This window comes from Rhodococcus sp. AZ1 (assembly GCF_054979605.1).
In genome coordinates this window covers 56336-114006 of record NZ_JBUEQF010000008.1, presented here as the reverse complement: position 1 = coordinate 114006, position 57671 = coordinate 56336, and the positions used below count along the sequence as shown (strand labels likewise).

The 57671-nt window shown below is 68.4% G+C and carries 53 protein-coding genes and 2 tRNA genes (2 of these 55 running past the window's edge); 8 read left to right on the top strand and 47 right to left on the bottom strand.

Features of this window, described 5'->3' with window-relative positions:
- The 5 genes from ACY48E_RS11875 to ACY48E_RS11855 form a co-directional block, all read right to left on the bottom strand.
- Positions 1 to 207 carry the beginning of a ribonuclease HII gene (locus tag ACY48E_RS11875; RefSeq protein WP_462872474.1) on the bottom strand. The gene continues 585 nt to the left of window position 1, outside the view, so the window shows 207 of its 792 coding nt (coding positions 1–207); its start codon is at positions 205 to 207; its stop codon lies off the left edge, out of view.
- A gap of 65 nt (positions 208 to 272) precedes the next feature.
- Positions 273 to 1025, bottom strand: a complete 753-nt coding sequence (lepB, locus tag ACY48E_RS11870; protein WP_462872473.1) for a signal peptidase I — start codon at positions 1023 to 1025, stop codon at positions 273 to 275.
- 146 nt (positions 1026 to 1171) lie between these two features.
- A complete protein-coding gene (rplS, locus tag ACY48E_RS11865; protein ID WP_462872378.1) occupies positions 1172 to 1513 on the bottom strand; it encodes a 50S ribosomal protein L19 in 342 nt (113 codons plus the stop codon).
- Between the two features lie 95 nt (positions 1514 to 1608).
- On the bottom strand, positions 1609 to 2493 hold the full coding sequence (locus ACY48E_RS11860) for a hypothetical protein (RefSeq protein ID WP_462872377.1): 885 nt from the start codon (positions 2491 to 2493) through the stop codon (positions 1609 to 1611).
- A gap of 9 nt (positions 2494 to 2502) precedes the next feature.
- Positions 2503 to 4836 (bottom strand): Tex family protein, encoded by a 2334-nt coding sequence (locus ACY48E_RS11855; protein WP_462872472.1) that lies wholly within the window; start codon positions 4834 to 4836, stop codon positions 2503 to 2505.
- A gap of 72 nt (positions 4837 to 4908) precedes the next feature.
- Here ACY48E_RS11855 and ACY48E_RS11850 point away from each other — a divergent pair, with 72 nt between their 5' ends.
- A complete protein-coding gene (locus ACY48E_RS11850) occupies positions 4909 to 5832 on the top strand; it encodes a serine hydrolase (protein WP_462872376.1) in 924 nt (307 codons plus the stop codon).
- On the opposite strand, the gene trmD is transcribed toward ACY48E_RS11850, so the two are convergent.
- From trmD to recG, 29 genes are all read right to left on the bottom strand, one after another.
- The gene (trmD, locus tag ACY48E_RS11845) at positions 5829 to 6503 is read right to left on the bottom strand and encodes a tRNA (guanosine(37)-N1)-methyltransferase TrmD (RefSeq protein ID WP_462872375.1); all 675 of its coding nucleotides are present in this window, start codon (positions 6501 to 6503) and stop codon (positions 5829 to 5831) included. The genes ACY48E_RS11850 and trmD overlap by 4 nt on opposite strands.
- 2 nt (positions 6504 to 6505) lie before the next feature.
- Positions 6506 to 7039: a ribosome maturation factor RimM gene (gene rimM / locus ACY48E_RS11840; protein WP_462872373.1), complete on the bottom strand. Its 534-nt coding sequence runs from the start codon at positions 7037 to 7039 to the stop codon at positions 6506 to 6508.
- Positions 7040 to 7046: 7 nt separating this feature from the next.
- Positions 7047 to 7289, bottom strand: a complete 243-nt coding sequence (locus tag ACY48E_RS11835; protein ID WP_462872372.1) for an RNA-binding protein — start codon at positions 7287 to 7289, stop codon at positions 7047 to 7049.
- Positions 7286 to 7747: a 30S ribosomal protein S16 gene (gene rpsP, locus ACY48E_RS11830; RefSeq protein WP_462872371.1), complete on the bottom strand. Its 462-nt coding sequence runs from the start codon at positions 7745 to 7747 to the stop codon at positions 7286 to 7288. The genes ACY48E_RS11835 and rpsP overlap by 4 nt, the downstream gene beginning before the upstream one ends.
- Before the next feature lie 152 nt (positions 7748 to 7899).
- Positions 7900 to 8976: an amidohydrolase family protein gene (locus tag ACY48E_RS11825; protein ID WP_462872369.1), complete on the bottom strand. Its 1077-nt coding sequence runs from the start codon at positions 8974 to 8976 to the stop codon at positions 7900 to 7902.
- A gap of 5 nt (positions 8977 to 8981) precedes the next feature.
- Positions 8982 to 10520: a signal recognition particle protein gene (ffh, locus tag ACY48E_RS11820; protein ID WP_462872368.1), complete on the bottom strand. Its 1539-nt coding sequence runs from the start codon at positions 10518 to 10520 to the stop codon at positions 8982 to 8984.
- Between the two features lie 50 nt (positions 10521 to 10570).
- Positions 10571 to 13000 carry a [protein-PII] uridylyltransferase gene (locus tag ACY48E_RS11815; RefSeq protein ID WP_462872367.1) on the bottom strand — a complete coding sequence of 810 codons (2430 nt, stop codon included), beginning with the start codon at positions 12998 to 13000 and terminating at the stop codon, positions 10571 to 10573.
- A gap of 125 nt (positions 13001 to 13125) precedes the next feature.
- Positions 13126 to 13464 (bottom strand): P-II family nitrogen regulator, encoded by a 339-nt coding sequence (locus ACY48E_RS11810; protein ID WP_462872366.1) that lies wholly within the window; start codon positions 13462 to 13464, stop codon positions 13126 to 13128.
- Position 13465: 1 nt separating this feature from the next.
- Positions 13466 to 14782 carry an ammonium transporter gene (locus ACY48E_RS11805; RefSeq protein ID WP_462872471.1) on the bottom strand — a complete coding sequence of 439 codons (1317 nt, stop codon included), beginning with the start codon at positions 14780 to 14782 and terminating at the stop codon, positions 13466 to 13468.
- Between the two features lie 221 nt (positions 14783 to 15003).
- On the bottom strand, positions 15004 to 16365 hold the full coding sequence (ftsY, locus tag ACY48E_RS11800; protein WP_462872365.1) for a signal recognition particle-docking protein FtsY: 1362 nt from the start codon (positions 16363 to 16365) through the stop codon (positions 15004 to 15006).
- A gap of 96 nt (positions 16366 to 16461) precedes the next feature.
- Positions 16462 to 20079: a chromosome segregation protein SMC gene (smc, locus tag ACY48E_RS11795; protein ID WP_462872364.1), complete on the bottom strand. Its 3618-nt coding sequence runs from the start codon at positions 20077 to 20079 to the stop codon at positions 16462 to 16464.
- 20 nt (positions 20080 to 20099) lie between these two features.
- Positions 20100 to 20387, bottom strand: coding sequence for an acylphosphatase (locus ACY48E_RS11790; RefSeq protein ID WP_462872470.1), 288 nt, complete (start codon positions 20385 to 20387; stop codon positions 20100 to 20102).
- Positions 20384 to 20794 carry an OsmC family protein gene (locus tag ACY48E_RS11785; RefSeq protein ID WP_462872363.1) on the bottom strand — a complete coding sequence of 137 codons (411 nt, stop codon included), beginning with the start codon at positions 20792 to 20794 and terminating at the stop codon, positions 20384 to 20386. The genes ACY48E_RS11790 and ACY48E_RS11785 overlap by 4 nt, the downstream gene beginning before the upstream one ends.
- 26 nt (positions 20795 to 20820) lie before the next feature.
- Entirely contained in the window at positions 20821 to 23196 is a 2376-nt protein-coding gene (locus tag ACY48E_RS11780; RefSeq protein WP_462872362.1) for a lysylphosphatidylglycerol synthase transmembrane domain-containing protein, read from the bottom strand.
- A 22-nt stretch (positions 23197 to 23218) separates the two neighbouring features.
- Positions 23219 to 23902 carry a response regulator gene (locus ACY48E_RS11775; protein WP_462872361.1) on the bottom strand — a complete coding sequence of 228 codons (684 nt, stop codon included), beginning with the start codon at positions 23900 to 23902 and terminating at the stop codon, positions 23219 to 23221.
- A complete protein-coding gene (locus tag ACY48E_RS11770; protein ID WP_462872360.1) occupies positions 23899 to 26427 on the bottom strand; it encodes a sensor histidine kinase in 2529 nt (842 codons plus the stop codon). Before ACY48E_RS11770 ends, ACY48E_RS11775 begins: the two co-directional genes overlap by 4 nt.
- Positions 26428 to 26434: 7 nt before the next feature.
- The gene (locus tag ACY48E_RS11765; protein ID WP_462872359.1) at positions 26435 to 27073 is read right to left on the bottom strand and encodes a potassium-transporting ATPase subunit C; all 639 of its coding nucleotides are present in this window, start codon (positions 27071 to 27073) and stop codon (positions 26435 to 26437) included.
- 3 nt (positions 27074 to 27076) lie between these two features.
- Complete coding sequence (gene kdpB, locus ACY48E_RS11760) at positions 27077 to 29107, bottom strand: potassium-transporting ATPase subunit KdpB (protein ID WP_462872357.1); 2031 nt, start codon at positions 29105 to 29107, stop codon at positions 27077 to 27079.
- Complete coding sequence (gene kdpA, locus ACY48E_RS11755) at positions 29104 to 30792, bottom strand: potassium-transporting ATPase subunit KdpA (protein ID WP_462872356.1); 1689 nt, start codon at positions 30790 to 30792, stop codon at positions 29104 to 29106. The genes kdpB and kdpA overlap by 4 nt, the downstream gene beginning before the upstream one ends.
- Before the next feature lie 3 nt (positions 30793 to 30795).
- On the bottom strand, positions 30796 to 30870 hold the full coding sequence (gene kdpF, locus ACY48E_RS11750; RefSeq protein WP_462872469.1) for a K(+)-transporting ATPase subunit F: 75 nt from the start codon (positions 30868 to 30870) through the stop codon (positions 30796 to 30798).
- Positions 30871 to 31104: 234 nt separating this feature from the next.
- Positions 31105 to 32025 (bottom strand): bifunctional DNA-formamidopyrimidine glycosylase/DNA-(apurinic or apyrimidinic site) lyase, encoded by a 921-nt coding sequence (mutM, locus tag ACY48E_RS11745; RefSeq protein ID WP_462872355.1) that lies wholly within the window; start codon positions 32023 to 32025, stop codon positions 31105 to 31107.
- Positions 32025 to 32798: a ribonuclease III gene (gene rnc / locus ACY48E_RS11740; RefSeq protein ID WP_462872354.1), complete on the bottom strand. Its 774-nt coding sequence runs from the start codon at positions 32796 to 32798 to the stop codon at positions 32025 to 32027. Before rnc ends, mutM begins: the two co-directional genes overlap by 1 nt.
- Entirely contained in the window at positions 32756 to 32938 is a 183-nt protein-coding gene (gene rpmF / locus ACY48E_RS11735; RefSeq protein WP_462872353.1) for a 50S ribosomal protein L32, read from the bottom strand. Before rpmF ends, rnc begins: the two co-directional genes overlap by 43 nt.
- Positions 32939 to 32940: 2 nt before the next feature.
- Positions 32941 to 33540, bottom strand: a complete 600-nt coding sequence (locus tag ACY48E_RS11730) for a YceD family protein (protein WP_462872352.1) — start codon at positions 33538 to 33540, stop codon at positions 32941 to 32943.
- Between the two features lie 94 nt (positions 33541 to 33634).
- Complete coding sequence (locus tag ACY48E_RS11725) at positions 33635 to 34339, bottom strand: DivIVA domain-containing protein (protein ID WP_462872351.1); 705 nt, start codon at positions 34337 to 34339, stop codon at positions 33635 to 33637.
- Positions 34340 to 34462: 123 nt separating this feature from the next.
- A complete protein-coding gene (gene coaD, locus ACY48E_RS11720; protein ID WP_462872350.1) occupies positions 34463 to 34945 on the bottom strand; it encodes a pantetheine-phosphate adenylyltransferase in 483 nt (160 codons plus the stop codon).
- A 10-nt stretch (positions 34946 to 34955) separates the two neighbouring features.
- Positions 34956 to 35522 (bottom strand): 16S rRNA (guanine(966)-N(2))-methyltransferase RsmD, encoded by a 567-nt coding sequence (rsmD, locus tag ACY48E_RS11715; RefSeq protein ID WP_462872349.1) that lies wholly within the window; start codon positions 35520 to 35522, stop codon positions 34956 to 34958.
- A gap of 8 nt (positions 35523 to 35530) precedes the next feature.
- The gene (locus tag ACY48E_RS11710) at positions 35531 to 38938 is read right to left on the bottom strand and encodes a pyruvate carboxylase (RefSeq protein ID WP_462872348.1); all 3408 of its coding nucleotides are present in this window, start codon (positions 38936 to 38938) and stop codon (positions 35531 to 35533) included.
- Between the two features lie 29 nt (positions 38939 to 38967).
- On the bottom strand, positions 38968 to 41214 hold the full coding sequence (gene recG, locus ACY48E_RS11705; protein WP_462872347.1) for an ATP-dependent DNA helicase RecG: 2247 nt from the start codon (positions 41212 to 41214) through the stop codon (positions 38968 to 38970).
- Between the two features lie 153 nt (positions 41215 to 41367).
- On the opposite strand from recG, the gene rpmB reads away from it, so the two are divergent.
- Positions 41368 to 41559, top strand: a complete 192-nt coding sequence (rpmB, locus tag ACY48E_RS11700) for a 50S ribosomal protein L28 (protein ID WP_462872346.1) — start codon at positions 41368 to 41370, stop codon at positions 41557 to 41559.
- Positions 41560 to 41648: 89 nt separating this feature from the next.
- On the opposite strand, the gene ACY48E_RS11695 is transcribed toward rpmB, so the two are convergent.
- From ACY48E_RS11695 to ACY48E_RS11685, 3 genes are read right to left on the bottom strand one after another with little or no spacing between them, the layout of a single operon-like run.
- Positions 41649 to 42338: a uracil-DNA glycosylase gene (locus ACY48E_RS11695; protein WP_462872345.1), complete on the bottom strand. Its 690-nt coding sequence runs from the start codon at positions 42336 to 42338 to the stop codon at positions 41649 to 41651.
- Positions 42335 to 42859, bottom strand: coding sequence for a gamma carbonic anhydrase family protein (locus ACY48E_RS11690; RefSeq protein ID WP_462872344.1), 525 nt, complete (start codon positions 42857 to 42859; stop codon positions 42335 to 42337). Before ACY48E_RS11690 ends, ACY48E_RS11695 begins: the two co-directional genes overlap by 4 nt.
- 22 nt (positions 42860 to 42881) lie before the next feature.
- Entirely contained in the window at positions 42882 to 43853 is a 972-nt protein-coding gene (locus ACY48E_RS11685) for a thiamine-phosphate kinase (RefSeq protein ID WP_462872342.1), read from the bottom strand.
- A gap of 140 nt (positions 43854 to 43993) precedes the next feature.
- Here ACY48E_RS11685 and ACY48E_RS11680 point away from each other — a divergent pair, with 140 nt between their 5' ends.
- Together ACY48E_RS11680 and ACY48E_RS11675 are read left to right on the top strand one after the other, a co-directional pair.
- Positions 43994 to 44221 (top strand): Lrp/AsnC ligand binding domain-containing protein, encoded by a 228-nt coding sequence (locus tag ACY48E_RS11680; RefSeq protein WP_462872341.1) that lies wholly within the window; start codon positions 43994 to 43996, stop codon positions 44219 to 44221.
- A 31-nt stretch (positions 44222 to 44252) separates the two neighbouring features.
- Complete coding sequence (locus ACY48E_RS11675) at positions 44253 to 44804, top strand: DUF3515 domain-containing protein (RefSeq protein WP_462872340.1); 552 nt, start codon at positions 44253 to 44255, stop codon at positions 44802 to 44804.
- A gap of 3 nt (positions 44805 to 44807) precedes the next feature.
- On the opposite strand, the gene ACY48E_RS11670 is transcribed toward ACY48E_RS11675, so the two are convergent.
- Both ACY48E_RS11670 and ACY48E_RS11665 read right to left on the bottom strand, forming a co-directional pair.
- Positions 44808 to 45914, bottom strand: coding sequence for a D-alanine--D-alanine ligase family protein (locus tag ACY48E_RS11670; protein ID WP_462872339.1), 1107 nt, complete (start codon positions 45912 to 45914; stop codon positions 44808 to 44810).
- Between the two features lie 32 nt (positions 45915 to 45946).
- Positions 45947 to 46945: an NAD(P)H-dependent glycerol-3-phosphate dehydrogenase gene (locus ACY48E_RS11665; protein WP_462872338.1), complete on the bottom strand. Its 999-nt coding sequence runs from the start codon at positions 46943 to 46945 to the stop codon at positions 45947 to 45949.
- An 82-nt stretch (positions 46946 to 47027) separates the two neighbouring features.
- On the opposite strand from ACY48E_RS11665, the gene cofC reads away from it, so the two are divergent.
- Genes cofC through ACY48E_RS11650 form a run of 3 tightly spaced genes read left to right on the top strand, consistent with a single transcriptional unit; the run spans position 47028 to position 50775 of the window.
- A complete protein-coding gene (gene cofC, locus ACY48E_RS11660) occupies positions 47028 to 47687 on the top strand; it encodes a 2-phospho-L-lactate guanylyltransferase (protein WP_462872337.1) in 660 nt (219 codons plus the stop codon).
- A gap of 35 nt (positions 47688 to 47722) precedes the next feature.
- Positions 47723 to 49861: an RNA degradosome polyphosphate kinase gene (locus tag ACY48E_RS11655; protein ID WP_462872468.1), complete on the top strand. Its 2139-nt coding sequence runs from the start codon at positions 47723 to 47725 to the stop codon at positions 49859 to 49861.
- Positions 49858 to 50775 carry an NUDIX hydrolase gene (locus ACY48E_RS11650; RefSeq protein WP_462872467.1) on the top strand — a complete coding sequence of 306 codons (918 nt, stop codon included), beginning with the start codon at positions 49858 to 49860 and terminating at the stop codon, positions 50773 to 50775. Before ACY48E_RS11655 ends, ACY48E_RS11650 begins: the two co-directional genes overlap by 4 nt.
- Positions 50776 to 50823: 48 nt before the next feature.
- Here ACY48E_RS11650 and ACY48E_RS11645 read toward each other — a convergent pair whose 3' ends face one another.
- From ACY48E_RS11645 to leuC, 3 genes are all read right to left on the bottom strand, one after another.
- A complete protein-coding gene (locus tag ACY48E_RS11645; RefSeq protein ID WP_462872336.1) occupies positions 50824 to 51534 on the bottom strand; it encodes an HU family DNA-binding protein in 711 nt (236 codons plus the stop codon).
- Positions 51535 to 51711: 177 nt separating this feature from the next.
- Positions 51712 to 52305, bottom strand: coding sequence for a 3-isopropylmalate dehydratase small subunit (leuD, locus tag ACY48E_RS11640; protein WP_462872335.1), 594 nt, complete (start codon positions 52303 to 52305; stop codon positions 51712 to 51714).
- 49 nt (positions 52306 to 52354) lie between these two features.
- A complete protein-coding gene (gene leuC, locus ACY48E_RS11635; protein ID WP_462872334.1) occupies positions 52355 to 53842 on the bottom strand; it encodes a 3-isopropylmalate dehydratase large subunit in 1488 nt (495 codons plus the stop codon).
- A 71-nt stretch (positions 53843 to 53913) separates the two neighbouring features.
- Between leuC and ACY48E_RS11630 the strand changes: the two genes are divergently transcribed.
- Entirely contained in the window at positions 53914 to 54630 is a 717-nt protein-coding gene (locus ACY48E_RS11630) for an IclR family transcriptional regulator (protein WP_462872333.1), read from the top strand.
- A gap of 94 nt (positions 54631 to 54724) precedes the next feature.
- On the opposite strand, the gene ACY48E_RS11625 is transcribed toward ACY48E_RS11630, so the two are convergent.
- The 5 genes from ACY48E_RS11625 to ACY48E_RS11605 all read right to left on the bottom strand — a co-directional run.
- A tRNA-Glu gene (locus ACY48E_RS11625) sits at positions 54725 to 54797 on the bottom strand.
- A gap of 113 nt (positions 54798 to 54910) precedes the next feature.
- Positions 54911 to 54982: transfer RNA gene (locus ACY48E_RS11620), tRNA-Gln, on the bottom strand.
- Between the two features lie 85 nt (positions 54983 to 55067).
- A complete protein-coding gene (locus tag ACY48E_RS11615) occupies positions 55068 to 56039 on the bottom strand; it encodes a YihY/virulence factor BrkB family protein (RefSeq protein ID WP_462872332.1) in 972 nt (323 codons plus the stop codon).
- A gap of 15 nt (positions 56040 to 56054) precedes the next feature.
- A complete protein-coding gene (gltX, locus tag ACY48E_RS11610) occupies positions 56055 to 57527 on the bottom strand; it encodes a glutamate--tRNA ligase (protein WP_462872331.1) in 1473 nt (490 codons plus the stop codon).
- Positions 57524 to 57671 carry the final stretch of a fumarylacetoacetate hydrolase family protein gene (locus ACY48E_RS11605; RefSeq protein ID WP_462872330.1) on the bottom strand. The gene runs 656 nt beyond the window's last position, so the window shows 148 of its 804 coding nt (coding positions 657–804); its start codon lies beyond the right edge, outside the window — the gene reads right to left on this strand; it ends in the stop codon at positions 57524 to 57526. The genes gltX and ACY48E_RS11605 overlap by 4 nt, the downstream gene beginning before the upstream one ends.

Here is a 57671-nt window from a genome sequence, read left to right as displayed (position 1 = left end):
GATCGATGCCAACGAACTCAGTGCGCGGTCACCGAGTACACACGCTGCCACCACCAGCGGACCTGCGCACGCACCGCGACCGGCCTCGTCGACCCCGGCGACGGGACCGAGACCGCTTCGCAGCAGCGCCTGCTCCATCGTGCGCAGCCCCGACGCCCGACGCACCGCCACCCGTGGTGGCCACGAGGTACGCGAGAGCCGCTGCAGCCTCGGCGACGACCCGCTCCGACCCGGTGCACCACGGCTGACGAGCCGAGCGTGGCCGGGTCCGGTCACCGGCCCTGGATGTCGGGAGCGTCGATGGTTCCCCAGCGCCCCGGCGGCAGCACGATCACGCGCGCCTTGCCGATCACGTTGCCGATCGGCACCGTGCCCTGCAGTTCGTCACCGACGTGGAAACGGGAGTCGGCCGAGTTGCTGCGGTTGTCGCCCATCATCCACAGGTTTCCCTGCGGGACGGTGATCGGACCGAAGCACCGCCCGGACCGCTGGGCGGTGGTGCAGTCCTGCACACCGGGTACGAAGCCGAAGTCCATCTTGATGTAGGGCTCGGTGAGGGGTTTGCCGTTCACCATCACCCGGCCCTGCGCGTCACAGCACTGCACGGTCTGGCCACCGGTGGCGATCACACGCTTGACCAGATCGTTCTCGTCCGGCGCCACCAGCCCGACCAGCGATCCGACCTCCTCGAGACCTCGCACCACCACGTTGGACGAGCGCGTGGAGGTGTAGTCACCGTTCCACGACTCCGGCCCCCGGAAGACGATGACGTCGCCCGGCCGAGGGTCACCGAATCGGTAGCCGATCTTCTCCACCACGATGCGGTCCCCGGTACACCCGGCGCAGCCGTGGAGGGTGGGCTCCATCGATTCCGAGGGGATCAGGTACACCCTCGCGACGAACGTCTGCAGCAGGAAACTCAGCAGCAGCGCCACGAGGATCAGGATCGGCAGTTCGCGCCAGAACGATCGTTCCTTCTTGGTCTTCGTCGCCGGTGCCTGCTCACCGTCACCGGCTTCGTCCAACTGATCCGAGTCTCTGTGGGTCACCGCAACAGGCTAGCCGGGTGAGGTGGCCGAGATGGACGACGGCCCCGCACCGAAGGGGTGCGGGGCCGCCGTGGACGCTGGTGAGCTGCGATGATCGGACAGTGATCAGCGCTTGCTCTCGGTCAGCGCTTCTCCTTGATCTTCGCAGCCTTGCCGCGCAGGTCGCGCAGGTAGTAGAGCTTCGCGCGACGTACGTCGCCGCGGGTGACCACCTCGATGTGGTCGATGTTGGGAGTGTGCACCGGGAAAGTGCGCTCGACACCCACTCCGAAGGAGACCTTGCGGACGGTGAAGGTCTCGCCGATTCCGCCACCCTGGCGGCGGATGACGACACCCTTGAAGATCTGGATGCGCTCCTTCGAGCCTTCGATGACCTTGACGTGGACGTTGAGGGTGTCGCCCGCGCGGAACTCGGGAATGTCGCTGCGCAGCGACTGCTTGTCCAGGAAGTCCAGGGTGTTCATTGATCGTCCTTGTGTGTGGAATGAGTGCGAGTAGAGGACCCGAGCGGCGACGGCGAGTCGCTCGACTGGTTCGTGCTCCTAGTGGTCCCCGACGATCACTCGCCGGGCAACCCCACCATCGTGCCAGATGAACCCCGGTCCGACGAAATCGCTTCCGGCCCCGGAACCACCGTTCTGGCGGGCGGCGCGGGGACGACCTTCCGGTCGAGTTCGGCCTCGGCCGCGTTTCGGACGTGCTCGGGGTCCGGGCTCCCGGCGATCACGTCCTGCAGCCAGATCTTGGCCTGCACCACCGGCCGACGAAGATTCTTCTCCCGCCGCACCGCGCGGGCCATTCGTCCCGGACGCCGGGTGTACCGCCAGCGAGCCCAGGGGGCTCCGGGGCGGCTCAGACGAATGGCACCGACGATCAGCAGAGGCAGGACGAACAGCCCGATCAGACCCGTCCAGATCTTCCCCTTGAGCAGCACCACGGCCGCAAGTGCGAGGTTGATCAGCGCGAACACGGCGAGGACGACGCGGGCGACGGGGTTCGGGTCCTCGCGAAAACCCGAGACGTTGAGCAGTTCGAGCGGCCGCAGACCGAGCAGCAGCATGACCGTGACCGCGATGGCCACGAACACCGCGTCGACCGACGTTCTGCCCTGCTTCGCCCAGTAGACGTCCTCGAGGTAGAAGATCAGCGCGAACTCGTCCAGAACGAGGGCGGCGCCCACGCCGAAGATCGTTGCGAGGACGGCGCCGGTGAGATCGGATCCGTCGACGTAGACGGCGATGAGCCCGACCCCCGACACGATCATCGACACGACGCCGAACACCACGTGGTGGACGTGGTGGCCGCCGGGCGTGACGTTGCCGGGCCACCATCGAACCTGCGCGCGGATCAGACGAACACTGATCCGGATGAACACGAAGCCGACCACGAACCCCACGAGGAAGAAGAACAGGGGCAATCGGCCGTGCTCAGCGAGGTGGTGCACACACCGATGTTATCGCCCGAAACCGGCATTTCGGAGTGCATCGGCCATCGAGCCGGTCGGCGCGGGAGCGCCTCCGCGGGCCCCGCGAGCCCGGTCCCCGCGCGGTGTGTTCCCTCGCGACGACTCGGCGGTCCGGGAGTCACGGCCGGCCCCGGACCTGCCCGGGCGTGCCGAACCCACCTCGTCGTCGAGGCGAAGGGACAGTCCGATTCTCTTGCGCTCGACGTCGACGTCGACGACCTTCACCTTCACCACGTCACCCGATCGCACCACCGACCGCGGATCGGAGACGAAGGTGTTCGACATGGCCGAGACGTGCACCAGCCCGTCCTGGTGAACACCGACATCGACGAACGCACCGAAGGCGGCGACATTGGTGACCACACCTTCGAGCACCATGCCCGGACGTAGGTCGGTGAGCTTCTCGACGCCCGCGGCGAATGTGGCGGTACGGAACTCCGGGCGTGGGTCGCGACCGGGCTTGAGCAACTCGGCGAAGATGTCGGTGACGGTGGGCAGCCCGAAACTGTCGTCGATGAACTCCTTCGGCGACAACGCGCGCAGCGTCCGCTCGTTGCCGATGATCTCTGCAACGGGGACACCGGCACGCTCTGCGATGCGCCGCACCACCGGGTACGCCTCGGGGTGAACGGCCGACCGGTCGAGCGGATTGTCCCCCGACGAGATCCGCAGGAACCCCGCACACTGCTCGAAAGCCTTGGGCCCCAGACGGGGAACACTCAGCAGCGCCGAACGATCGGTGAACGGACCGCGCGAGTCCCGATACTCGACGATGCTCTCGGCCACCGAGGCCGAGATCCCGGACACCCGCGCCAGCAGTGGCGCCGAGGCGGTGTTGACGTCGACGCCGACAGCATTGACCGCATCCTCGACGACGGCGCCGAGCGAGCGGGCGAGGAGGGTCTCCGAGACGTCGTGCTGGTACTGCCCCACGCCGATGGACTTGGGGTCGATCTTGACCAGCTCCGCCAGCGGATCCTGCAGTCGCCTCGCGATCGAGACGGCCCCGCGAATCGAGACGTCGAGGTCCGGGAGCTCACGTGAGGCGTACTCCGATGCCGAGTACACCGATGCCCCCGCCTCGGAGACCATCACCTCGGTCGGTCGCGAGTCCCCGCACATCTGCGCGAGTTCGGTCGCCAACGCTGCGGTTTCCCGCGAGGCGGTCCCGTTACCGATGGCGATCAACTCCACCGAGTACCGCGCGACCATCGCAGCGAGCACCGCCAGCGACTCCCGACGCTTGTTGTGCGGCTGGTGGGGATAGATCGTGGTGTGGTCGAGCACCTTGCCGGTCGCATCGACCACGGCCACCTTCGTACCGGTGCGGAAACCCGGATCCAGGCCGAGGGTGGTCCGGTTGCCGGCGGGTGCGGCGAGCAGAAGGTCGGCGAGATTGGTGGCGAACACCTCCACGGCCGCCGCCTCGGCGCTCTGGCGCAGCCGCATCCTGATGTCGATGCCGATGCCGACGACCAGCTTGGTCCGCCACGCCCAGCGCACGGTGTCGAGCAGCCACCGGTCGGCCGGACGGCCCTGATCGGCGATACCGAATCGTGCTGCGATCACGTTCTCGTACATCCCGGCTCCACCGCGCGCCGACGCGACCTCGGGGTCCGGCTCGGGCTCGACCGAGACCGACAGGACACCTTCCTTCTCGCCGCGAAGCACCGCGAGGACCCGATGGGCGGGCATCGAGGTGAAGGGTTCGCGATGGCCGAAGTAGTCGGCGAACTTCGCGCCGTCACCCTCGCGACCGTCGCGCACGGTGGTGGTCAGGACACCGCGGGCCCACACAGTTTCGCGCAACTCGCCCACCAGGTCGGCGTCCTCGGCGAATCGCTCCACCAGGATCGCGCGGGCACCGGCCAGTTGCTCGTCGGAATAGGTGGTCGGATCGGTGGTCGGGTCCGCGAGAAGCGCGTCGGCGACGGGCTCATGGCCGTCCTCGCGCGCGATCTGGGCTTTCGTTCGCCGCTTCGGCCGAAACGGCAGGTAGATGTCCTCGATTCGGGCCTTGGTGTCCGCGAGCAGGAGATCTCGCTCGATCCGCGGGTCGAGGCGGCCCTGCGCGCGGATCGACTCCAGGACACTCTCGCGGCGTTCGTCGAGTTCACGCAGATAGTGCAGACGCTCGTCGATCAGCCTCAGCTGCGCGTCGTCGAGGGTGCCGGTGACCTCTTTGCGGTAGCGGGCAATGAACGGGACGGTGGCGCCGGAATCGAGCAGGTCCACCGCAGCGCGTACACGCCCCGGCGCCACCCCCACGATCTCGGCGATACGGGTGATCACCGACGGGACACCCGGGCGCTGCCCGGTCACGGTCTCGACAGCAGGTTCGTTCTGGGTACTGGCCACGGCGGGCGAGACTACCGGGCCGGTACTCTGGGCTCGATGAACAGGGTTGTCGCGGCCATCGCCGCCACGGTGCTCGCGTGCTGCGCGGCCTGTTCGACCGCACCCGCGAGTCCCCCGCGTTCGGTGGCCGCTCCCCCGACCGTGGTGTCCTCGACCGACACCGCACCCGACGTGCGGGCTCGACTCGATCAGGCGACGGCGGTGGGGTCCCAGCGCGGTGCCGAGGTCTCCATCGGCTTCCTCGATCGAGCGACGGGCACCTACACCGGGACGGCCGACACGGTCCCGGTGGCCACCGCATCGGTGGTCAAGCTGTTCATCGCCGACGATCTGCTGTTCCGCGACGCGCGCAACGAGATCACTCTCTCCGCCGGCGACCGCAACCTGATCGTGCCGATGCTCGAGTCGTCCGACGACACCGCTGCGGAGGAACTGTGGGATTCCTACGGCGCCGACGCGATCGTCACCAGGGTCGCCCAGCGGTACCGCCTGGTGGCCACGAACCCGCCCCCGGACGGACGGTGGTTCAACACGGTGACCACGGCTGCCGATCTGGTGCGCTACTACGCGCTTCTGCTCGACGGTTCGGGTGGGTTGCCGCGCGATCGGGCGGACACGATCCTGAGCTATCTCGAGTCGTTCACCCCGGAGGGCACCGACGGGTACCCGCAGTCCTTCGGGATACCGACGGCGCTGCCGTCGGAGACGCTGCGCGGGGTCAAGCAGGGCTGGATGTGTTGCACGGCCGGTCGTTGGGTGCACCTGTCCACGGGGTTCGTCGGTGAGGGCGCGCGGTACGTCCTCGCGATCATCTCCCAGGAGATCCCCTTCACCGGCGCCGACGGCGGTGCGAGCGGATCGGACATCACGGTGACCGACGACGCCGGCGCTCAGCACGCGCGCGCCACGGTGACCGATGCTCTGAGCGCCCTGTTCCCCACGGGGTCGGTCCCGGGTTAGAGCAGATCGGGCCGCCGCTCGCGCGTGCGCTCGAGTGCGCGAGCATGTCGCCACTCGGCGATGCGTGCGTGATCGCCCGAGAGGAGCACCGGTGGCACCTCGAGGTCTCGCCATCGCACGGGACGGGTGTAGCTGGGTCCCTCGAGCAAGCCGTCGGAGAACGAATCCTGTTGATGTGAGAGCTGATTGCCGAGAACACCGGGTATGAGCCGGGTGATCGCCTCCACCATCACCAACACTGCGGCCTCGCCGCCGATCAGAACGTAGTCCCCGATGCTGATCTCCTGCACACGGATCCGCCGCGATGCGTCGTCGACCACGCGCTGATCGATACCTTCGTATCGCCCGCACGCGAACACCAGGTGCTTCTCGCTCGCAAGCCCCTCGGCGCTCGCCTGGGTGAACGGGACCCCCGCCGGCGTGGGCACGATCAGCACCGAGTCCGCCGTGGCCACGTCGTCGAGAGCCGCGCCCCACACCGGCGCCGTCATCACCATCCCCGGCCCACCGCCGTAGGGCGAGTCGTCGACGGCGCGATGGACATCCGTGGTCCACGATCGCAGGTCGTGAACCTCCAGCCTGACGATCTCCTTCTCGATCGCTCTGCCCAGCAGGGCCGTTCGCAGCGGTTGAAGGTACTCGGGGAAGATCGTCACCACGTCGATGCGCACGTTCAGATCTCCAGCAGGCCGTCTGGTGGGTCGATGTCGACGGTCGCAGTGGCTCGGTCCACACCGACGACGATGGCCGAGACGAACGGCACGAGGATCTCGCGGTCGTTCTCGGCCCGAACCGACAGCAGCTCGCCTGCCGCCGAGTGCAGCACCTCACGCACCACACCCACGCGCTCACCCGCACGCGGATGATCCGCGCCGAAGCGCACACTCATGCCCTCGAGCTCGTGATCGTAGAACTCGTCGGGATCATCCGATTCCGGCAGGTCGGCGGTGTCGATGACGAACAACGATCCCCGCAGCGCGTCGGCGGCCGACCGATCGGTGATGCCCTCCAACACCAGAAGAAGCCGCCCGGAGTGCTCCCGGGCGGCCTCGACTCGATAGTGCGTGGGCGTGGACGACCCGCGAACCCGGGCGGTCAGGACGGTGCCGACGGCGAACCGATCGTCGGGATCGTCGGTGCGGACCTCGACGACCACCTCGCCCCGGACGCCGTGCGATTTCGCAACGCGCCCGATCACCAGCTCCACGTCTGGATCAGCTGTCGGTATCGACGACGTCGACCCTGATCCCGCGGCCACCGATACCCGCAACCAGGGTGCGCAGCGCCGTGGCGGTGCGACCGCCACGACCGATGACCTTGCCCAGGTCGTCCGGATGGACGTGAACCTCGATGGTGCGACCACGACGGCCGGTGATCATCTCCACTCGGACGTCATCCGGGTTGGCGACGATACCGCGAACCAGGTGTTCGACGGCGTCGGCGACGACGGCGCTCACTTGTCCGCGTCGGCCGCAGCGGCGTCGTCGGCACCGGCAGCGTCGTCGGCATCAGCGGCGTCGGCCTTGGCGGCCTTCTTCTTCTTCGGGGTGATGGCCTCGGTGGTGGGCGCATCGTCGGCCTGCGCGAGCGCGGCGTTGAACAGGTCGAGCTTGGAGGGCTTCGGCTCGGCGACACGCAGGGTGCCCTCGGCGCCGGGCAGGCCCTTGTGCTTCTGCCAGTCACCGGTGATCTTGAGCAGGGCCTCGACGGGCTCGGTGGGCTGTGCGCCCACGCCGAGCCAGTACTGCGCGCGCTCGGAGTCGATGTCGATCAGCGACGGCTCTTCCTTGGGGTGGTACTTGCCGATGGTCTCGATGGCACGGCCGCCGCGGCGGGTGCGAGCGTCGGCGACGACGACGCGATACTGGGGGTTGCGAATCTTGCCGAGACGGGTGAGCTTGATCTTGACGGCCATGCTGGCTGAGCCTCTTTCGGTGTTTGGTCACATGGCAATTCAGCGATGCGCGCGGCACGCACATCCGGTTTTGCCGTTGAGGGGTGTCGTGACTCCCCGCGCGGCACGTGGCCGACGACGGGCTGACAACGCTTCATTGTGCCAGAGCGTGCTCAGCGCACGAAATTGCCTCGCAGCACCACGGTGTCGGGCGCCGAGAGCACGTCGGGCCCGAGGCGCGGGTCCTGCTCGTAGATCACGAAGTCAGCGGGTGCGCCGTGCTCGAGGTTCTGCCGCCCCAACCACGTGCGGGCCGACCAACTTGCCGAGCCCAGTGCCTCGGTGGGACTGAGACCGACCCGCACCAGGGCGGCCACCTCGTCGGCGAGGCGGCCGTGGCGGATCGATCCTCCCGCGTCCGTACCCGCGTAGATCGGCACCCCCGCATCGTGGGCGCGGCCCACGGTCTGCGCCACCCGGCCGTGCAGGTCCAACATGTGCCGCGCGTACACCGGGTACTTCCCCGCCGCCGCGGCGATGTCGGGGAACGTCTCGATGTTGATCAGGGTCGGCACCAGCGCCGTACCGTGCTCGACCATCATGGCGATGGTGTCGTCGGTCAGGCCCGTACCGTGCTCGATGCAGTCGATTCCGGCCGCGATCAGCCCCGGGAGAGCATCCTCGGAGAACACGTGCGCCGTCACCCGCGCCCCCTCGGCGTGCGCCGCTGCGATGGCGCGGGCGGCGATCCTCTCGTCCCAGAGCGGGGCGAGGTCCCCGACGCTGCGGTCGATCCAGTCACCGACGATCTTGACCCAGCCGTCGCCCATCCTCGCCTGCTGGGCCACTGCCTCCGGGAGCTGCTCGGGATCCTCCAGTTCGACCGCCAGGCCGGGTATGTAGCGCTTGGGGAGTGCTATGTGGCGACCCGCGCGGATGATCTTCGGCAGATCCTCACGCTCGTCGATGAATCTCGTGTCCACCGGGGACCCGGCATCGCGCAGCAGCAGTGCACCGACCGACCGTTCCTTCTCGGCCTGCTCGATCGCCCCCGCCTCGTCCTCGTGCCCGCCGCCGTACTTGATGCCGACGTGACAGTGGGCATCCACCAGACCCGGCACGATCCACCCACCGGTGAGTGTGTGCGCATCGGCGACCGGCTCGGCCGAGACCACACCGTCCACCACCCAGAACTCGAGCCGCTGCTCATCGGGTAGGCCGGTGCCGATCACGTGCAGGCGGTCGCTCATGACATCTACTTCTTCGGCAGCTTGAACTGCGAGAAATCGAAACCCTCGAGCCCGGGCGGCAGCTGGTCCAGACCCTTGGGCATGCCGGTCAGATCCGGCATGCCCGGCATCGCTCCCCTGACCTTGGGCGGTGTCGGACCGCGCCCGGTCCGCTTGCCCTTCTTCCCCTTCTTGGCGCGTTGGCCGCCCTTACGGGACCCGGGTAGGCCCATGCGTCCGGCCATCGAGGCCATCATCTTGCGTGCCTCGAAGAAGCGGTCGACGAGCTGGTTGACGTCGGAGACCTTCACCCCGGAGCCCGCGGCGATGCGCAGGCGACGCGATGCGTTGATGATCTTCGGGTCCGCCCGCTCGGCAGGGGTCATGCCGCGGATGATCGCCTGTACGCGGTCGAGTTGCTTGTCGTCGACCTGCGCGAGGGCGTCCTTCATACCCGCGGCACCCGGCAGCATTCCCAGGAGGTTGCCGATGGGACCCATCTTGCGGATGGCCATCATCTGTTCGAGGAAGTCCTCCAACGTGAGCTGACCGGACCCCATCCGCGCGGCGGCATCCTCGGCCTGCTTGGCGTCGAAGACGGTCTCGGCCTGCTCGATCAGGCTCAACAGATCACCCATGCCGAGGATGCGTCCGGCCATCCGATCAGGATGGAAGGTCTCGAAGTCCTCGAGCTTCTCGCCGGTGGACGCGAACATGATCGGGCGACCGGTCACCTCGCGCACACTCAGCGCGGCGCCACCTCGGGCGTCGCCGTCGAGCTTGGTCAGCACGACTCCGGTGAAGCCGACGCCCTCCGCGAAAGCCTGCGCGGTACTGACCGCGTCCTGACCGATCATCGCGTCGAGCACGAAGAGGGTCTCGTCGGGCTGGACCGCGTCGCGGATGCCGGCAGCCTGCGCCATCAGCTCGGCGTCGATACCGAGTCGACCGGCCGTGTCGACGATGACCACGTCGAAGACCTTCGAACGTGCCTCGGCCACACCGGCCGTCGCCACGGCCACCGGGTCGGCCGCAGACACGCCGAGAGCGTTGTCCCCACCGCCGGTCGAGGTTCCGGGATGCGGAGCGAACACGGCCACCCCGGCCCGCTCGGCGACCACGCGCAGCTGATCCACCGCGCCCGGACGCTGGAGATCACAGGCCACCAGCAGCGGCGTGTGACCCTGCGCCTTGAGCCACGCGGCGAGTTTGCCTGCGAGCGTGGTCTTTCCGGCGCCCTGCAGACCCGCCAGCATGATCACCGTCGGAGGGGTCTTGGCGAAGACGATGCGCCGGGTCTCGCCGCCGAGAATCGCCACGAGTTCCTCGTTGACGATCTTGACCACCTGCTGGGCAGGGTTGAGCGCACCGGAGACCTCCGCGCCCTTGGCGCGATCCTTGATCCGACCGATGAAGGCGCGCACCACGGGCAACGCGACGTCGGCCTCGAGCAGGGCCAGGCGGATCTCACGGCACACCGAATCGATGTCACCGTCCGTCAGCCGACCCTTGCCTCGCAGATTCCTGAGACTTCCGGCCAACCTGTCGGAGAGGGAATCGAACACCGGTGACACTCCTGAGCTCGGGGCAATGACGGCACGGACCGAGCACCACCCTAGCGGCTGGCGGCGTTCGATTCCTCGGGTGGACGCGGTGCCAACGCGGGCACCACGGCCAGCAGTGCGGTCTCGAGAGATCGACGCACCGCGGGATTCGCCGCGTCCGGTAGCGCCACACAGAAGGAGTCGACGACCGACGATCCCAGCGTGGCGACCTTGGCCCAGCGGATGTCGGCACCGGCATGCTCGAGAACTGAGGCCAACCGGCACAGCAACCCCAGCCGATCACGGGCCCGCAGTTCGATGATCACGTCGGTGGCGTTGGGCACGTCGAACCACAGCACGCGCGGGGGGGACTGCGCGTAGAGCGGAACCGCCCGTGGATCCTCGCCCGCAGGGTCGCGGGCGGCGTCGCGTTCCTTCGCGTCGAGCCCGGCGACCAGATCCAGTTCGCCGTCGAGCGCGCGAATCAGCTCCTGGCGCAGCAACCCCGCCGCGGGCGGGGAACCGAAGGTCGGCGCCACGATGAAGGAGTTGACGGCGTACCCGTCGCGCCCGCCCACCGACGCGGCGAGAACGCGCAGGGACGCCAGAGCCAGAACACCGGCGGCGTTGGAGAGCATCCCGAGGCGATCGGGCGCGGTGACGGTGACCTGATAGGTGTGCGGTCCGCCCGCCGGCGTGATGTCGACGTCGATGTCGCCGGAGCGTGCGCGTTCGAGCAACGCGGGATCGACCTCGTCGGGAACCGGCAACGGACGACCCGACATCAGCAGTCGACACCGGCGAACCAGCTCCCTGATCAGCGACGCCTTCCAATCGCCCCACACACCCGGCCCGGTGGCCAGCGAGTCGGCCTCCGCCAGAGCATGCAGCAGATCGAGCAGTTGCGAGTCACCTCCGAGGGCGTCGACAACGCCCTGCACGGTGTCGGCATCATCGAGGTCTCGCCGCGTCGCGACGTCCGGCAGCAGCAGATGGTGTCGAACCATCCCGCTCAGCACGGCGACGTCGGAGGGCCACATCCCGAGGCGGTTCCCGATCTGGGTGGCGAGGTCGGCACCGACCACGCTGTGGTCGCCGCCTCGTCCCTTGCCCACGTCGTGCAGCAGGGCACCGAGCACCAGTAGGTCCGGTCGCGACACCCGTGTGGTCATCGACGCGGCGTTGGCCGCGGTCTCGACGAGGTGACGATCGACCGTCCAGGTGTGGATGGCATCGCGCGGAGGCAGGTCGCGCACCGCGCCCCACTCGGGCAGCAGACGCCCCCACAGACCCGTCCGGTCGAGCGCCTCGATCACCGCGATGGCGGACCGACCTGAGCCGAGCAGCACCAACAGATCGTTCAGAGCCTCCCGGGGCCACGGTTCACGCAGTTCCGGCGCGCTGTCGGAGAGGCGGCCGAGAGTGGAGGCCGAGATCGGCAGACCCGTGGTCGCCGACGCCGCGGCGACCCGCATGATCAGGCCCGGATCCTTGGTCGGACGCGCATCGCGCGCGAGCACCACCTCGCCGGCGTGCTCGACCACTCCCTCGTCGAGCGGCCGCCGGACGGGTACCCGGCGCAAACGTGAGAGTCCTCGCCGCGGGACGGCGTTGCCGGCGGTGCGGATGCCGACGTCGACGCAGTAGCCGATCGTGCGCGCGGAGTCGCTCAGCAGGCGCGCGAGGTCGAAACGATCCCCGATTCGCAGCGCGGAGGCAATCTCGTCGGCATCCTGGGCACGCAGCTGATCCCGCGCTCGACCGGCGATGCGATGCAGTTCGGTGCGCACATCGAGGATCCGATCGTGTGCGAACGCCAGGCCACCACCCGGTGAGTCGGGGCCGAGACCGGTGGTCGCGTCCGTCAGCTGGGCAATGGACAGGGCGTCGAGAAGTTGAACGTCGCGGAGGCCACCGCGACCGCTCTTGAGGTCGGGCTCGGCGCGGTGGGCGATCTCTCCCGAGCGCGCCCACCGTGTTCTGGTCAGGTCGATCAACACGTCGAGCCGGTCCCGGAGCCCTGCTCGCCACTGCCGCCGGATCCCGCTGATCAGCAGATTGCTCAGCTCGGGATCGCCCGCGACGTGCCGGGCGTCGAGCAGACCGAGTGCTGCCGTCATGTCGCCTGCGGCCACCTGCAGGGCCTGCTCGACCGTGCGCACACTGTGGTCGAGTTTGATGTGGGCGTCCCAGAGCGGATACCAGAGCTGGTCGGCCACCACCGACAGCTTCTCGGGGTCGACGTCGTCGTGCAGCAGCACCAGATCGAGGTCGGAGAACGGGAGCATCTCCCGGCGCCCGAGACCTCCGACCGCGACGATGGCGAACCCGCTGTCGGCCTTGATCCCGACCTCCGAGCCCTTGCTGGTGAGCCAGAAGTCGTGCAGATCCGTCAAGGCCTCCCGCAGGGCGGGAGCGTCGAGCCGGCGACCCGACGGGCCGACGCCGAGCAGCTGCTCACGGGCTCGGACGAGATCGGTTGCCGCGTCGTGTGCGGTCATGATCGCGGTTCCCTTCTCGCGGGGTGTCGGGCGGGGTGTTCGACAGAAAACGGGTGACCGCGATCGACCGTCGAAACGGCGTCTGTCGCGGTCACCCGTCCGGCTGGAACTCCGATCGGTCGAAGCTACAGGGCGTCGGAGCCACGCTCCCCGGTGCGCACTCGCACGATGGTGTCCACCGGCGACACCCACACCTTGCCGTCACCGATCTTGCCGGTCCGCGCGGCCTCGACGATCACGTCGACGACCTTGTCGACGGCGGCGTCGTCGACAACCACCTCGACACGAACCTTCGGAACGAAGTCGACGGAGTACTCGGCTCCTCGATAGACCTCGGTGTGGCCCTTCTGGCGGCCGTAACCCTGGACCTCACTGACGGTCATCCCGAGGACCCCGGCCTGCTCGAGCCCGGTCTTGACATCCTCGAGGGTGAACGGCTTGACGATTGCCGTGATCAACTTCATCTCAGGCCTCCTTGCCGGTGGACACGCGGCCCACGCTGTTGCCGCCGAGCGCGGCGAAATCGTACGCGGTCTCTGCATGCTCCGATTCGTCCACGCCCAGCGTCTCACCCTCGTCGGTGGTTCGCAGACCCACGGTGTACTTGACGATCAGCGCGACCACCGCGGTACCCACCAGGGAGTACGCGAGTACGGCACCCGCGCCCACGGCCTGACGCCACAGCTGATCGAACCCACCGCCGTAGAACAGGCCCGACACCGCAGCCGGGGCCTCGGAGGTGGCGACCAGGCCCACCATGAGGGTGCCGATGAGGCCACCGACGAGGTGAACCCCGACCACGTCGAGCGAGTCGTCGAACCCGAACCGGTACTTCAGGCCCACCGCCAGGGCGCAGAGCGCACCGGAGACGACGCCGACGGCCAGAGCACCGATGACGTTGACCGACGAACATGCCGGAGTGATGGCGACCAGACCCGCCACGATTCCGGACGCGCCGCCGAGGCTGGTGGCATGACCGTCACGGATGCGCTCGACGAGCAACCACGCCAGCATGGCCGCCGCGGTGGCGACCGTCGTGGTGATGAACGTGGCGCCGGCAATTCCGTTGGAGGCAACCGCGGACCCGGCGTTGAAGCCGTACCACCCGAACCACAGCAGACCCGCGCCGAGCATGACGAACGGCAGGTTGTGCGGACGGAACGGTGTCTGCGGCCACCCCTTGCGCTTGCCCAGGATGATGCAGAGCACCAGGCCCGCGGCACCGGCATTGATGTGCACCGCCGTTCCACCGGCGAAGTCGATCGCCTTGAGCTGGTTGGCGATCCAGCCACCCTTCTCGGCCGTGACGCCGTCGAAGGCGAACACCCAGTGCGCGACCGGGAAGTAGACGATCGTGGCCCACAGTCCCGCGAACAACAGCCACGGCCCGAACTTGAGGCGATCGGCAACAGCGCCGGAGATGAGGGCGACGGTGATGATGGCGAACATGGCCTGGAAGGCGACGAACACCGTGGCGGGAATGGTCCCGGCCAACGGGATCGCGGCAGCGGTGACCGTGCCGGCGTCGTCGGTGGAGGACAGGTAGGTGCCTCCGATGAGCCCCTTGAGACCCCAGTACTGGGTGGGGTCACCGATCAGGTTGCCCTTGTCCTCGCCGAACGCGATCGAGTAGCCGTAGAGCACCCACAGCACGCCGACGACGCCCATGGAGCTGACGCTCATCATGATCATGTTCAGCACACTCTTCGCGCGGACCATGCCGCCGTAGAAGAACGCAAGACCCGGGGTCATGAGCAGCACGAGCGCTGCACTGGTCAGCATCCATGCCGTGTCACCGGTGTCGGGTGCACCGATAGTGGGGAATTCCACCTTGAGCCTCCTCCTTCTGCCTCGGTCCAGCGCTGGGTGGCTGACGACCTGGAGGAAAGAGTGCTCATAAGACGTTTCCGCGACGGCACTGTGAAGTTTCAGCCGTGTGAACGCACGCCCGAATCATGTTGCGTGCATGTTTCGTCGCGCTCTTCGCGGCGTGGAACGTCCCCTCAGCCCAGCAGCGCGTCGACGTAGGCGCCCGGTTCGAAGGGCGCGAGGTCGTCCGCACCCTCGCCGAGGCCCACCAGTTTGACGGGCACTGCGAGCTCACGCTGAACCTGGAAGACGATGCCACCCTTGGCGGTCCCGTCGAGCTTGGTCAGCACCACGCCGGTGATGTCGACGACCTGCGCGAAGACCCGCGCCTGCGCGAGGCCGTTCTGACCGATCGTCGCATCGAGGACCAGGAGTACGTCGTCGACGGGCGCCTTCTTCTCGATCACCCTCTTGACCTTGCCGAGCTCGTCCATCAGACCTGTCTTGGTGTGCAGACGCCCGGCGGTGTCCACCAGCACCACGTCGGCTCCGTCGTCGACGCCCCTGCTCACCGCATCGAAGGCGACGGCAGCCGGGTCGGCACCCTCCCGTCCGCGCACCACCTCGGCGCCGACTCGCTCACCCCACGTCTGCAGTTGGTCGGCGGCTGCCGCGCGGAAGGTGTCGGCTGCGCCGAGCACCACGCGACGACCGTCCGCCACGAGCACCCGCGCCAGCTTTCCGGTGGTGGTGGTCTTGCCCGTTCCGTTGACGCCCACCACCAGCAGCACCGATGGACGATCCCCGTGCGGAAGCGCCTTGATGGAGCGATCCATGCTCGGGTCGAGCGCCTCGACGAGCACCTCGCGCAGCAGGGCGCGAGCATCGGCCTCGGTTCTGACCGTGCGGACGGCCATCTCGCGGCGCAGGGTCGCGACGATCTCCGCGGTGGTCGCGGTACCGATATCGGCCACGAGCAGGGTGTCCTCGACCTCCTCCCAGGAGTCCTCGTCGAGGTCGCCGCCACCGAGCAGGCCCAGCAGAGACCTGCCGACGGCGTTGTGCGAACGCGCCAGTCGCCCGCGCAGGCGACCGAGTCGTCCTGCGGTGGGCTCGATCGTCTCGACTCCCCCGCCGGCCGCGGCCTGCGGGGTTACGGTGTCCGCCTCCTCCTCGACCGGCTCCGGGAGGGACACGTTGGTGATATCGCGCTTGGGCGCATCACGCGGCACCGACGCGTCGTCACCCACACGCGGCTGGTCGTCGGTATCGGTGCGCTCGAACGGGAGAGGGTCGACGGGCGGGCGCGCCGAGAGGGGCTCCGGCAGACCTCGCCGAGGCTCGGCGACGGCGGTCCCGGCAGCGCCGCCCTCGGCGAACGAGATGGCGGACCCGGCGCGGTAGTCACCGGACTGCTCACGCCGCGTGCGCTCGACCGCGGCCGACTCACCGAGCGAGACACGCGAACGCCGCGCCCGAAGTAGGCCGAACAGCAGAACCACGATCAGGACGACGGCCACGATCGCAGCAATGGCGATCCACAGTTCTACGCTCACGTACCCATCCTGTCAGTGCTCACGTGCCCATGCTGTCAGTGCTCACGGAACCATGCTGTCGGTGCTCACGTAACCATGCTGTCGGTGACCGCCGGATCAGGAGTCGACAGGCGCCGGCTCGGCCAGATCACGCCCACGCATGCGCTGGGAGATCACCGTGGTGATCCCGTCGCCGCGCATCGAGACCCCGTACAGCGCGTCGGCCACCTCCATCGTGGGCTTCTGGTGGGTGATCACGATCAACTGCGACTTCTCCCGAAGCTGCTCGAACAGCGAGATCAACCGTCGCAGGTTCGTGTCGTCCAGTGCCGCCTCCACCTCGTCCATGACGTAGAACGGCGACGGCCGGGCGCGGAAGATCGCGACGAGCATCGCGACGGCGGTGAGGGACTTCTCGCCGCCCGAGAGCAGCGACAGGCGCTTGACCTTCTTGCCGGGCGGCCGGGCCTCGACCTCGATGCCGGTGGTCAACATGTCCGACGGATCGGTCAGCAGCAGTCGACCCTCCCCGCCGGGGAACAGCGTGGCGAACACGCCGACGAACTCGCGCTCGACGTCGTGCCACGCATCGGTGAACACCTGCAGGATGCGGGCGTCCACATCCGCGACCACGCCGAGCAGGTCGGCGCGCGCGGACTTGACGTCCTCGAGCTGAGTGGAGAGAAAGTTGTAGCGCTCCTCGAGCGCGGCGAACTCCTCGAGTGCGAGCGGGTTCACGCGCCCGAGCGTGGCGAGGTCCTTCTCGGCCCGCGCGGCGCGGCGCAGCTGGGTGTCGCGATCGAACGGCATCGGCGCGGGCGCGATCACCGACTCACCGCGCTCACGAGCCTGCTCGTACTCGGCCATCTCGAGTTCGGTGGGCGGGAGCGGCACCTGCGGGCCGTACTCGGCCACCAGGTCGTCGGCACTGATGGCGAACTGCTCGAGCACCGCGGTCTCGAGCTGCTCGATACGCATAGCCGCCTGGGCTCGCGCCACCTCGTCGCGGTGCACGGCGTCACCGAGCTGGCTCGCCCTGGTCGAGAGCGCACGCACCTGTTCCTTGACCCGTTCGGCGGCTCCGGCGCGCTCGGTACGTCGACGCGCCAGGTCGTCGCGGTGCGCCACCGCGTCCGCCACCACCGACCGCAGGCGTGCAGCGACGCGGTCGCCGGACTCTGCCACGGCGCCCGCCACGGCCGCCGAGCGGGCTCGGGCGATCGCGATGCGCTCGGCGCGAGCACGTGCCTCACGCTCGATCCTGGCCGACCGACGCAGCGACTCCGCCTGTCCACGAACAGATTCCGCGCGCTCCTCGGCCGTCCTGACGGCCAGGCGAGCGTCGATCTCCACGGCTCTCACCTCGGCGAGGGCTGCGGCGGCCACCGCGCGGTCGGCGGCGTGAGCCGAGTCGGCGGCGTGCTCGTCCACACCGACCACCGCCTGCTCCTGCTGGGCCAGCCGCAACCGCTCCTCGAGCTCGGCCAATGTCGCGGTCGCCTGATCGCGTGCGGACTCCGCCGCGGAACGCTGCTCGATCAGTCGCGCCGACTCGGCGTGGGCGGCACGCGCGAGCTGCCCCAACCGACCAAGTTGCTCGTACACCGCGGCCAGGGCGGCATCGGACTCGTTGAGGGCCGCCAGGGCCTGCTCTGCGGCCTCACGTCGCTCGGTCTGCTCGACCAGCGCGCCCGCGAGCGCCGCCGCGTACTCCTCGGCCCGGCTCTCGCACTCGATCAGTTCGGCTGCAGAGGCGTCGATGGCAGCCTGGACCTCGATGACACTGGTCTGCCGCTGCGATCCACCCGTGATGGACCCGGCGGTGATCACATCGCCGTCGAGCGTCACCGCGCGCAACCCACGATGAGCAGAGGTGAGACCGATGCCCTGATCCACGCCCTCCACGATCACGGTTGCGGCCAGCAGGGCGGCCACCGCCCCGCCAAGTTCTCCGGACACCTCGACCACATCGCCCGCCCAGCGTGCGGGCGCATCCAGCCGAACCGACGGCGAGGACGCCGGTCCCTGCATCGGATGGACGATGGATGCGCGGCCGCCATCGGCTTCCTTGAGCGCCCGGATCGCGGTCAGCGCACGATCGACGGACCCGACCACGACGGCATCGGCCGCAGCGCCGAGAGCGGCGGCGACGGCCACCTCGTATCCGGCTGCCACGGTGATGGCTCTCGACAGGCGCCCGTCGACCATGTCGTGGCGATTGTCGGCCAGCCACGCGCCCCCGTCCCTGCGGTCCAGGCCCATCGTCAACGCTTCGATTCGTGCGCGCAGCGAGACCACGCCCTGGCTCGCGGAGCGTTCGGCGGCCACCAGCTCGGCCACCCGCTCGTCGGACACGCGCAGAGCATCGACCGCGTTCTCGTGCTGAGTGTCCAGGCCCACCTCACTCGCGTCGAGTTCGGCGATGCGTTCCTGCACCGCGTCGAACTCCTCACGAGCGTGCTCGGCGCGGGTTCGGGCCGCATCGATGGCCTCGGTCAGGCGGGCGACCTCGGCGTCGACGGACTCCGCGCGGGTACGCACGGTGTCGACCTGGCCGGCCAGTCGAGCGAGCCCCTCGCGGCGATCGGCAACTGCCCGCACCGCGGCCAGGTGGGACCGTTCGGCCTCCGCGACGGCAAGCTCACGCTCGGCAAGTTGCTCGCGCGCGGCATCCAACGTCGCCCGAGCGATCTCGACGGCTTCGGCGCGCTCGAGCTCCTCGAGAGCGACCTGCTCCGCGCGAGCCTCGAGCTCGTCGGGATCCGGACCCCTGCGGTCCTGCCCGTCGTCGACGAGGTGGGTGGCACGCTCGCGAGCGATGCGCACGGTGGCGTCGACTCGCTCGGCAAGCGCCGAGAGTCGGAACCATGCCTGCGCGGCGGCCTCCGCCGCGGGCGTCAGAGCCGCGAGCTCGGCCTCGTGCTCGGCGAGCACCTGCTCCCCCTCGGCGAGGGCGGCCTGAACGGAGAGGTACTCCTGCCGGGCACGCTCCTCGTCGTGCGACTGCTCGGCCAGCTCACGTCGGCGAGTGACCAGGTCGTCCGCCGCCAGGCGCAGCCGTGCATCACGCAGGTCAGCCTGCACCGATTGCGCTCGCCGCGCGACCTCCGCCTGCCGTCCGAGCGGCTTGAGCTGGCGTCGGAGCTCGGCCGTCAGGTCCGTCAGCCGCGCAAGGTTGGCCTGCATCGCATCGAGCTTGCGGACCGCCTTCTCCTTGCGCTTGCGGTGCTTGAGCACCCCGGCGGCCTCCTCGATGAACGCGCGCCGATCCTCCGGGCGGGATTCGAGAATTGCCGCGAGCCGACCCTGACCGACGATCACGTGCATCTCACGACCGATACCGGAGTCGCTGAGCAGCTCCTGAACGTCCATCAACCGGCAGCTGGTGCCGTTGATCTCGTACTCACCGGCACCGTCACGGAACATCCGCCGGGTGATCGAGACCTCGGAGTAGTCGATGGGCAGCGCACCGTCGGAGTTGTCGATGGTCAGCGTCACCTCGGCACGACCGAGGGGGGCCCTCCCGGAGGTACCGGCGAAGATGACGTCGTCCATCTTCCCGCCGCGCAGCGCCTTCGCCCCCTGCTCCCCCATCACCCAGGTGAGGGCGTCCACGACATTGGACTTGCCGGAGCCGTTCGGGCCCACCACGCAGGTGATTCCCGGCTCGAATCGCAGAGTCGTCGCAGACGCGAAGGACTTGAATCCCTTCAGCGTCAGACTCTTCAGATGCACGGCCGGTCAGAGTACCTTCCCTAGCGTTCGACGAATCCGATCAGACCGCCACGCGCGGGTTCGAAGGACTCGACGACGGTGGTCACCGATCCGGGAGTGCGGCCCGAGCGAAGGAGCTCGAGCAGGGCATCGAGCGCGGGCCGCGGCCCCTCGGCCACCACGTGCACCCGGCCGTCGGATGCGTTGGTCGCCGAGCCCACCAGCCCCAGCTCAAGGGCGCGAGAGCGCGTCCACCAGCGGAAACCGACACCCTGCACCAGCCCGTGCACCCATGCGCCGAGCCGCTCGTTCTCACCCGGCGCGGTCAGTGTTCGGCCTCGATCGACAGGGTCACCGTGGTTCCGGCCTTCAAGGTTCGACCGACCGTGCACACCTTGTCGACGGCGCGTTCGACCACCGCGATCAAGCGCTCGCGGGCGTCGGCATCGAGTTCGCTGAGGTCCAGTTCGAGTACTTCGGTCAGCTCCGGGTACACCTCGTTCTCACGATCGGCATCGCCCGAGACCCGGACAGTGGCGTCGTAGGAGTCACCGAGGCGCCGCGAGAGGGGTAGGTCCGAACTCATCCCGGTGCAGGCAGCCAGCGCGATCTTCAGCAGCTCGCCCGGGGTGAACACCCCGTCCACGTCCTGCGAGCCCACCAGCACCTCCGCTCCCCGCGAACTCCTACCGGTGTAGCGACGAGTTCCGGTGCGTTCGACCCACAGTTGCGTCATGAGCCGACTGTATCGAGTGCCGATGGTCAGATCATGTCGACGCGGGTCATCCACCTCAGAATCGGCCACCCGGCGAACACCGGTATCCAGCAGGTGAGCACGCGGTAGAGCAGTACCGCGGGCACTGCCACGGCTGCGCCGAGACCGAACGCGACCAGCCCACCGATGAGTGCGGCCTCGACCGCGCCCACCCCGCCGGGCGTGGGCGCCGCGGAGGCGAGGGTGCCCCCGACCATGGTCACCACGGTCACCGTCACGAACGTGGTGTCGCCTCCGAACGCCTCGATGCCCACCCAGAGCGCGGCGGATGCGCCCAGGGTGGTCGATGCGCACCCGAGAACGATGAGGGAGAACTTCTTGGGGTTCTTCGCCAGATCCACGAGGTCTCGCAGCACCTCGGTCAGCTGCGGACGCACCGCGGTGGCGAGCCACCGACGCAGGGTGGGGACGAAGGTGAAGGTACCGATCACGCCGAGCAGTGCGCCGCCGGCGAGCAGGATCACCGACGCACTGGGCACGAAGTGCGAGAGCTGCGTCGAGGTGCCCGCGACCACGGAGAAGAAGACGAGCAACCCCACGTGGACGATGACCTGCATGCTCTGCTGCAGCGCGACTGCAGCGGTGGCACGCGGCACCGTCAGACCACCCTTCTGCAGGAACCGCACGCTCAGGGCCAACCCGCCGACGCCCGCAGGCGTGGTGGTGGCGGCAAAGGTGTTGGCCACCTGCATCAGAACCACATCGCGATACCGCACGAGCCCCGACGCACACGCCCATAACGCTCCGGCGGCACCGAAATACGTTGTCGCAGAGATCAACAGACCCGCCAGCGCCCACCACCACTTCGCATTTCCGAGCTCTGTGACGAATGCCGGCACCGAACTGACGAACGGGTACGCCACGTACACCAGCGCGATCAGCAGAACGAGCTGGAAGATCTGGCGTCGGGTGAACCGGGTGACCTGAGCGACGGGAATCGAGGCGGTGCCTGTGCGCTCGAGCACCTCACGACGGGTGGACTTGATGCGAGTGTCGGCGTCCGCCACGGACTTTCGTACCGCCGGTGAGATCGCGGGCTTGGTCAGGCGCCGCGACGCGTCGAGCACCACGCTCGCGCCGAGCACATCGATCGCCGCCTGCACGGCCACCTCCTGACCGTAGGTGTTCGAGGTGGTCAGCAGCAGATCCGCGACATCGGACTGGAACTGGGCGCCGGAGGCACCGAGTTCGGCGTAGGCCGAGCAGTCCACCAGCGCCACGCCGTCGTCGACCGTGATGGACTGTGCCCGCAGATCACCGTGCGTGAGCTGAGCATGGCGCATCCGGTCGAGTGTCTCCCACACCGCCCGCGCCTGCTCCGGCAGACCGCCGTCGAGCGGACGACCCCGGACGACCGTGCGCGCGCACAGCACCCAACCTCGCTCGAGGGCCTGAAGGGCCAGGATTCGCGACGCCGCGACCTCGACCTGACCGAACGCGATCGTCATCAGGGCTCGGTGCTCGACCGCGCGCCGCAGGGACGAGTGCAGGGGCGCGGTTTCGCTGCTGCGGAACCGGAGTGCACGCACGAACTGGCGGAGTACACCACCGCTGCGCTGATCGGCGGAGTACAACTCCACCAGCACCTGAGGTGGGGTGTGCCCAGCCACCGTGGCGGCCAGGACCAGGGGGCCACGACCGGCGGGCGCGACCACGCGGAATGCCGTGACGGTGAACCCGCGGCCGGCCAGCACCCGCACGGTGTCTCGCAGAGGTACCTCGAGGGCGGGGGTACCGACGACCCATCGGATGATCGCCCCCGCGAGGAACCCGGCGGTCATACCCAGCAGCGAACGTGCCGGCACGACGGTACTGACCACGAGGTGGATCGGGACGAACGCCACCAGGAGCGCCACCCAGGCCCGGCGCCACGGTGGGGACAATCCCGGACCGGCCACGGTCACGACGGCGGCGAGGAGAGCGATCCACCGCGGGTCGTCCAGGAACTGCGAGGGCAGTGTGTCCAGGCGGGTGGAGGAGTCGATGTGCCATGTGGGACCGGAGAACCCGTTCACGCTGATCGAGAGGGAGACCACAGCCACCACCGCCGCTGCGATGCACCCGGCCAGCAACTTCCACTTGCGCGCGAGCACCAGACCCACCAACACGCCCACCGGCAGCGCAAGGATGGAGATCCCGTAGATCAGGTAGACGATGTTGGACTGATCGGGCGAGAGCACACCCACGATGTCGGAGACCGAGCGCTCGAGCGCATCCCATTCACTGCGGGTGATGACAGAACCCGCGATAACGGCGGCAACGCCCAGTGCGGCGAGCAGGACTCGCAGAATGTCGGTGGTGCGACGGGTCAGCGGACGCAGCAGCGATCCCTCGACCAGGATCTCCCGTCCTTCGAACCGCACGCTGGGAAATGTACGCGACGAATCAGACGGTGAACCGATAGCCCATTCCCGCTTCGGTCAGCAGATGTCGCGGGTGTGAGGGGTCGGGCTCGAGTTTGCGGCGCAGCTGAGCGAGGTAGACACGCAGATAGTGCGTCTCGGTGTCGTAGGCCGGACCCCACACCTCCCGGAGCAGTTCGCGCTGCCCGACCAGCTTTCCACGATGACGAACCAACACCTCCAACATTCGCCATTCGGTGGGGGTCAGGTGCACCGGCGCTCCGTCACGCACGACGGTTCGCGCGGCCAGATCCACGGTGAACGACCCGGTGGTCACCACCGGATCGGACGCGTCGGCACCGTCCTGGGAGGCCCGCCTCGCCGCCACCCGCAGGCGAGCGAGGAACTCGTCCATGCCGAAGGGCTTGGTCACGTAGTCGTCGGCGCCGGCGTCGAGAGCCTCGACCTTGTCGGCGGAGTCACTGCGGGCCGAGAGCACAATCACCGCTGCCGAACACCAGCCACGCAGGCCGGCGAGAACCTCGGTGCCGTCGAGATCGGGAAGTCCGAGATCGAGCACGATGACATCCGGGTGGGTCTCGGCAGCGGCGCGCAGAGCGCCGGCGCCCGTGGAGGCGGTGCTCACCTCGTACCCGCGAACGCTGAGGTTGATGCGCAGCGCGCGCAGGATCTGCGGCTCGTCGTCGACGACGAGAACGCGGGTCACGCCGACACCGCGGACCGGCGACCCGAGCGGGCGGCCGGGAGGTCGACGGTGACGGTCAGGCCGCCACCGGGGGTCGGACTCGGCGTCACCGTTCCACCCATCGCCTCGACGAATCCGCGAACGACGGACAAACCGAGTCCGACGCCGGTGGTGTTGTCACGATCGCCCAGCCGCTGGAACGGGTCGAACATGCGATCGTGACCGTCGGCGTCGATTCCGGGGCCGTGATCGATCACGGCAATCCGGACACGGTGACCGACCTCGGCGGCACGCACCAGGATCTCCCCCGTCGGTGCGTAACGCAGCGCGTTGTCGATGAGGTTGGCCAGGACCCGTTCGAGGAGACCGTCGTCGGCCACCACGGCGAGATCGCCGACTTCGACCCGCACGCGCGCCCGCGCCGGGGCCGCCGCACCCGACGCCCGATGGACCACCTCGTCGATGAACACGGTCGAGGCGGTGGGACGAACAACTCCCGCGGCAAGCCGTGAGGAATCGAGCAGATTGCCCACCAGAGCGGCGAGTTGGTCGGCGGACTCGTCGATGGTGGCGAGCAGTTCTGCGGTGTCCTCCGCGGTGAACTGCACATCGGTACTGCGCAGACTCGACGCTGCCGCCTTCACCGCTGCCAGCGGCGTGCGCAGATCATGGCCGACTGCCGAGAGCAGCGCCCGCCGGAGACGGTCGGACTCGGCGAGAGCCGTTGCGGCACTGGCCTCCTCGGCCAGTCGCGCCTGACGCACCAGACCCACCGCCTGGTTGGCGACGGCCATCAGCACCCGCCGATCAGCTGCACGTGTACGTAAGCCGCCGAGCAGGAGCGCGTACTCCCCGTCGGCCACCTCGATGGCGGTGTCCGCCGCGTCCACCGACTGCGGTGGGTCGTCGCCGACAGCACTGAGCACGGTCGGACCCTGCACGAGCGTGACCGCGCGCTGGCCGTAGGTCTCGCGGACGCGGTTGAGCAACGCCGTCAGGTCTGCTCCCCGCAGGATCGACCCGGCGAACAGAGCCAGCAGTTCGGCCTCGCGCGAGGCCCGCCGCGCCTCGCGCGCACGCCGGGCGGCGGCGTCGACCAGCACGGCGACGGCCACGGCCACCACCAGCAGCACGACGGTGGTGACGAAGTTGTCGGGCTCGGCGATCGTGAAGCTGTAGCGCGGCTCGGTGAAGAAGTAGTTCAGCAGGAGCGCAGAGAAGAGTGCGGACAGCGCCGCCGGACCGACGCCGCCGAGGAGGGCGACCGCCAACACCACGATGAAGAACAGCGCGCTCTCGCCACCGAGCTGCAGCATGCCGTCGAACAACGAGATGATCGCAGCGGCGATCGCGGGCACGACCAGCGCGGCGAGCCACACCCAGGGTCGGCCGAGGGCGGGCGCCCCGGTACGTCGAACGGTGCCGGCCTTCTCGTGAGTGACCATGTGCACGTCGATCGCTCCCGACTTCTGCACCACGGTGGACCCGATGCCCTCGTCGAGAATGCGCGCCCACCGTGACCGTCTGGACGTGCCGAGCACCAGCTGGGTGGCGTTGACGCTGCGCGCGAACTCGAGGAGCGTGGTGGGAACGTCGTCGCCGACCACGGTGTGCAGGGTTGCCCCCAACGCCGTCGCGAGTGTTCGCACCTTGCCCATGTGCGCCGCCGACACCCCGGTCAACCCGTCGCCGCGCACCACGTGCAGCACCATCAGCTCGGCCGAGGACTTCGCCGCGATTCGGCTGGCACGCCGCAGGAGAGTCTCCGATTCCTCTCCCCCGGTCACGGCGACCACTACTCGCTCGCGTGCCTCCCAGGTGGCGTCGATCGAGTTGTCCGCGCGGTACGCCGCCAGCGCCGCATCCACCTGATCCGCCACCCACAGCAGCGCGAGCTCACGCAGCGCCGTGAGGTTTCCGCGGCGGAAGAAGTTGCCCAGCGCGGCGTCGACGCGATCGGCGGGATAGATGTTGCCGTGGGAGAGCCGACGACGCAGAGCCTCCGGAGTGATGTCGACCAGTTCGATCTGCGCCGCCGCACGCACAACTGCGTCGGGAACGGTTTCGCGTTGTGTCACGCCGGTGATGCGTGCGACCACGTCGTTGAGGCTCTCGAGGTGCTGGACGTTGAGGGTGGAGATCACGTCGATCCCCGCGGCGAGCAGTTCCTCCACGTCCTGCCACCGCTTGGCGTGACGCAACCCGGGGGTGTTGGTGTGTGCGAGCTCGTCCACCAACACCAGTTGGGGTGCGCGGGCGAGCACCGCGTCGAGGTCCATCTCGAGCGAGCGCACCGACCGGTACTCGACCTCGCGCGGCGGCACCAGTTCGATGCCGTCGAGAAGACGGGCGGTACCGGTTCGACCGTGCGTCTCCACCACCGCGGCCACCACGTCGCATCCACGCGAGATCCGCCGGTGGGCCTCGCCGAGCATCGCGTACGTCTTCCCGACACCGGGAGCAGCACCGAGGTAGATCCGCAGTTCACCGCGGGTCCCCGCCGTGACCCGCTCGGCCGCGGCCGCATGCTGCTCGTGTCCGTTCACCTGTGCATTATCTCCCCGAGCACGACGGAGCCGTGTTGCCCACGGCGACGTTCAGGGCGGACACGTGCACTGCGGGCTGGCCGAGGAAACCGAACTGCCGTCCCGAGGTGTTCTCGGCGACGAGTTCGCGGACCCGGTCCTCGCTCAGACCGGTCACCCTCGCCACGCGTGGGATCTGGATGGCGGCGTACGCCGGACTGATGTCCGGATCGATCCCCGAGCCGGAGCCGGTCACCGCGTCCACCGGAACGTCGGCTGGACTGACGTTCTCTCGCGCCGCGATCCGAGCCCGCCGAGCATCGATGAAGCCCGCGAGCGCGTCACTGCTGGGCCCCTGGTTCAGCGGCAGGGCCGCGGACGGATCCCCCGGCGCGAACGGATCGTTGTTCGACAGCGAACCGACCACTCGCGAGTGGAAGAAGGGATCCGGCGCGCCGTCGGGCACGGCGACGTCGACGCCGATCAGGGCGCTGCCGACGACGCATCCGCGCGAATCGGTGATCGGTGAGCCCTCGGCCGAGGTGCTGTCGATGCGGGACAACGCCCAGACAACGGCCGGATATCCCACTCCGACAACGAGAGTGAGGGCGAGCAGAACTCCGAGACCGACGAGCGCCTGGCGGAGGAAGGAGACGGTGGTTCGCATGAATCAGCCTATTCCGGGAATATGTCGGACCAGCAGATCGATCAGCCAGATGCCGATGAAGGGTGTGATCACACCGCCGAGTCCGTAGATCAGCAGGTTGCGGCCCAGCAGCGACGACGCGGACGAGGGGCTGTAGCGAACACCCCGCAGCGCCAACGGGATCAGGGCCACGATCACCAGTGCGTTGAACACCACCGCGGACACGATGGCCGACGACGCGGTGGACAGCCGCATGATGTTGAGCGAATCGAGTTGCGGGTAGAGCCCCACGAACATCGCCGGCAGGATCGCGAAGTACTTGGCCAGATCGTTCGCCAGGGAGAACGTGGTCAGAGCTCCGCGAGTGATGAGCAACTGCTTGCCCACCTCCACGACCTCGATCAGCTTGGTGGGATCCGAGTCGAGGTCGACCATGTTGCCGGCCTCCTTCGCCGCGGAGGTGCCGGTGTTCATCGCCACACCGACGTCGGCCTGCGCCAGAGCGGGTGCGTCGTTGGTGCCGTCGCCGGTCATCGCCACCAGTCGACCACCCTGCTGTTCGCGTCGGATGAGGGCGAGCTTGTCCTCGGGTGTCGCTTCGGCGAGGAAGTCGTCCACACCGGCCTGCGCCGCGATCGCACGCGCGGTCAACGGGTTGTCGCCGGTGACCATGACCGTGCGAATACCCATGGCCCGCAGGCGGGCGAACCGCTCGGCGATGTTCGGCTTCACCACGTCGGAGAGTTCGATGACACCGAGTACCCGCGCGGCGCCGTCCTCCCCACCGGTCCGCCGGGCCACCACCAGCGGGGTGCCGCCGGCCTGTCCGACCTCGTCGACCACCACCGTCACCGCCGGGTCGGGCGAATCCGCCCACGCCAGCACGTTCGAGGCGGCTCCCTTGCGGATGCTCACCTCGCCGAGGTCGAGTCCACTCATCCTCGTCTGCGCGGTGAACTCGACGAACTGCGCCGACTTCTCCTGTGCGGACGGCTCGGCGGCGAGGTCGAACTGCTCGGCGCACAGATCCACGATGCTCCGCCCCTCGGGTGTGCCGTCCGACAGGGACGACAACCGCGCAGCCTGCGCGAGTTCGATCATGGTCACCCCCTCTGCCGGGTGCAGAGCGGTGGCGCGGCGGTTACCGAAGGTGATGGTGCCGGTCTTGTCCATCAGCAGGGTGTCGATGTCGCCCGCCGCCTCGACTGCGCGCCCGGACAGGGCCAGAACGTTGCGCTGAACGAGCCGGTCCATACCGGCGATGCCGATCGCCGAGAGCAGGGCGCCGATCGTGGTCGGGATCAGACACACCAGCAGAGCGATGAGCGTGATGGGGTTCTGCGCCGCACCGGAGTAGATGCTCATCGGCGCGATCGCCACGACGGCGAACAGGAACACGATGGTGAGCGAGGCCAACAGGATGTTCAACGCGATCTCGTTGGGGGTTTTCTGCCGCGCGGCTCCCTCGACGAGGGCGATCATCCGGTCGACGAACGTCTCCCCCTGCGCCGCAGTGATTCTCACGACGATGCGATCCGAGAGCACCGTGGTACCGCCGGTGACCGCGCAGCGATCGCCGCCGGATTCGCGCACCACGGGCGCGGACTCGCCGGTGATGGCCGACTCGTCCACCGAGGCAATTCCCTCGACCACGTCGCCGTCGCCGGGGATGGTCTGCCCGGCCACCACGACCACCCGATCGCCGACCACCAGATCGGTGCCGGCCACGGACTCGGTGGTGCCGTCGGCGAGCAGTCGGTGAGCGACGGTGTCCCGCTTGACCCCGCGCAGGCTCGCCGCCTGCGCCTTACCGCGCCCCTCGGCGACGGATTCGGCCAGGTTGGCGAACAGAACGGTGAACCACAACCAGCCCGCCACCAGCCAGGCGAACACCGACGGATCGACGATCGCCATGACGGTGGTCACCACCGAGCCGATGAAGACCACGAACATCACCGGGTTGGTGGCCAGGTGGCGCGGATCGAGCTTGGCGAAGGCTCCGGGCAGCGATGTCCACAGTTGCGAGGGGTTGAAGTATCCGGACGTGACGGTCATTGCAGAGCCTCTGCGATCGGTCCCAGCGCCAGCGCCGGGAAGAAGGTCAACGCCGCCACGAGGACGACGGTCCCGGTGAGCAGAACCACGAACAGCGGACCGGTGGTCGGCAGGGTGCCGGCGCTCGCGGGCACGCGCTTCTGCTTCACCAGCGAACCGGCGAGAGCGAGCGTGAAGATGATGGGAAGGAATCGTCCGAGCAGCATGCACACGCCCAGCGACACCTGGAACCAGTCACTGGTGACGGTGAGTCCGCCGAATGCACTGCCGTTGTTGTTCGATGCCGACGCGTACGCGTAGAGCACCTCGGAGAATCCGTGAGCGGCCCCGGGGGTGCCGGGGTCACCGCTGTTGCCCAGGGCCGCTCCGGTGTCGGAATCGGCGATGGCGATGCCCGCGCCGACCAACACCAGCACCGGCATCACCAGCACAGACAGGGCCGCCATGGTGATCTCGCGGCGCCCGAGCTTCTTCCCGAGGTACTCCGGGGTCCGGCCGACGAGCAGTCCGCCGACGAACACCGCGACCACGGCGAGCACGAGCATCCCGTACATACCGGTGCCCACACCACCCGGTGCCACCTCACCGAAGAGCATGTTCACCAGCACGGCACCGCCGCCCGCGGGTGACATGCTGTCGTGCGCGGAGTTCACCGCGCCCGTGGAGGTTCCGGTGGTGCTGACGGCGAACAGGGCCGAAGCGGGGATGCCGAAACGCTGCTCCTTGCCTTCCATCATCGAGCCGGCCGCGGTCGCCGCGACACCGCGGGCGCCGGACTCCGCTGCCAACGTCACCGCAAGAACCGATCCCCACAGCAGCACCATCACGCCCAGTACCGAGAGCCCCTGGCGACGCTCACCGACCATGGTGCCGAACGTCCGGGTGAGCGCCACCGGGATCAGCAGCAAGGAGGTGATCTGCACGATGTTGGTCAGTGGCGTCGGGTTCTCGAACGGGTGGGCCGAGTTGGCGGCGAGGATGCCACCACCGTTGGTACCGATCTCCTTGATCGCCTCCTGCGAGGCGACCGGGCCGAGCGCGTTGGTCACCGCCGTACCGTCGAAGTTCGTCGAGGTGAACGAGGTGTCGAACGACATCACCATCCCCTGCGCGAGGAAGATCAGGGCGACGACGAAGGACAGCGGCAGCAGAACCCGAACGACGCCGCGGGTGAGGTCGACCCAGAAGTTGCCGAGCTCACCGCCGGTACGCACGTGGACGAAGCCGCGGATCACCGCGACCGCCACGGCCAGGCCCACAGCTGCGGATGCGAAGTTCTGCACCGCGAGACCGAGGGGCTGAGTGAGGTTGCTCATCGTCGTCTCGGGTGTGTACGACTGCCAGTTGGTGTTGGTGACGAAGGAGATCGCGGTGTTGAACGCGACGGACGGGCTCACCCCGGGCAGGTCACCGCTGAGCGGCAGGACGCCCTGGATGCGCTGGAGAACGTAGAGGAATACCACGCTCACCGCGGAGAACGCCAGCAGCGAGAGCGCGTACCCCACCCATGTCTGCTCGGCGGAGGAATCGATTCGACACACGCGATAGATGGGCCGCTCGACCCTCAGGTCCGCGGTCTCGGAGGAGAACACCCGCGCCATGTAGTCCCCGAGCGGCACGTAGGCCAGCGCGAGGACGAGCAGGACGGCGAGGATCTGGAGGGTGGCAGCAAGGGCTGCGTTCATCGATCAGAACCTCTCGGGGTCGAGAAGTGCCACGAGCAGATACACGGCCAGCGCTGCGGCGATCACCAGCAGCACCACCGTTTCGAGGCCGGCCGCCGTCACGACGAGGTCTTCGCGAGAGCGGCGACGACACCGACACACGCGCCGAACAAGCCGACGACGGTCACCAGGAAGGCCAGATCAGCCATGACGTGAGATCCCTGTCCAGGAAGGGGCCGGGCGGGGTGCTCGGCTCGCTGGAGGAGAGCCTGCCCTCGATCACCTGTCGCGAGCCCGGCATTTACGCAAGGTTGACGGATCTACCTGCGGCTTTTACGACATCTTGATGCGCGGTCGCGGCTGGCAGCGCGGACAGCTGAACGACGATCGGTTCATGAACTTCTCGCGGCGGATCGGCGCGCCGCACCGGGCGCACGGTCGGTCCTCCTGGCCATAGGCGGCCAGAGAGCGGTCGAAGTAGCCGGACTGGCCGTTGACATTGACGTACAGAGCGTCGAAGGAGGTCCCGCCCTGCGCCAGGGCTTGCTCCATCACCTCGGTGGCGGCGTCGATGACGGCGTGCAGGCGCGGGCGGCTGAGCGAGTCGGTGAGTCTGGCGCCGTGAACCCTGCTGCGCCAGAGCGCCTCATCGGCGTAGATGTTGCCTATGCCTGACACCACGGTTTGGTCGAGGAGTGCGCGCTTGATCTCGGTGTGCTTGCCGCGCAACGTACGTACGACGGCAGCGGCGTCGAAGAGCGGGTCCAGCGGATCACGCGCAATGTGCGCCACCGGAGCGGGTAGGTCGGTACCGTCCACCGTCACCATGTCCGCCAGTGCCCAGCCGCCGAAGGTCCGCTGATCGACGAACCGCAGTTCACCGCCCTCGGGCGCACCGTCGAGGTGAACCCTGATGCGCAGATGCTTCTCGTCCGCGGCGGACGACGGCTGCACCAGCATCTGCCCGCTCATACCGAGGTGGACCACCACCGCCAGGTCGTCGACGGTGGGCTCCGCCACCGCCGGGGCATGCTCGCCGGCGTCCTGCGCTCTGGTTACCAGCCACAGGTACTTCCCGCGTCGCTGTGCAGCGACCACGCGCCGCCCGGCGAGTCGATTCTCGAGGTCCACGCTCCCCTGCTCGTGACGGCGGGTGGCCCGCGGATGCAGCACCGCAACCGACGTGATGACGCGTCCGACGACGTGGGCGTCGAGTCCACGCCGTACCACCTCGACCTCGGGGAGTTCGGGCACTACGCGGTGGCGTCCAGAGCAGTCCAGGCGGTCGACGCCGCCCGCTGCTCCGCCTCCTTCTTGGACCGGCCGACCCCGACACCGAGTGCGTCGCCGCCGATGAGGACGGTGGCCGTGAACTCCTTGTCGTGATCGGGTCCGGTTGCGGTGATGGTGTACGTGGGTACCCCGAGCGAGCGTTCGGCCGCCAGTTCCTGCAGGCTGGTCTTCCAGTCGAGTCCGGCGCCGAGCCGGGGGGCGCGGTCGAGAAGCGAGCCGAAGAGCCGCAGAACCACCTTGCGCGCAACGTCGATCCCGTGCTGGAGGTGGATGGCTCCGAGCAGCGACTCCATACCGTCGGCCAGGATGGACGGCTTGTCGCGCCCACCGGTCATCTCTTCGCCCTTGCCGAGCATGATGTGGCGGCCGAGCCCGCCGTCGCCCAGGGCGCGCGCCACCTCGGCGAGCGCGTGCATGTTGACTACGCTGGCGCGGATCTTGGCGAGCTCACCTTCGGACTTGTCGGGGTGCCGTTGGTAGAGGGCCTCGGTGATGCTGAGCCCGAGCACCGAATCCCCGAGGAACTCGAGGCGCTCGTTGGTGGGTAGGCCCCCGTTCTCGTACGCGTACGAGCGATGGGTCAGTGCCAACGACAACAGGGGTTCGTCCAGCGAGACGCCGAGCGCTGCGAGAAGCGACTCACGATCGCTCCCGAGGCTCGGCGTGTCGAGGGACTCGCTCACTGCGGGGATCAGATGACCGCGTTGACCTGGCGACCCTTGTACGTCCCGCATGCCGGGCACGCGGTGTGCGGCAGGGTCTTCTCGCCGCACCCGCGGTTGGGGCAGGTGATCAGGGTGGGTGCCGTGGTCTTCCACTGGCTGCGACGCGATCGGGTGTTGGATCGCGACATTCTGCGCTTGGGGACAGCCACTTCTACTTCTCCTCGTACTCGGATGCGTCAGGGGTGGGCAGCACCTTCTCGGCGAGCGCGGCCCAGCGAGGGTCCAGTATCTCATGGCTGTGGCCCGGTTCCGTAATCGCCAGGCGTACTCCGCACTCGGCGCACAGTCCAGGGCAATCCGGAGTGCACAGCGGACGCAGCGACAGGCCGAGCCCGGCCGCGTCGGCGATGGCCGGCTCGAGGTCGATCGACTCGTCCTCGACTCGATACAGGTCGTCCTCGTCCGTGGTCTCGTCGGTGGCGCTGTCCGGGTACGCGAACAACTCCGTGACCGGCAGGTCGACGTGGGAGGTGAACGGTTCGAGGCAGCGCGAGCACTCACCTTCGGTATCGGCCGACACCGTTCCGGAGACGAGTACGCCCTCGGACACCGACTCGAGTCGCAGATCCAGATCGAGCGGGGCGCCGGGGAGGATCGCGATCAGATCCAGACCCAACCGCGCGGGGGATGCGACGGTGGTCCGAACCTCGAGCATGGAGCCGGGACGGCGCCCGAGTCGTCGGGTGTCGAGGACCAGGGGCGAGGAGTTCGGCGTACGAGACGCGGAACCACGGGACGGGCGGGGTGGCACGGAAATCCTGACGGTGTGAGGGGCTTCGGTAAGACTCCCAGGCTACGGGACGACTTTCCCGACCGGCAAAGCCCCGCGATCGACGAAAGGCCGGTCAGCGCAGTCCGTAGTCGGGAACCCCGTTGCCCGTGCGCAGCTGCTGGCGACCGCGGCCGACCGAGCGCAGGGTGCCGGTGAGCAACTCCTCGAACTCGGCGAGTTTGGTGTCGACGTAGAGGTCGCAGTCACCGCGCAACTGATCGGACTCGGCGTGCGCACCGTCGATGATCCGCGCGGACTCGATGTGGGCGGCCTGAACCACCTCGGTCTGCGAGACGAGTCGGGCCTGCTCGCTACGTCCCTCGGCGATACTGCGCTCGTGCGCGGCGGTACCGGCCGCGACCAGGCGATCGGCCTCCGCACGCGCCCGGCTGGTGAGCACCTCACTCTCGTGCTCGGCGTCGGCCACCAGTTGGCGCGCATGCGCGGTAGCCTCGGCGACCATCCGATCGGCGTGGGCCTTGGCGTCGGCGAGCAGTCGATCGGCCTCGTCACGGGCGTTCTCGACCGTCTCGCGGGCTTGCGCCGAGGCGGTGGCCACGGTCTTCTCGGCGCCGCTGCGCGCCTCGGAGACCAGGCGGTCACGATGATCGAGCACGTCCTGGGCGTCGTCGAGTTCGCTGGGGATGGCGTCACGGACGTCGTCGAGAAGTTCGAGAACATCCCCGCGCGGCACCACGCACCCCGCAGTCATGGGCACGCCTCGCGCCTCCTCGACAATGGCAACCAGCTCGTCGAGCGCCTCGAATACGCGGTACACGTACGCCACCCCATTCGGTATCGGTCACGGACTCCGCTTCCGAGTGTCCACGACCGCGGCGCAGTTGTGCGTCAGCCACCGGCGGCGAGTCGCGCAGTCAGCCACCGGCGGCGAGTCGCGCAGTCAGCCACCGGCCGCGAGTCGCGCCCTGAGCCTCTCGTGTGCGAGGTCGGGCAGCATCCCCTCGACGGAACCACCGAGTCGGGCAACTTCCTTGATGAGCGAACTCGACAGGTGGGAGGTGGCCGGGTCGGTGCCCAGGTACACCGTGTCCACGCCGGTCAGGTGTCGGTTCATCTGCGCCATCTGCATCTCGTAGTCGAGGTCGGCGCCTCCGCGCAAACCCTTGACGATGGCGGTGATCGATTGCTGCGCAGCGAAATCGACCAGCAGGCCCTGCCACGACTGCACCCGCACTGCAGGCAGGTGGGCGGTCGCGGCGCCGATCATCTCGAGGCGCTCGGCGATCGGGAACAGTCCGGCCTTGTTGGGATTGATCACCACGGTGACCACGACGTCGTCGAAGAGCGCGGCCGCACGGGTGATCACATCGATGTGTCCGTTGTGGACGGGGTCGTAGGACCCGGGGCAGACGACTCCGCTCATGGCCCTCAACCTACCGGGCAACCGGTCGGTGTTCGGCCCAGTCGAGGCGGGTATCGCCGTACGTGCGACTGCCCGTCGCGGTCAACGGCGCGGGCCACGTGGTCTGCGGTGAGCGGGCCGATCGTTCGAGCACCACCACCGCCCCGTCGGTCAACCACCCGCCGCCGACGAGATCGCACAGCACGGCGGACACCTCGAGCTCGTCGACACCGTAGGGCGGGTCGGCGAGCACCACGTCGAACGCCGGGCTCGCTGCGCTCCGGAGCATCGAACGGACGGGCGCGCGCCGCACCGAGGCACCGTCGAGTCCGAGCGAGGCGACGTTGGAGGAGATCACTGCCGCGGCACGGGAGTCCGATTCCACCAGCACAACCGGGCACGCCCCGCGCGAGAGCGCCTCGAGCCCCAGCGCACCCGAGCCGGCGTAGAGATCGAGCACAGCCGCTCCCACGAGGTCCACGCGCACCGTCAGGGCGTTGAACAGGGCCTCTCGGACACGATCGGACGTCGGTCTGGTCCCGGCCGGAGGTACCGCCAGCCGCCGTCCACCCGCGACCCCGGAGATGATCCGCGTCATCGGCCTCGTCAGTCCACGCTGGTGGTGTCACCGACCGAGATCACCGCGATCAGGTCACCACCCTCGACCGCCACCATCCCGGTGATCGGCAGCCGCGCAACGGTGCCGCTGCGCGGGGCGGTGATCGAGGCCTCCATCTTCATGGCCTCGATCGTGGCGATGACGTCACCCGCGGACACCGAATCGCCCACGGCCGCAACCATGGTCACAACGCCGGCGAAGGGCGCGGCCACATGCGTGGGATCGCTGCGATCAGCCTTCTCGGTCACGGGTGCATCGGCGACGATGGAGCGGTCGCGCACCGACACCGGGCGCAGGGACCCGTTGAGGATGCCCATCACCGTGCGCATGCCGGCGTCGTCGGGCTCGGAGATCGCCTCCAATCCGATGATGAGGTCGACACCCTTCTCGAGCTGAACACGGTGCTCCTCACCATGGCGCAGCCCGTAGAAGAACTGGTTGTCCGACAGGCGGGAGACGTCACCGTACGTGTCGCGGTGGTCGTCCAACTCGCGAGCCGGGCCGGGGAAGAGCAGGTGGTTGAGTCGGGCACGCCGCTGATCGCTGGTCCCGTCGAGCGCATCCAGATCGGCGGGCGAGAGGGAGGTCTCACCACGTGCAGGGCCTCGACCGGCAAGCGCCGCGCTTCGGAACGGCTCGGGCCAGCCACCGGCGGGGGTGCCGAGATCGCCGCGTAGGAAACCGATCACGGAATCGGGGATGTCGAACCGCCCGGGATCGGCGGCGAACTCCTCCACCGAGACGCCCCCGCCCACCAGGTGCAGGGCCAGATCGCCCACCACCTTCGACGACGGGGTCACCTTGATCAACCTGCCGAGGAGGCGGTCGGCGTCGGCGTACGCGCGCTCGATGTCCTCGAAGCGGTCGCCGAGGCCCAGAGCGATGGCCTGCTGCCTCAGGTTCGACAGCTGCCCACCGGGGATCTCGTGGGTGTAGACGCGACCGGTTGGTGCAGCGACCCCGGATTCGAAGGGCGCGTACACCTTTCGCAGCGCCTCCCAGTACGGCTCGAGGTCGCAGAGCGCAGACAGCGACATTCCGGTATCGCGTTCGGTGTTCGCGGCCGCCGCCACGATCGCCGACAACGGGGGCTGTGAGGTGGTGCCCGCCATCGGCGCGCTGGCCCCGTCGACCGCGTCGGCACCGGCCTGCCATGCCGCGAGGTAGGTCGCGAGCTGGCCGCCGGGGGTGTCGTGGGTGTGCACATGAACGGGCAGATCGAAGTTCGCGCGGAGCGCTCCCACCAGTGCGGCGGCGGCGGGAGCGCGCAGCAGTCCCGCCATGTCCTTGATCGCGATGATGTGGGCCCCCGCGTCGACGATCTGCTCGGCCAACCGCAGGTAATAGTCGAGTGTGTAGAGGCTCTCACGCGGATCGGTGAGATCGCCGGTATAGCTCAGGGCCACCTCTGCCAGCGTGGTGCCGCTCTCGCGCACGGCGTCGATCGCCGGGCGCATCTGGTCGACGTTGTTGAGCGCGTCGAAGATACGGAAGATGTCGATGCCCGACTTCGCTGCCTCGGAGACGAATGCCGTGGTCACCTTCTGCGGATACGCGGTGTAGCCCACTGTGTTTCGCCCGCGCAGCAGCATCTGCAGGCAGATGTTCGGCACTGCCGTGCGTAGCGCGTCGAGCCGCTCCCACGGATCCTCGTGCAGAAACCGCAGCGCCACATCGTAGGTCGCCCCACCCCATGCCTCGATGGAGAGCAACTGCGGGGTCGTTCGAGCCAGATGCCCGGCGACCGCCACGAGCCCGCGAGTGCGCACACGCGTGGCGAGCAGCGACTGGTGTGCATCACGGAACGTCGTATCGGTGACCGCCAGTGCACTCTGCGCGCGCAGGGCAGCGGCGAAACCGTCCGGGCCGAGCTCGAGCAGGCGCTGGCGACTACCGGGCGGCGGCGGTGCGTCCATGTCGACGTCGGGAAGCTTGTCGGCCGGGTAGAGCGCCGACGGGCGCTCACCGTTGGGCTTGTTGACAGTGACGTCGGCGAGATAGGACAGGATCTTGGTTCCGCGGTCGCCCGATCGGCGCGCCGCGACCAGATGAGGGCGCTCCTCGATGAACGACGTGCGCACCCGCCCTGCCTGGAAGTCGGGATCGTCGAGCACCGCCTGCAGGAAGGGAATGTTGGTGGAGACGCCACGAATACGGAACTCCGTCACCGCGCGTCGCGCGCGCGCCACGGCATCCGGGAAGCTGCGACCCCGGCACGTGAGCTTGACGAGCATCGAGTCGAAGTAGGCCGAGATCTCGGCGCCCAGGGTGGTACCCCCGTCGAGCCGGACCCCGGCGCCGCCCGGCGTGCGGTACGCCGTGATGCGGCCGGTGTCGGGCCGGAACCCGTTCGCCGGGTCCTCTGTGGTGATGCGGCACTGCAGGGCGAAACCCCGCGGGACGATCGACTCCTGGATCAGCCCGAGGTCGGCGAGCGAGGCCCCCGACGCCACCCGCATCTGCGCCTGAACCAGATCGACGTCGGTGATCTCCTCGGTGACGGTGTGCTCGACCTGGATACGCGGATTCATCTCGATGAACACGTATCGGCCCTCTCGATCGAGGAGGAACTCGACCGTGCCCGCGCACGTGTATCCGATCGATCGCGCGAAAGCTACAGCGTCCGAGCACATTCGGCTCCGTAGCTCGGGATCCAGACTGGGCGCCGGCGCCAACTCGATCACCTTCTGGTGACGACGCTGCACCGAGCAGTCCCGCTCGAAGAGGTGAACGACGTTGCCGTGGTTGTCCGCGAGGATCTGAACCTCGATGTGGCGCGGCTCCACCACGGCCTGTTCGACGAACACCGTCGCGTCGCCGAACGCCGACTCCGCTTCCCGCGCAGCGGCTTCGATCGCCTCGCGCAGGGACGAGCGCTGCGTGACCCGACGCATTCCGCGGCCGCCCCCGCCTGCGACGGCCTTGACGAACAGTGGCAGTTCCATCGACTCCGCCGCCGACATCAACTCGTCGACGTCCGTGGACGGCGCTGTCGAGGCCAGAACCGGCAGCCCCGCTGCCTCGGCCGCGGCGATCGCGCGTGCCTTGTTGCCGGTCAGCTCGAGGATCTCTGCCGAGGGTCCGATGAACGTGATGCCTGCATCGGCGCAGGCACGCGCGAGATCGGGGTTCTCGGAGAGGAATCCGTAACCCGGGTAGACCGCGTCCGCCCCCGAGCGAACGGCGGCATCGACGATGGTCTGCGCCGAGAGGTACGTCCGCACCGGGTGGCCGGGTTCGCCGATCTCGTAGGCCTCGTCGGCCTTGGTGCGGTGGATGGAATTGCGGTCCTCGTACGGGAACACCGCGACCGTGCCCAGACCCAGTTCGTACGCCGCACGGAAGGCCCTGATGGCAATTTCTCCGCGGTTGGCCACCAGCACCTTCGACACCATGGCGTAACGGTACCGCGAGCTGCCGTAGGTCAGCTCTTGTCCAGGAAATCCAGTCGATCGGTTGCCACGGCGGCTCGCGTCATGTTGCGCAGGCCCGGGTGCGCCGACAGGTCCGGGTCGCTCTCGACGACGGCGCGGGCCACCTCACGGGCATCGGTGATCACGTCCGCGTGATCGAGCAGCGACAGCAGCCGCAGCGTGCTGCTGGTGCCCGACTGGGCCGCTCCGAGGACGTCGCCCTCACGACGTTGTCGAAGATCGAGCAGGGCCAGATCGAATCCGTCGGTGGTCGCCGCCACCGCGACCAGGCGCCCCCTGGCCGGCGAGGCCGGGTTGGACGCGGTCATCAGGATGCACAGCCCCTGGTGGCCGCCGCGGCCGATGCGCCCGCGCAGCTGATGCAGCTGACTCACCCCGAAACGTTCGGCGTCGGAGATCACCATCACCGTTGCGTTCGGCACGTCCACCCCCACCTCCACCACGGTGGTGCACACCAACACGTCGATGTGCCCGGCGGTGAACGCGGTCATGGTCGCGTCCTTCTCGTCGGTGGGCAGGCGCCCGTGCAGCAGCCCCACACGCAGATCGGCGAGCGTGTCGGTGGACAGCGTCTCGAACATATCCAGCGCTGCCGTGGGCGGGGGCGGTCCGGACGGGGTGGGCGCGTCCTGGTTCTCGTCACCGATCCTGGCGCACACCACATATGCCTGGCGGCCACGAGCAACCTCCTCGCGGATACGCGCCCACACCCGGTCCACCCAGGTCGGCTTCTCGAGCACGGGCACCACGTTCGTCACGATCGGTGAACGGCCGCGCGGAAGCTCCGTCAGGGTCGACGTCTCGAGGTCACCGAGGGTGGTCATGGCGATCGTGCGTGGGATCGGGGTTGCGGTCATCACCAGCAGGTGGGGTGTGTTGCCGGCGCGGGCCTTGGCGCGCAACGCCTCCCGCTGTTCTACGCCGAATCGGTGCTGCTCGTCGATCACGACCAGACCGAGATCGAAGAACTCGACCGAATCCTGGATCAGGGCATGTGTCCCGATCACGATTCCGGCGTCCCCGGAGACGATCGAGAGCAGCGCGGCTCGGCGGGCCGCGGTGGACTGCGAGCCCAGCAGTAGTTCCACGCGCGTGGCCCGCTCGTCCGCGCCGAGCTCACCCGCGCATCCGAGCGGACCGAGCATCGCCCTGATGGACCGATGATGCTGGGCGGCGAGAACTTCGGTCGGTGCCAGCAGTGCGCACTGATAGCCGGCATCGACCACGGTCAGCATCGCCCGCAGCGCGACGATGGTCTTGCCCGACCCCACCTCCCCCTGCAGCAGCCGACTCATCGGATGGTCGGAGGCCAGATCGGTGGCGATCTCCTCCGCGACCACCCGCTGGCCGTCGGTGAGCTCGAACGGCAGGCGCGCGGAGAACCGGTCGGCGATCCCGTCGACCACGGCGCCGCAGCGATGAGAGCTACGGGTCCGCAGCAGGGCCCGTCGCTCCGCGAGGACCAACTGCAGGGACACCGCCTCGTCGAAGCGCAGCCGCTCGCGGGCCGAATCGATCTGCGCCGTATCGGTCGGGAAGTGCACCGCCCGCAGCGCACTGTCGAGATCGAGCAGAGCGCGGTCCCGTCGAATCTGCTCGGGCAACGGATCGTCCACCGGGGCCAGTGCGTCGAGAACTCGGCGCACGCAGCCGAGGATCGTCCAGCTCTCCATCTCCCGGGTGGCGGCGTACATCGGCAGGAACGGAAGGTCGAACATCGCCATGTCCACCTCGCCGCCGTCGTCTCGGGCCCCGCGAGCCATGCCGGCCAGCGCGCCGCCCCCGCGGCCGCTCGAGCGCACCAACTCCTCGGAGCCCTCGGCGGCCGTGCCGTCGAGGATCAGGTACCCGGGGTGGTTGAGCGACCAGCGCCCGTTGAAATACTTGACTGTGCCCGAGAACATCACCCGGGCGCCGAGTCGAATGGCGTGTTTGACCTTGTGCCCGTTGAAGAACGTCGCCGAGACGGTCTGCCCGTCGCAGGCGAGGTTCACCCGCAACATGTGGCCCCGGCGTGCGCGCATCGCGACCAGGTCGGCCTTGGTCACGGTGCCGACGACGGTGATGTGCTCGCCGTCGTCGGGATCGGTTCGCCCCAGTTCCTGTCCGGGCCGGACGTACCGCGTGGGATAGTGCCGAAGCAGGTCCTCGACGGTCACGATCGCGAAGGCCGTCTCGAGGGGCTCGGCCAGCGACGGCGAGATCACCGAGTCCAGCCTGTCGGTGAGCGCCGTCATGATGGCCGATCCTATGCCGGTTTGGACCAGCGCCCGCGATGCGGCTACCCTGACAGGGTTGCCCGACGGCGGCTCATCCTGCCGTCGGCACCACCCCGAGACCGTTCATATGCTTGATTCACCCGGATCACTGATCACAAGGAGTTCGCGACTATGGCTGCCGTCTGCGACGTTTGCGCCAAGGGACCCGGCTTCGGTAAGTCGGTATCGCACTCGCACCGCCGCACCAACCGTCGCTGGAACCCCAACATCCAGACCGTCCGCGCGCAGGTCGCGCCGGGCAACACCCGCCGCATGAACGTGTGCACCTCGTGCATCAAGGCCGGCAAGGTCGTTCGCGGCTGACACGCTCGTTCAGCATCGACGGAACCCGTCGCCTCTCCGGGGGCGGCGGGTTCTGCCGTTTCCGACGCACAGGAGCAGGTGGCGGGAAATCAGGGCAGGGTCCAGTCGACCGGTTCGCAGCCCTGTTCTGCGAGCAGGGCGTCGACCCGACTGAACGGGCGGGATCCGAAGAACCCGCGCGAGGCCGACAACGGCGACGGGTGTGCCGACTCGACCAGTGCGATCCCGGCTCCCCGCAGCATCGGCGCCAGGCTTCGCGCGTCACGACCCCACAGCACCGCGACCAGCGGGCGGTCACGCTCGAGCAGTGCGCTGATCGCCTGCTCCGTCACCGCCTCCCAACCCTTGCCTCGATGCGAGCCGGCCTCGCCGGGAGCGACGGTCAACACCCGATTGAGCAGCAACACGCCCCGGTCCGCCCACGGCGTGAGGTCACCGGTCGACGGTGTCGGCAGGCCGAGGTCCGCGCTGTACTCGGTGAAGATGTTGGCCAACGATCGTGGAATCGGGCGGACATCGGGAGCAACGGAGAAGCTCAACCCCACGGCGTGGCCCGGGGTCGGGTACGGGTCCTGACCGACCACGAGCACGCGCACATCGGCGAACGGCCGGGTGAAGGCACGCAGCACGTTCTCCCCCGACGGGAGGTATCCGCGACCGACCGCCTGCTCCGAACGCAGGAAGTCCCCCATCGCCGCGATCCGGTCCCCGGCGGGTGCGAGCGCCGCGGCCCAACCGGCCTCGACCAGGTCGGCGAGTGGGCGCCGCGTCGGGCTCACCCGTCCAACCTGCGCAGACTCTGGCGGTAGTAGGCACCGTTCGCGGCATACATCTGCACGTTGACATCGACGTGGCCGAGCGGGACCTCGAAGCCCTCCCGGACCTTCGCGGGAACGCCGAGCGCCATCGACCGCGCCGGCACCTCGAACTTGAACGGCACCACCGCACCGGCGCCGACGATGGCACCGTCGCCGACGACGGATCCGTTGAGGACCACCGATCCCGACGCGATCAGGCAGTGGTCGCCGATCCTGGCTCCCTCGACGTGGGCGTTGTGCCCGACCACGCACTCGGCGCCGATCACGGTCGGATCGATCGGCGTGCAGTGCACCACCGTGCCGTCCTGAATGTTGGTGCGCTCACCGATGGTGATGGTGCCGTAGTCGCCGCGCAGAACCGCGCCGGGCCACACGGACACGCCCGCGGCGAGGGTGACGGCACCGATCACGACGGCGTCTGGATGAACGTAGGCAGTGGGGTCGATGGTGGGCTCGCGGTCACCGAGGGCGTAGATGGGCATGGCCGTAGGGTGCCAGACGGCGTCAGAAGCTCGTCCACCCCGGCCGTCGGTCGGGCGCGCTCGCGGCAACCGTCACCGGGTGTGCACCGCGGTCGACGACGGATCCGACCACACGCCATCCCGGCGGCACGGAACCGGCGGCGAAGGTGGCGACCAACGCGTGATCCTCACCTCCGCCGAGGACCCAGTCGACGGGATCGAGGTCGAGGTACCGCCCTGCTGCTACGAGATCGTCATCGGGTTCGAGCGCGTCGGGATCGAGGTCGATCGAGACCGACGATGCGTTCGCGATGTGCGCGAGGTCGCCGAGAAATCCGTCGGAGATGTCGATCATCGAGCTCGCGCCGGCCCGCGCCGCCACCGGACCAGCCGCGTAGTCCGGCGTCGGAACCAGATGGGCGGCAACGAGTTCGGGCCACCGCTCGCGCGCCGGCGCCCCGTCTCGCTCGAGCAACGCCAGGCCGGCGGCGGACCGACCGAGCGAGGAGTTGACGGCCACCACATGGCTCACCTCGGCCCCCGAGCGAACCACGGGCGGACGACCTTCGAGATCTCCGAGTGCGGTGATGGAGATCACCAACACCTCCCCACGCACCAGATCGCCGCCCACGATGGCGGCGCCGGCACGCTCGGCCTCGGCCCACAGGCCGGCGTTGAGGCCGGCGATCCGGGTGAGCGACGTGTGCGGCGGGCACGCGAGCGCCACGACGAAACCGGTGCACCGAGCGCCCATCGCAGCGATGTCGGCGCCGTTCTGTGCGATGGCCTTGCGGCCGATATCCGACGGAGCGGACCAGTCGAGCCGAAAGTGTCGGTCCTGCATCAACATGTCGGTGGTGACGACCACGCGGGAGTCCGGCGCGGAGACGACGGCGGCGTCGTCGCCCGGTCCGAGGACCGTGTGGCGGCTCTGTGTGCGGCCGCCGAGGAGGCGGCCGATGAGCGCGAACTCACCGATCGTTCCCACGGACTCGCCGGGATCGGCCTCGCTCATCCCAGTCCTCCCATCACCGGCGTCTGATCCAACTCGGCCGGAGTTGCTCGGCCGGAACCTCGTTGCGCTCTGCGGTAGGTTCTCATGCACCGACCCGGGCCGGGTCGGTCAGGGCAGCGAGTACACGAGGGGGTCGACCCGTGGTGCAGGCATACGTGCTGGTGCAGACCGAGGTCGGTCGTGCTGCGACCGTCGCCCGCGCGGTGGCCGCTCTCAGCGGGGTGGTCTCTGCCGAGGACGTGCTCGGCCCGTACGACGTGATCGTGCGCTGCGAGGCCGCCACGGAGGACGCTCTGACCGCCACGGTCGCCGCGATCGTCTCGGTCGGCGGCATCACTCGCACCCTCACGTGCCGGCTCGCCACCTGAGGCATCCCCGCCTCGGTAGGCTCGAGGGATCATGAGTGCTCCCGACGTTCGGCCCCGCATGCACCCGGCCGTTCTGGCCACCGCCATCGCTCTGCCGATCGCGCTGGTGGTCGGGGTGATCGTGGCGGCCGTGATCGCCACCCGGACGCCGTCGCGCGAACCGGTGGCCGTCGGCGCCGTCGATTCGCCGAAGGCCGGCACCGTCGAGTGCACCAACTTCGTGGCGGCCCTGCCGACGTCGTTCGGGGACTGGACGCGCGGTGTCCTCGCCGAGCCCGCACCACCGGCCACCGCTGCGTGGCAATCCGATGGACCCGATCCCATCGTGGCGCGATGCGGTCTCGCACGTCCGGCCGAGTTCGTCGCGGACTCGACGCTGACGGTGGTCGACGGGGTTCAGTGGTTCGAGGTCTCGGGCGCCGCGCAGGGACTCGACGCATCCACCTGGTACGCCGTCGACCGGACGGTCTACATCGCAGTCACGATCCCCGGCGGTTCGGGGCCGACTCCCCTGCAATCGATATCGGGGGCGATCACCCGAACGCTGCCCGCGGTCCCGCTCGACCCCGGCCCCATTCGATAGCGCTCAGCGCAACCCGGTGCCCCGCGCGATGGCGGTGTCGACGAGCGTGGTGAGCAGGGTGGTCGCGTCGACCCCACTTGCGTTCCACATTCGGTTGTAGAGGGATATCGACGTGAAGCCGGGCATGGTGTTGATCTCGTTGATCACCGGTCCGTCCTCGGTGACGAAGAAGTCCACCCGCGCGAGCCCCTGACAGTCGAGCGCGTGGAAGGCCTCGATCGCCAGCTCGCGTATCCGCTCGGTGGTCTCGTCGGGCAGATCGGCCGGGATGGAGAAGCCGGCGACGTCGTCGAGGTACTTGGTGTCGAAATCGTAGAACGACGGACCTGCCGGATCGCCTGCAGGAATGGTGATCTCGGCGACCACACTCGCGCGGACGGACCCGTCCGGGAACTCGAGGACTCCGCACTCGACCTCACGACCGACGATGCCGGCCTCGACGATCACCTTCGGATCATGCGCCCGCGCGGTGCGCACGGCATCGGCGAGGCCGTCCCAGGAGGTGATTCGCGTGATCCCCACCGACGAACCACCGCGTGCAGGCTTGACGAAGGCAGGCAGTGCGAGGTCGTCACGCTGTGCAGGTGTGAGGTCGTCGGTGCCGGGCCGCAGCACCACCTGGCGACCGATCGGAAGCGACGACGCCGCGAGGAGCTTCTTCGTGAACTCCTTGTCCATGGCGGCGGCACTGGCCAGCACACCGGCACCGACGTACGGCAGACCCGCGATCTCGAGCAGGCCCTGAATGGTGCCGTCCTCACCGAACGCACCGTGCAGGAGCGGGAAGACCACGTCGACCGTGGCGAGAACACCGAGTCCGGTGCCGTCCCCGGAGATCGTGGAGATCACGCCCGGCCGGGCCGCATCGACGGTGAGCGACACCGACTCGCCCCGCGACACCGCGGGCAACTCGCGCCCGTGCGCAACGAGTTCCGCGGGGCTCTGCGGTCCCACCACCCACGTTCCGTCGGTCGTGATACCCAGCGGAACCACGTCGAACCGCTCGGGATCGAGTGCCCCCAGTACGTTGCCCGCGGACAGGCACGAGACGGTGTGCTCGCTACTGCGTCCGCCGAAGAGCACCGCAACCCTGATACGCCTGTCCGTCACGAGAGCACCGTACCGGCTCGGCAGCGGACCACTCACTCGGACCGGTGCGCACGTCCGAGTAGGTTCGCCATGGCCTCACGCACGGACAGGCCCTCGTGGCACACGCGGTTGACGTTCTCCGTCAGAGGCATCTCGACACCGTGCCGCTCGGCGAGCGCCTTGACCGATCCGCAGGACTTGACCCCCTCGGCGACCTGCCCGTTGGTGGCGCGCTGCGCGGCGTCGAGGGTGTCGCCGGCGCCCAGTCGCTCACCGAAGGATCGGTTGCGTGAGAGCGGCGACGAACAGGTGGCGACGAGGTCACCCACCCCGGCCAACCCCGCGAAGGTGTAGGCACTCGCGCCGACGGCCACCCCGAGCCGAATGATCTCCGCGAGCCCGCGGGTGATGATGGATGCTCCGGTGTTGCTGCCGTAGCCCAGACCGGAGGCCATCCCGCAGGCGAGGGCGATCACGTTCTTGCACGCACCCCCGATCTCGCAACCGATGACGTCCTCGTTGGTGTACGGGCGAAAGTACGACGTCGCGCACATCTGCTGCAGCGCCCGCGCCCGTTCGGGATCGGGGCACGCCAACACAGTCGCCGTGGGCTGCTCCGCCGCGATCTCCTTGGCCAGGTTGGGACCCGACAGCGCGGCCACCCGCTCCACCGGTGCGCCGGTCACTTCGCAGATCACCTCCGACATCCGCAACAGGGTTCCGGTCTCGATGCCCTTGGCGAGTGTGAGCAGCGTCGAGTCCGGCGGAACCAGGTCGCGCCACTGCTCGAGGTTGGCGCGCAACGATTGCGACGGAACCGCCAGTACGACGCAGTCCGCTCCGTCGAAGGCGTCGGCCGCACTCGACGTCGCGCGGATGGTCGGCGGGAGGGCCACGCCGGGAAGGTAGTCGGGGTTCTCGTGTGTGGCGTCGATGGCAGCCGCGAGTTCGGGCCGCCGAGCCCACATCACCACCTCGGTGCCCGCGTCGGCGAGAACCTTCGCGTACGCCGTGCCCCACGATCCGGAGCCGAGAACCGCTGCCTTGACCATCCTCGAGCCTCCTGCCTGGTGTCAGCGCATCACCATAGCCCGTCGTCCGCCGCCGACACCTCCTGCTGGCAGGATCGCCCCCATGTCCTCGGCAACGTCACCTGCACGCGGTGTGCATCTGGTCGTTGCGGTGAAGAACCTCGCCGAGGCCAAGTCTCGGCTCGGTCCGGACTTCGACGACGACACCCGAGCCCGGCTCGTCCTGGCCATGCTCACCGACACCGTCGCGGCCGCGCTGCCCGCCGTCGGCGGCTGGTCGGCCGTCACGCCCGATCCGCGGGTCGCCGAGACGGTCCTGGCCCTGGGCGGCGCGGTGATCGCCGAACCGAACGGCACCGCCGGGCGCCTGAACGCAGCACTCGCCTCGGCCGCCGCGCTGGTCCGCGCAGCCGATCCCGCACCGGACGTCCTGGCCCTGCAGGCGGACCTCCCGGCCTTGCGCACCGAGGAGATCGCGGAAGCTCTCGCCCTCGCGCCCTCCGGGCGATCTGTTGTGCTCGATCACACCGGACGCGGCACGAGCGCCCTGATCCTGCGCGGCGAGACCGATCTCGATCCGCGGTTCGGGCCGGATTCGGCGCGCCGGCATCTCCAGTCCGGTGCGCACGCCCTGACAGGTCGGTGGCCGGGGCTGCGGCTCGACGTCGACACGCGCGACGATCTGCGGGCCGCGCTCGATCTCGGAATCGGTGACCGCACACGTGCGCTACTCGAGCACATCGGGTGGCCCGGTGAGGAATGATGGCGATCGTGAGCATCGACGAGGCATCCGAGAACATGCACGACTCCGCGCCCGAATCGACCGGCCCGAACCCTCCCCCCGCAGCGACCGCCGACGTCGACACTGCCGACCCGCTGCCCGAGGACCGCTACCTCAACCGTGAACTGAGTTGGCTCGACTTCAATGCCCGCGTCCTGGCGCTCGCCGAGGATTCCTCCCTCCCCCTGCTCGAGCGCGCCAAGTTTCTGGCCATCTTCGCCAGCAATCTCGACGAGTTCTACATGGTGCGCGTCGCCGGTCTCAAACGTCGCGACGAGACGGGTTTGTCCGTCCGGTCCGCCGACGGGCTTTCCCCGCGTGAGCAACTCGCGCTCATCGGCCGTCGTACCCAGGAGATCGCCGAGCGCCACGCGCGCGTGTTCGGCGATCGTGTCCTACCCGAACTGGCCGAGGCAGGGATCTCGGTCACGCGCTGGGCGCAGTTGTCGGACGACGATCGCGCGAGCTTGACCAAGTACTTCCACGAGCAGGTGTTCCCCGTTCTGACACCGCTGGCGGTCGATCCGGCACATCCCTTCCCCTACATCAGCGGGCTCAGTCTCAATCTCGCTGTGACGGTTAAGGATTCGTCGACCGGGGGCGAGCACTTCGCGCGCGTGAAGGTGCCCGACAACGTCGACCGGTTCGTCAAGGTCGCCCGTCCGGACAACCCGGCGGGTATTCCGGCCTTCCTGCCGATGGAGGAATTGATCTCCGCCCACCTGGACGTGCTCTTCCCCGGCCTCGAGATCGTCGAACACCACGCCTTCCGGATCACGCGCAACGCCGATTTCGAGGTCGAGGAGGATCGGGACGAGGACCTGCTGCAGGCGCTCGAACGCGAGCTGGCGCGGCGCCGGTTCGGCTCGCCCGTTCGCCTCGAGGTGGCCGACGACATGACCGAGCACATGCTCGAGCTGCTGCTGCGTGAGCTCGACGTCGACCCGGGTGATGTCATCCAGGTGCCGGGCCTGCTCGACCTGTCCTGCCTGTGGCAGGTGTACGGCGTGGACAAGCCGGGCCTGAAGGACGCCCCCTTCGTTCCCGCGACACACCCCGCGTTCGGCGAGCGCGAGACCCCGCGAAGCATCTTCTCCACCCTCCGCGACGGCGACGTGCTGCTGCACCATCCCTACGACTCGTTCTCCACCAGCGTTCAGCGATTCATCGAGCAGGCGGCCGCCGATCCACACGTGCTGGCAATCAAGCAGACGCTGTATCGAACCTCCGGCGACTCACCGATCGTCAATGCACTCATCGCTGCCGCCGAGGCCGGCAAGCAGGTGGTGACGCTCGTGGAGATCAAGGCCCGATTCGACGAACAGGCCAACATCGCCTGGGCGCGCAAGCTCGAGCAGGCCGGCGTGCACGTGGTGTACGGCCTGGTGGGACTGAAGACGCATTGCAAGACATGCCTGGTGGTGCGGCGTGAGGGGTCAACTATCCGCCGCTACTGCCACATCGGGACGGGCAACTACAACCCCAAGACCGCACGGCTCTACGAGGACGTCGGATTGATCACGGCCGCACCGGATATCGGCGCCGACCTGACGGACCTGTTCAACTCGCTGACCGGATATTCGCGCAAGGAGCACTACCGCAATCTTCTCGTGGCGCCCTTCGGGGTTCGCTCGGGGATCATCGAACGCATCGACGATGAGGTGCGCGCACACCAGAGCGGCGCCGAGGGGGCTCGAATTCGCCTCAAGGCAAACGCTCTCGTCGATGAGCAGGTCATCGATGCGCTCTATCGCGCCTCGCGCGCCGGAGTGCCCGTAGAGGTGGTGGTGCGCGGGATCTGCGCTCTGAAGCCGGGCGTACCCGGACTGAGCGAGAACATCCGCGTGCACTCGATACTCGGTCGCTTCCTCGAACACTCCCGCGTCCTGCACTTCTCGGCACTGAAGCAGATGTGGATCGGCAGCGCCGACATGATGCACCGCAACCTCGACCGCCGCGTCGAGGTGATGGTGCAGGTCACCGAGGGCCGGCTCGTCGACCAACTGTCGGCGATGTTCGACTCGGCCTTCGATCCGACCACGCGATGCTGGTTGCTGGGCCCGGACGGAACCTGGACCGCCGCCCCCGCCGACGGGGAGAAGGTTCGTGATCACCAGGTCGCGCTCATGCGCCAACGCCGCTACACCGGATCCTGATCGCCGTGCCCGGCAAGACCCCGGCGACCATCCACGCGGCCGGTGCGGTCCTGTGGCGTTCCTCGCCAACTCACGGTCGTGAGTTCGCCGTGGTGCACCGACCGCGCTACGACGACTGGTCGCTTCCCAAGGGCAAGGTCGAGCCCGACGAAACTCCGATCGTGGCAGCCGTCCGAGAGATTCGGGAGGAGACGGGCTTTCGTGCGCGTATCGCAGGCGTGGTGGGCGAGGTGTCATACCGGGTACGCAAGACCCCGAAGGTGGTGACCTTCTTTCACGCCGAAGCGGTCAGCGGGTCGTTCGAGATCAATTCCGAGGTGGACCTGCTCGACTGGCTTCCGATCGACGATCTCGCCGACCGACTGACATACGACCTCGAGCGCGCGACCATCGAGCGCTTCCGCGAGCGCCCGGCGTCGACCTCGACTGCAATACTGCTCCGGCACGCCCGCGCGGGCAGCAAGTCCCGATGGCGCGGTGACGATCGTGAGCGCCCCCTCGATTCGGTGGGAGTTCGCCAGGCCAGTGCTCTGGTTCCGGTCCTCGACTGCGTCGGTGCGACCCGCGTGGTGTCGGCGGACAGGACCCGTTGCGTGCAAACAGTTCACCCGTGGGCCGCGACGGCGGGCGTACAGATCGATCGTGTGCGCCTTCTGACCGAGGAGGGGTATGCCGCACACACCGCGCGTGCGCGTGAGCGTGCCCGCACCATTGCACTGACCGGTGGTGGCGTGCCGGTGATCTGCTCGCAGGGCAAGGTGATTCCGGACCTGGTCCAGTGGTGGGCAGCGCGGGACGGGGTCGACGTGGGCCGCGTGCGAACTCGCAAGGCGAGTCTGTGGATCCTGTCGTTCGACGGGGTGCGCCTGGTGGCCGCCGACTACATCGATTCCCCACTGCCCGGGGCGATCTGAGGGCAGCGGGGAATCGGAGTAGGGGGATCGGGCCTACCTGCGCGCGACCTACTTGCGCGCGGCCTTCTTGGCGGGCGCTTTCTTGGCCGGCGCCTTCTTGGCGGGAGCCTTCTTGGCCACGGTCTTGGCGGGGGACTTCTTGGCCGCCGTCTTGGCGGGAGCCTTCTTCGCCGGCGCCTTCTTGGCCGGCGCCGTGGTGGCTGCCTTCTTGGCCGCGACCTTGGCCGGCGCCTTCTTGGCGGGGGCCTTCTTCACAGCGGTCTTGGTCGGTGCGCTCTTCGCCGGGGCCTTCTTCACGGGAGCCTTCTTGGCCGGGGCCTTCTTCACGACAGCCTTCGCCGGCGCCTTCGCGGGAGCCTTTGTCGCGGTGGCCTTCTTGGCCGGCGCCTTCGTGGCCACGGCCTTCTTGGCTGCCCCGGCGCGCTTCGCAGGAGCGGCAGTGGCGCCACGCTTGACTGCGGGGCCGGTGGCGGGCAGACGCTGACCGCCGGCGATGACGGCCTTGAACTGGGCGCCCGGACGGAACGCCGGAACCGACGTGGGCTTGACCTTCACGGTTTCACCGGTCCGCGGGTTGCGGGCCACCCGCGCTGCACGGCGACGCTGCTCGAAGACACCGAAACCGGTGATGGTCACAGACTCACCCCGGTGCACGGCGCGCACGATGATGTCGACCACGTTCTCCACCGCCTCGGTGGCGGTGCGCCGGTCCGAACCGATCTTCTCGGTCAGCGCGTCGATCAGTTCAGCCTTGTTCATTGGACTTCCTCCGGTGCGACGATGGTCCATCGAAGAGGGACCGACTCACGACACGGTAAACCCGAAAAGGCCCCGGAGTCTACGAGACTCGCCAATTCAGGGAACATTTCTCCACGACGGCCGGTGGGAGCGGTTGACGCTACTACCGCCCTGCGACTGCAGCCGGGGTGTCGACCGCTATTGGGAAATAGTGACAGGCTTCCATGTCGGACGGTGATTTTCGAACTCGGAAATCGCCTCTACCTGCCGCAATGTCAGACCGATATCGTCGAGACCCTCGAGCAGGCGCCACCGGGTGTAGTCGTCGATTTCGAAGCGCACCACGAGAGTTCCCGCGGTGACGGTCTTCGCAGTGAGATCGACGGTGAGCTCGATCCCCGGTTGCTGTTCGATCGCTTTCCAGAGCAATTCCACGTCGGATTGGTCGACAACGGCGGCGAGGAGGCCCGCCTTTCCTGCGTTTCCGCGGAAGATGTCGGCGAACCGCGAGGCGATCACGACTCGAAAGCCGAAGTCCGAGAGCGCCCACACCGCGTGCTCACGCGACGAGCCGGTACCGAAATCCGGACCGGCCACCAGCACCGAACCATTGTCGAAGGGGGCGACGTTGAGGACGAAGTCCGGATCGGTACGCCAGCCCGCGAACAGCCCGTCCTCGAAGCCGGTACGGGAGACCCTCTTGAGATACACCGCCGGAATGATCTGGTCGGTATCGACATTGGACCGACGCAGCGGCACCCCGATTCCGGTATGGGTGGTGAATGCTTCCATGATCGTTTTCTCCGTTCGAGGAATTGCGACGGTCGGTGCGCAGCTGTGGCTACGGTCGGTCGAGATCGCTGGGGGCAGACAGGCGCCCGCGCACCGCGGTTGCGGCCGCCACTGCCGGTGAAACCAGATGGGTGCGCCCGCCCTTACCTTGCCGCCCTTCGAAGTTGCGATTGGAGGTCGACGCCGAACGTTCGCCGGGCGCAAGCTGATCGGGGTTCATGCCCAGGCACATCGAGCACCCCGCCTGGCGCCACTGCGCCCCGGCCGCAACGAAGATCTCGCCGAGACCCTCCTGCTCCGCCTGCGCGCGCACCCGCATGGAGCCGGGCACCACGAGCATGCGCACACCCGGTGCCACCGACCGACCTTCGAGTATTCGCGCCGCCACCCGCAGGTCCTCGATACGTCCGTTGGTGCACGAGCCCAGGAAGACGGTGTCCACTGCGATCTCACGCAGGGGCGTACCCGGTCGAAGATCCATGTACGCCAAGGCCTTCTCGGCGGCGATGGACTCGTTCTCGTCGGCGATCTGCGCGGGATCGGGCACCGTCGATCCCAGCGGGGCACCCTGGCCCGGGTTGGTCCCCCAGGTCACGAACGGCGACAGCGAGTCGGCGTCGATCCTGACCTCTGTGTCGAACACCGCACCCGGGTCGGTTGCGAGCGTGTTCCAGTGCGCGACAGCCGCATCCCAGTCGGCGCCGGTCGGTGCATGCGGGCGCCCGCGCAGGTAGTCGTACGTGGTCTGATCCGGCGCGATCATCCCGGCCCGCGCACCCGCCTCGATCGACATGTTGCAGATGGTCATGCGCGCTTCCATCGACAGTGCTCGGATCGCACTGCCGCGGTACTCGATCACGTGTCCCTGACCCCCGCCGGTACCGATCTGAGCGATCACGGCCAGGATCAGATCCTTGCTGCTGACATCGGGGCCCAGTTCACCATCGACCGTCACGGCCATCGTCTTGAAGGGGCGCAACGACAATGTCTGCGTGGCCAACACGTGCTCGACCTCGCTGGTCCCGATACCCATGGCCAGCGCACCGAACGCGCCGTGCGTCGAGGTGTGGCTGTCACCGCACACGACGGTCATCCCCGGCTGTGTGAGACCGAGTTGGGGACCGATGATGTGCACGATGCCCTGATCGATGTCTCCCATCGGGTGGAGTCGAATTCCGAACTCGGCGCAGTTGCGACGAAGTGTGTCGACCTGGGTGCGCGAGACGAGGTCCGCGATGGGCTGGTCGATGTCGACGGTCGGGACGTTGTGGTCCTCGGTCGCGATGGTCAGATCGGGGCGACGCACCGGTCGCGAGGCCAGGCGCAGACCGTCGAACGCCTGTGGGCTGGTGACCTCGTGCACGAGGTGGAGATCGATGTAGATCAGATCGGGCTTCTGCGCGTCACCTGTGCCCGTGCCACCCGAGACCACCACATGCTCGTCCCAGACCTTCTCCGCCAGGGTCCGAGGCCGGGTTCGGTTCGCGGCCGTCTCGATCCCGGCGGTGTCGGTGACGGCGGTGTCGGCGCTGCTCATGATGTCCATCCTCGTCCACCCGTGGTTCTCAGAGTGCTAGTTCTCATTATGTGGGATTACAGTATCGCTCTATGGGACACGATAGCGGCATCGGCGTGCTCGACAAAGCCGTCCTCCTGCTCCGAACGGTCGCCGAGCATCCATGCTCGCTGGGAGAGCTGTGCGAACGCACGGGGCTCCCCCGCGCAACGGCGCACCGCCTGGCGATCGGCCTCGAGACCCACCGCCTGATCGCCCGCGAGAACGATGGGATTTTCCGACCCGGTCCGGCTCTCGGCGAACTCGCCGCCTCCGCACGCGACCCACTGCTCGAGGCCGCCACGTCGGTACTGCCCCGTCTACGCGACATCACCGGCGAGAGCGTGCAGCTCTACCGGCTCGACGGCACCGACCGAATTTGCATCGCCGCGGTGGAACCACCGACCGGGCTGCGCGACACGGTGCTGGTGGGGGCTCGCCTACCGATGACGGCCGGAAGCGGCGCCAAGGTACTGCTCGCGTGGGCGGACGACGGACTTCGCCGCACCGTGCTTCCCGGGGCCCGGTTCACCGAACGCTCGCTCGCCGAGGTCCGTCGACGAGGCTGGGCGCAGAGCGCCGGCGAACGCGAAGCCGGGGTGGCCAGTGTCGCTGCGCCCGTGCGTGATCCATCGGTGTCCGACGAATTCGCATCGGTTGTCGGCGCCATCTCGGTGTCCGGTCCGATCGATCGGATGGGACGGCGACCGGGCTCGCGATGGGCTGCGGACCTGCTCGCCGCAGCGGAGGCGATCGGCAAGAGACTGTGACACCGGCACGAGACTGCGACACCGGCACGAGACTGCGACACCGGCACGAGACTGCGAAAGGGGCCTCCCGATTGGGAGGCCCCTTTCATCGTTGTAGCCCCGACGGGATTCGAACCCGCGCTACCGCCTTGAGAGGGCGGCGTCCTAGGCCGCTAGACGACGGGGCCAGGAACTTTCAGGTACTGCTGGTGAGCCGGCTGAGCGTAACCGACACGCGAGGCCCTTCCCAAATCCGTGACGGGAAGAGTGCCGGGAATCGATCCGCTACCGCCGAACCTCGCTGGGGTACCAGGACTCGAACCTAGAATGGCGGTACCAGAAACCGCTGTGTTGCCAATTACACCATACCCCACAGACCCGCTCGCGAGCCGCGGGCCAGACTACCAAACAACCACTGGCGTTCTGCAAATCGCCAGCTCAGGAGCGGTGCACCCGAATCAGCGTCCGCGGCGCAGGCGCGAGCGGAAGCGCACCACGATGTCCTGGAATTCCTTCACCCTGGTGGCCTTTGCCCTGGCAATGTAGGTCTGCCGATCGCCCGCCGTGAGATCGACGTCGTCGGTGAACGGCGCCAACAGCGAACGAGGGAACAGGCCCCTCACCAGAACCACGTTCACCTCTGCTGCGAACACAAGGACCAGTGCAGTCAGTTGCAGGAAGGCGAGCAACCCCAGAACCACCGCGAACACACCCTTGGTGTTGTCGGCACCGTCGATCACGGAGGAAACGTACAGGCTGCCGAAGCTCTGCAGTACCTGCCACCCGACGGCCGCCACGACCGCACCCGGCAGAACCTGGCGCCACGACAGTCGATGCACAGTGCCGAACCTGAACAGAGCACAGAAGGCACCGACGTTGAGCGCAACCGTTCCCACGAGGATCATCGCGCTGGCCAACGACCCGAACGACCCGGCGGACACCACTGCGCTCAGGATCGTCAGGGCCACCACGGCCACCCCGACGGTGAGCAGCAACAGCACCCCCCGCAACCGAGCGGTGACCGGGTCGGGGCGACGGTCGAGCGGCACCGCCCAGGCCGTGTCGAACGCGTTCTGAACCGCGACCGAGACACCGAGACCGCCGTAGAGCGAACCGGCGATTCCGATGACGATGGCGGTGACGCCGCCCGACAGGGCCTGCGGACGTTCGAGCTGATCACCGATAACCGGCAGCTGCCGCAGGGCCGAGCCCAGGATCTGTTGCTGGAGTTCGGGATTGCCCGACAGGACGATCCCGAGCACGGTGGATGCCACCAACAGAAGCGGGAACAGCGAAATGAACGCGTAGTACGCGATCAGGGCAGCGAGGTAGCCGCCCTGATCATCGATGAACTTGTAGACCACCGCGACGGGCACACCCACGACCCGGTGGCGTCGCTGGTAGCTGTCCAGTCGATTCGCTACACCCACTCCACGACCACCGAATCAACCGGCCTCGGTGACGAGCTCGCGCGCCGCCCGCAGCCGCTGCAGCGTTCGGCTCTGCCCGAGCAGTTCCATCGACTCGTAGAGCGGAGGACTGATGTGCGAACCGGTGACGGCCACGCGAAGCGGCGCGAACGCCTTGCGTGGCTTGAGTTCCAGGCCATCGATCAGAGCCGTCCGCAGTGCCTCCTCGAGCGCCGAGGCCGTGAACTCGGGTGCCTGCTCGATCGCAGCGATGGTGGCATCGAGCACCGGGCCGGCGTCCGGACCGAGATTCTTCTCGGCGGCAACAGGATCGAGCGTGAATTCGCTCTCGGTCACGAACAGGAACTTCATCAGATCCCAGGCGTCACCGAGCACCACGATTCGCGTCTGGACGAGTTCTGCAGCAGCGGAATAGGTTTCGGTGTCCGCAGTCTCTATCGGATTCCCGGCCGCACTCTGGAACACCCGCAACCGGTTGGTGAAATCCACCGGGTCGAGCATCCGAATGTGATCGGCGTTGATCGCGTCGGCCTTCTTCTGATCGAACCGCGCCGGATTGGAATTGACACGTTCGATCTCGAAGGCCGCCACCATCTCGTCCAGGGAGAACACATCCCGGTCCTCCGACAGACCCCACCCGAGCAGCGCCAGGTAATTCAGCAGACCCTCGGGGACGAACCCGCGATCGCGATGGACGAACAGACTCGACTCGGGGTCGCGCTTGGAGAGCTTCTTGTTGCCCTGACCGAGAACGAAGGGCAGATGACCGAACCGGGGCACTCCCCGCCCGACACCGATGCGTCCCAAGGCCTCGTACAGCGCGATCTGACGGGGGGTCGAGGAGAGCAGATCCTCGCCCCGTAGGACGTGGGTGATCTCCATCAGGGCGTCGTCGACGGGATTGACGAGGGTGTAGAGCGGTACACCGTTGGCTCGGGTGATCGCGAAATCGGGAACCGTGCCCGCCCGGAAGGTGGTCTCGCCACGCACGAGGTCGGTCCACCCGATGTCGTGATCGGGCATGCGCAGTCGAACCACCGGCGAGCGACCCTCGGCTCGATAGGCCTCACGCTGCCCGGGGGTCAGGTCGCGATCGAAGTTGTCGTATCCGAGCTTGGGATCACGGCCGGCCTCGCGGTGGCGGGCCTCGACCTCCTCCGGAGTGGAGAACGCCTCGTACGCCTCACCGGCGGCGAGCAGACGACCGACCACGTCCAGGTGAAGTTCGCGACGCTGGGACTGCCGGTACGGCGCGTGCGGTCCACCCACCTCGGGGCCTTCGTCCCAGTCCAGACCCAACCAGCGCAGGGCGTCGAGCAGGGCGGCGTACGACTCCTCCGAGTCGCGCGCAGCATCGGTGTCCTCGATCCGAAAGACGAACGTGCCACCGTGATGTCGTGCGAACGCCCAGTTGAACAGGGCGGTTCGCACCAGACCCACGTGTGGGGTGCCGGTCGGGGACGGACAGAAGCGAACGCGCACGGTCATGCCCTGTCCACCCCCGCCCTGTCGGTCCCTGCCCTGTCGATCACCGGGTTGCTCAGGGAACCGATGCCCTCGATCTCGACGGTCACCGTCTCCCCTGGCTCGAGCGGACCCACACCCTCCGGGGTGCCGGTGAGAATCACGTCC

What these genes read in the sequence shown, in the direction of transcription:
- kdpA (WP_462872356.1), bottom strand. Translation starts at nt 30,792, where the DNA reads ATGAACGCAGCCCTTGCTGCCACCCTCCAGATCCTCGCCGTCCTGCTC.
- ACY48E_RS11765 (WP_462872359.1), bottom strand. Translation starts at nt 27,073, where the DNA reads ATGCGAACCACCGTCTCCTTCCTCCGCCAGGCGCTCGTCGGTCTCGGA.
- ACY48E_RS11665 (WP_462872338.1), bottom strand. Translation starts at nt 46,945, where the DNA reads ATGGTCAAGGCAGCGGTTCTCGGCTCCGGATCGTGGGGCACGGCGTAC.
- leuD (WP_462872335.1), bottom strand. Translation starts at nt 52,305, where the DNA reads ATGGAAGCATTCACCACCCATACCGGAATCGGGGTGCCGCTGCGTCGG.
- ACY48E_RS11685 (WP_462872342.1), bottom strand. Translation starts at nt 43,853, where the DNA reads ATGAGCGAGGCCGATCCCGGCGAGTCCGTGGGAACGATCGGTGAGTTC.
- ACY48E_RS11825 (WP_462872369.1), bottom strand. Translation starts at nt 8,976, where the DNA reads ATGAGCGACCGCCTGCACGTGATCGGCACCGGCCTACCCGATGAGCAG.
- recG (WP_462872347.1), bottom strand. Translation starts at nt 41,214, where the DNA reads ATGACGGCGCTCACCGACAGGCTGGACTCGGTGATCTCGCCGTCGCTG.
- ACY48E_RS11810 (WP_462872366.1), bottom strand. Translation starts at nt 13,464, where the DNA reads ATGAAGTTGATCACGGCAATCGTCAAGCCGTTCACCCTCGAGGATGTC.
- kdpB (WP_462872357.1), bottom strand. Translation starts at nt 29,107, where the DNA reads ATGACCGTCACGTCCGGATACTTCAACCCCTCGCAACTGTGGACATCG.
- ACY48E_RS11815 (WP_462872367.1), bottom strand. Translation starts at nt 13,000, where the DNA reads ATGACCGCACACGACGCGGCAACCGATCTCGTCCGAGCCCGTGAGCAG.
- leuC (WP_462872334.1), bottom strand. Translation starts at nt 53,842, where the DNA reads ATGAGCAGCGCCGACACCGCCGTCACCGACACCGCCGGGATCGAGACG.
- ACY48E_RS11630 (WP_462872333.1), top strand. Translation starts at nt 53,914, where the DNA reads ATGGGACACGATAGCGGCATCGGCGTGCTCGACAAAGCCGTCCTCCTG.
- ACY48E_RS11850 (WP_462872376.1), top strand. Translation starts at nt 4,909, where the DNA reads ATGAACAGGGTTGTCGCGGCCATCGCCGCCACGGTGCTCGCGTGCTGC.
- rnc (WP_462872354.1), bottom strand. Translation starts at nt 32,798, where the DNA reads ATGCGGGACGTACAAGGGTCGCCAGGTCAACGCGGTCATCTGATCCCC.
- ACY48E_RS11675 (WP_462872340.1), top strand. Translation starts at nt 44,253, where the DNA reads ATGAGTGCTCCCGACGTTCGGCCCCGCATGCACCCGGCCGTTCTGGCC.
- ACY48E_RS11645 (WP_462872336.1), bottom strand. Translation starts at nt 51,534, where the DNA reads ATGAACAAGGCTGAACTGATCGACGCGCTGACCGAGAAGATCGGTTCG.
- rpmB (WP_462872346.1), top strand. Translation starts at nt 41,368, where the DNA reads ATGGCTGCCGTCTGCGACGTTTGCGCCAAGGGACCCGGCTTCGGTAAG.
- rplS (WP_462872378.1), bottom strand. Translation starts at nt 1,513, where the DNA reads ATGAACACCCTGGACTTCCTGGACAAGCAGTCGCTGCGCAGCGACATT.
- gltX (WP_462872331.1), bottom strand. Translation starts at nt 57,527, where the DNA reads ATGACCGTGCGCGTTCGCTTCTGTCCGTCCCCGACCGGCACCCCACAC.
- coaD (WP_462872350.1), bottom strand. Translation starts at nt 34,945, where the DNA reads ATGAGCGGAGTCGTCTGCCCCGGGTCCTACGACCCCGTCCACAACGGA.
- ACY48E_RS11785 (WP_462872363.1), bottom strand. Translation starts at nt 20,794, where the DNA reads ATGACGCAACTGTGGGTCGAACGCACCGGAACTCGTCGCTACACCGGT.
- ACY48E_RS11710 (WP_462872348.1), bottom strand. Translation starts at nt 38,938, where the DNA reads ATGGTGTCGAAGGTGCTGGTGGCCAACCGCGGAGAAATTGCCATCAGG.
- ACY48E_RS11690 (WP_462872344.1), bottom strand. Translation starts at nt 42,859, where the DNA reads ATGCCCATCTACGCCCTCGGTGACCGCGAGCCCACCATCGACCCCACT.
- rpsP (WP_462872371.1), bottom strand. Translation starts at nt 7,747, where the DNA reads ATGGCCGTCAAGATCAAGCTCACCCGTCTCGGCAAGATTCGCAACCCC.
- ACY48E_RS11655 (WP_462872468.1), top strand. Translation starts at nt 47,723, where the DNA reads ATGCACGACTCCGCGCCCGAATCGACCGGCCCGAACCCTCCCCCCGCA.
- rsmD (WP_462872349.1), bottom strand. Translation starts at nt 35,522, where the DNA reads ATGACGCGGATCATCTCCGGGGTCGCGGGTGGACGGCGGCTGGCGGTA.
- ACY48E_RS11805 (WP_462872471.1), bottom strand. Translation starts at nt 14,782, where the DNA reads ATGCTGACCAGTGCAGCGCTCGTGCTGCTCATGACCCCGGGTCTTGCG.
- cofC (WP_462872337.1), top strand. Translation starts at nt 47,028, where the DNA reads ATGTCCTCGGCAACGTCACCTGCACGCGGTGTGCATCTGGTCGTTGCG.